General features: G+C 55.7%; 45 protein-coding genes. 14 read left to right on the forward strand and 31 right to left on the reverse strand.

All coding sequences use genetic code 11. The features are described 5' to 3' along the window. The 6 genes from ugpB to livK form a co-directional block, all read right to left on the reverse strand. On the reverse strand, positions 1-1,080 hold a 1,080-nt coding region (gene ugpB / locus L977_RS04570), incomplete at its 3' end, for a sn-glycerol-3-phosphate ABC transporter substrate-binding protein UgpB (protein WP_047625017.1). 246 nt (positions 1,081-1,326) lie between these two features. Beyond that, the gene (gene livF, locus L977_RS04575) at positions 1,327-2,040 is read right to left on the reverse strand and encodes a high-affinity branched-chain amino acid ABC transporter ATP-binding protein LivF (RefSeq protein ID WP_006812273.1); all 714 of its coding nucleotides are present in this window, start codon (positions 2,038-2,040) and stop codon (positions 1,327-1,329) included. Position 2,041: 1 nt separating this feature from the next. Next, positions 2,042-2,809 carry a high-affinity branched-chain amino acid ABC transporter ATP-binding protein LivG gene (livG, locus tag L977_RS04580; protein ID WP_014882123.1) on the reverse strand — a complete coding sequence of 256 codons (768 nt, stop codon included), beginning with the start codon at positions 2,807-2,809 and terminating at the stop codon, positions 2,042-2,044. Beyond that, positions 2,806-4,083, reverse strand: coding sequence for a branched chain amino acid ABC transporter permease LivM (gene livM, locus L977_RS04585; RefSeq protein ID WP_014882122.1), 1,278 nt, complete (start codon positions 4,081-4,083; stop codon positions 2,806-2,808). Before livM ends, livG begins: the two co-directional genes overlap by 4 nt. Then, positions 4,080-5,006, reverse strand: a complete 927-nt coding sequence (gene livH / locus L977_RS04590) for a high-affinity branched-chain amino acid ABC transporter permease LivH (protein WP_014882121.1) — start codon at positions 5,004-5,006, stop codon at positions 4,080-4,082. The genes livM and livH overlap by 4 nt, the downstream gene beginning before the upstream one ends. Positions 5,007-5,052: 46 nt before the next feature. After that, a complete protein-coding gene (gene livK / locus L977_RS04595) occupies positions 5,053-6,162 on the reverse strand; it encodes a high-affinity branched-chain amino acid ABC transporter substrate-binding protein LivK (protein WP_014882120.1) in 1,110 nt (369 codons plus the stop codon). Positions 6,163-6,586: 424 nt separating this feature from the next. Here livK and panM point away from each other — a divergent pair, with 424 nt between their 5' ends. Next, positions 6,587-6,970: an aspartate 1-decarboxylase autocleavage activator PanM gene (gene panM / locus L977_RS04600; protein WP_014882118.1), complete on the forward strand. Its 384-nt coding sequence runs from the start codon at positions 6,587-6,589 to the stop codon at positions 6,968-6,970. A gap of 177 nt (positions 6,971-7,147) precedes the next feature. Here panM and livJ read toward each other — a convergent pair whose 3' ends face one another. From livJ to ftsY, 6 genes are all read right to left on the reverse strand, one after another. Beyond that, the gene (livJ, locus tag L977_RS04605; protein ID WP_014882117.1) at positions 7,148-8,248 is read right to left on the reverse strand and encodes a branched chain amino acid ABC transporter substrate-binding protein LivJ; all 1,101 of its coding nucleotides are present in this window, start codon (positions 8,246-8,248) and stop codon (positions 7,148-7,150) included. Between the two features lie 196 nt (positions 8,249-8,444). After that, positions 8,445-9,710, reverse strand: coding sequence for a 4-aminobutyrate--2-oxoglutarate transaminase (locus tag L977_RS04610; RefSeq protein WP_014882116.1), 1,266 nt, complete (start codon positions 9,708-9,710; stop codon positions 8,445-8,447). A gap of 136 nt (positions 9,711-9,846) precedes the next feature. After that, positions 9,847-10,704, reverse strand: a complete 858-nt coding sequence (rpoH, locus tag L977_RS04615; protein WP_014882115.1) for an RNA polymerase sigma factor RpoH — start codon at positions 10,702-10,704, stop codon at positions 9,847-9,849. Between the two features lie 251 nt (positions 10,705-10,955). Next, positions 10,956-12,011, reverse strand: a complete 1,056-nt coding sequence (gene ftsX, locus L977_RS04620; RefSeq protein ID WP_014882114.1) for a permease-like cell division protein FtsX — start codon at positions 12,009-12,011, stop codon at positions 10,956-10,958. Then, on the reverse strand, positions 11,998-12,669 hold the full coding sequence (gene ftsE, locus L977_RS04625) for a cell division ATP-binding protein FtsE (protein WP_014882113.1): 672 nt from the start codon (positions 12,667-12,669) through the stop codon (positions 11,998-12,000). The genes ftsX and ftsE overlap by 14 nt, the downstream gene beginning before the upstream one ends. 2 nt (positions 12,670-12,671) lie before the next feature. Beyond that, the gene (gene ftsY / locus L977_RS04630; protein ID WP_045268811.1) at positions 12,672-14,138 is read right to left on the reverse strand and encodes a signal recognition particle-docking protein FtsY; all 1,467 of its coding nucleotides are present in this window, start codon (positions 14,136-14,138) and stop codon (positions 12,672-12,674) included. Between the two features lie 127 nt (positions 14,139-14,265). Between ftsY and rsmD the strand changes: the two genes are divergently transcribed. Both rsmD and L977_RS04640 read left to right on the forward strand, forming a co-directional pair. Then, on the forward strand, positions 14,266-14,868 hold the full coding sequence (gene rsmD / locus L977_RS04635) for a 16S rRNA (guanine(966)-N(2))-methyltransferase (RefSeq protein ID WP_045135381.1): 603 nt from the start codon (positions 14,266-14,268) through the stop codon (positions 14,866-14,868). Then, complete coding sequence (locus L977_RS04640) at positions 14,852-15,133, forward strand: DUF1145 family protein (RefSeq protein WP_014882110.1); 282 nt, start codon at positions 14,852-14,854, stop codon at positions 15,131-15,133. Before rsmD ends, L977_RS04640 begins: the two co-directional genes overlap by 17 nt. 60 nt (positions 15,134-15,193) lie before the next feature. Here L977_RS04640 and L977_RS04645 read toward each other — a convergent pair whose 3' ends face one another. After that, complete coding sequence (locus L977_RS04645; RefSeq protein WP_047624991.1) at positions 15,194-15,550, reverse strand: DUF2500 domain-containing protein; 357 nt, start codon at positions 15,548-15,550, stop codon at positions 15,194-15,196. A 129-nt stretch (positions 15,551-15,679) separates the two neighbouring features. Between L977_RS04645 and L977_RS04650 the strand changes: the two genes are divergently transcribed. Together L977_RS04650 and zntA are read left to right on the forward strand one after the other, a co-directional pair. Then, positions 15,680-16,306 (forward strand): lysoplasmalogenase, encoded by a 627-nt coding sequence (locus L977_RS04650; protein WP_014882108.1) that lies wholly within the window; start codon positions 15,680-15,682, stop codon positions 16,304-16,306. Positions 16,307-16,382: 76 nt separating this feature from the next. Further along, positions 16,383-18,554, forward strand: a complete 2,172-nt coding sequence (gene zntA / locus L977_RS04655; RefSeq protein ID WP_045268809.1) for a Zn(II)/Cd(II)/Pb(II) translocating P-type ATPase ZntA — start codon at positions 16,383-16,385, stop codon at positions 18,552-18,554. A gap of 88 nt (positions 18,555-18,642) precedes the next feature. On the opposite strand, the gene ubiA is transcribed toward zntA, so the two are convergent. The 5 genes from ubiA to malK all read right to left on the reverse strand — a co-directional run bounded on the left by ubiA (position 18,643) and on the right by malK (position 23,793). Next, positions 18,643-19,512, reverse strand: a complete 870-nt coding sequence (ubiA, locus tag L977_RS04660; RefSeq protein ID WP_014882106.1) for a 4-hydroxybenzoate octaprenyltransferase — start codon at positions 19,510-19,512, stop codon at positions 18,643-18,645. Positions 19,513-19,524: 12 nt separating this feature from the next. Continuing rightward, complete coding sequence (gene ubiC, locus L977_RS04665; protein ID WP_014882105.1) at positions 19,525-20,022, reverse strand: chorismate lyase; 498 nt, start codon at positions 20,020-20,022, stop codon at positions 19,525-19,527. 180 nt (positions 20,023-20,202) lie between these two features. Next, positions 20,203-21,156 carry a maltose operon protein MalM gene (gene malM, locus L977_RS04670; protein WP_047624993.1) on the reverse strand — a complete coding sequence of 318 codons (954 nt, stop codon included), beginning with the start codon at positions 21,154-21,156 and terminating at the stop codon, positions 20,203-20,205. A 112-nt stretch (positions 21,157-21,268) separates the two neighbouring features. Next, positions 21,269-22,612 carry a maltoporin gene (locus tag L977_RS04675; protein WP_032637773.1) on the reverse strand — a complete coding sequence of 448 codons (1,344 nt, stop codon included), beginning with the start codon at positions 22,610-22,612 and terminating at the stop codon, positions 21,269-21,271. 71 nt (positions 22,613-22,683) lie between these two features. Further along, positions 22,684-23,793, reverse strand: coding sequence for a maltose/maltodextrin ABC transporter ATP-binding protein MalK (gene malK / locus L977_RS04680; protein WP_023331782.1), 1,110 nt, complete (start codon positions 23,791-23,793; stop codon positions 22,684-22,686). 369 nt (positions 23,794-24,162) lie between these two features. Between malK and malE the strand changes: the two genes are divergently transcribed. The 3 genes from malE (at position 24,163) to malG (ending at position 27,923) form a co-directional block, all read left to right on the forward strand. Further along, a complete protein-coding gene (gene malE / locus L977_RS04685; protein WP_047624998.1) occupies positions 24,163-25,353 on the forward strand; it encodes a maltose/maltodextrin ABC transporter substrate-binding protein MalE in 1,191 nt (396 codons plus the stop codon). Between the two features lie 120 nt (positions 25,354-25,473). Further along, complete coding sequence (gene malF / locus L977_RS04690) at positions 25,474-27,018, forward strand: maltose ABC transporter permease MalF (protein ID WP_047624999.1); 1,545 nt, start codon at positions 25,474-25,476, stop codon at positions 27,016-27,018. A 14-nt stretch (positions 27,019-27,032) separates the two neighbouring features. Then, positions 27,033-27,923, forward strand: coding sequence for a maltose ABC transporter permease MalG (gene malG, locus L977_RS04695; RefSeq protein ID WP_003860332.1), 891 nt, complete (start codon positions 27,033-27,035; stop codon positions 27,921-27,923). Positions 27,924-28,019: 96 nt separating this feature from the next. On the opposite strand, the gene psiE is transcribed toward malG, so the two are convergent. From psiE to pgi, 6 genes are all read right to left on the reverse strand, one after another. Beyond that, entirely contained in the window at positions 28,020-28,430 is a 411-nt protein-coding gene (psiE, locus tag L977_RS04700) for a phosphate-starvation-inducible protein PsiE (RefSeq protein WP_000202963.1), read from the reverse strand. Positions 28,431-28,608: 178 nt separating this feature from the next. Beyond that, entirely contained in the window at positions 28,609-30,705 is a 2,097-nt protein-coding gene (locus tag L977_RS04705) for a YjbH domain-containing protein (protein ID WP_045281840.1), read from the reverse strand. Continuing rightward, positions 30,702-31,442, reverse strand: coding sequence for a capsule biosynthesis GfcC family protein (locus L977_RS04710; RefSeq protein WP_014882098.1), 741 nt, complete (start codon positions 31,440-31,442; stop codon positions 30,702-30,704). The genes L977_RS04705 and L977_RS04710 overlap by 4 nt, the downstream gene beginning before the upstream one ends. After that, complete coding sequence (locus L977_RS04715) at positions 31,439-32,077, reverse strand: YjbF family lipoprotein (RefSeq protein WP_014882097.1); 639 nt, start codon at positions 32,075-32,077, stop codon at positions 31,439-31,441. Before L977_RS04715 ends, L977_RS04710 begins: the two co-directional genes overlap by 4 nt. A 63-nt stretch (positions 32,078-32,140) precedes the next feature. Next, positions 32,141-32,383: an exopolysaccharide production protein YjbE gene (yjbE, locus tag L977_RS04720; protein ID WP_003860341.1), complete on the reverse strand. Its 243-nt coding sequence runs from the start codon at positions 32,381-32,383 to the stop codon at positions 32,141-32,143. 367 nt (positions 32,384-32,750) lie between these two features. Then, positions 32,751-34,400, reverse strand: a complete 1,650-nt coding sequence (gene pgi, locus L977_RS04725; protein ID WP_014882096.1) for a glucose-6-phosphate isomerase — start codon at positions 34,398-34,400, stop codon at positions 32,751-32,753. 373 nt (positions 34,401-34,773) lie between these two features. Here pgi and lysC point away from each other — a divergent pair, with 373 nt between their 5' ends. From lysC to L977_RS04740, 3 genes are all read left to right on the forward strand, one after another. Then, complete coding sequence (lysC, locus tag L977_RS04730; protein WP_023331779.1) at positions 34,774-36,123, forward strand: lysine-sensitive aspartokinase 3; 1,350 nt, start codon at positions 34,774-34,776, stop codon at positions 36,121-36,123. 93 nt (positions 36,124-36,216) lie between these two features. Beyond that, positions 36,217-37,161 carry a ketopantoate/pantoate/pantothenate transporter PanS gene (gene panS / locus L977_RS04735; RefSeq protein ID WP_047625003.1) on the forward strand — a complete coding sequence of 315 codons (945 nt, stop codon included), beginning with the start codon at positions 36,217-36,219 and terminating at the stop codon, positions 37,159-37,161. A gap of 41 nt (positions 37,162-37,202) precedes the next feature. Next, positions 37,203-37,475: a DUF3811 domain-containing protein gene (locus L977_RS04740; RefSeq protein WP_014882093.1), complete on the forward strand. Its 273-nt coding sequence runs from the start codon at positions 37,203-37,205 to the stop codon at positions 37,473-37,475. Here L977_RS04740 and rluF read toward each other — a convergent pair whose 3' ends face one another. Further along, positions 37,476-38,348: a 23S rRNA pseudouridine(2604) synthase RluF gene (gene rluF / locus L977_RS04745; RefSeq protein ID WP_032637776.1), complete on the reverse strand. Its 873-nt coding sequence runs from the start codon at positions 38,346-38,348 to the stop codon at positions 37,476-37,478. 196 nt (positions 38,349-38,544) lie between these two features. Between rluF and L977_RS04750 the strand changes: the two genes are divergently transcribed. Continuing rightward, entirely contained in the window at positions 38,545-38,847 is a 303-nt protein-coding gene (locus L977_RS04750) for a type II toxin-antitoxin system RelE/ParE family toxin (RefSeq protein ID WP_047625006.1), read from the forward strand. Between the two features lie 5 nt (positions 38,848-38,852). After that, the gene (locus L977_RS04755) at positions 38,853-39,140 is read left to right on the forward strand and encodes an addiction module antidote protein (RefSeq protein WP_047625021.1); all 288 of its coding nucleotides are present in this window, start codon (positions 38,853-38,855) and stop codon (positions 39,138-39,140) included. Here L977_RS04755 and L977_RS04760 read toward each other — a convergent pair. Both L977_RS04760 and metH read right to left on the reverse strand, forming a co-directional pair. Then, positions 39,137-40,768 carry a Na/Pi cotransporter family protein gene (locus tag L977_RS04760; protein ID WP_047625009.1) on the reverse strand — a complete coding sequence of 544 codons (1,632 nt, stop codon included), beginning with the start codon at positions 40,766-40,768 and terminating at the stop codon, positions 39,137-39,139. The two genes, L977_RS04755 and L977_RS04760, sit on opposite strands and share 4 nt — an antisense overlap. Positions 40,769-40,884: 116 nt before the next feature. Continuing rightward, positions 40,885-44,568: a methionine synthase gene (gene metH, locus L977_RS04765; protein ID WP_045268802.1), complete on the reverse strand. Its 3,684-nt coding sequence runs from the start codon at positions 44,566-44,568 to the stop codon at positions 40,885-40,887. 193 nt (positions 44,569-44,761) lie between these two features. On the opposite strand from metH, the gene iclR reads away from it, so the two are divergent. After that, on the forward strand, positions 44,762-45,589 hold the full coding sequence (gene iclR, locus L977_RS04770; protein ID WP_014882087.1) for a glyoxylate bypass operon transcriptional repressor IclR: 828 nt from the start codon (positions 44,762-44,764) through the stop codon (positions 45,587-45,589). Here iclR and aceK read toward each other — a convergent pair. From aceK to metA, 4 genes are all read right to left on the reverse strand, one after another. Beyond that, entirely contained in the window at positions 45,543-47,306 is a 1,764-nt protein-coding gene (aceK, locus tag L977_RS04775) for a bifunctional isocitrate dehydrogenase kinase/phosphatase (protein ID WP_023331773.1), read from the reverse strand. The two genes, iclR and aceK, sit on opposite strands and share 47 nt — an antisense overlap. 51 nt (positions 47,307-47,357) lie before the next feature. Next, positions 47,358-48,662: an isocitrate lyase gene (gene aceA / locus L977_RS04780; protein WP_047625012.1), complete on the reverse strand. Its 1,305-nt coding sequence runs from the start codon at positions 48,660-48,662 to the stop codon at positions 47,358-47,360. Between the two features lie 31 nt (positions 48,663-48,693). Beyond that, the gene (gene aceB / locus L977_RS04785; RefSeq protein ID WP_047625013.1) at positions 48,694-50,295 is read right to left on the reverse strand and encodes a malate synthase A; all 1,602 of its coding nucleotides are present in this window, start codon (positions 50,293-50,295) and stop codon (positions 48,694-48,696) included. Between the two features lie 270 nt (positions 50,296-50,565). Then, positions 50,566-51,495, reverse strand: a complete 930-nt coding sequence (gene metA / locus L977_RS04790) for a homoserine O-acetyltransferase MetA (RefSeq protein WP_014882083.1) — start codon at positions 51,493-51,495, stop codon at positions 50,566-50,568. Between the last annotated feature and the right edge of the window lie 171 nt (positions 51,496-51,666).

The raw sequence follows: 51,666 nt of genomic DNA on the forward strand, positions 1-51,666 counted from the left end.
CTGCTCGCGGGTCAGGTCATAGGCGGCTTTGGTGATCGGCAGGTAGCCGGTTTTCTGGTGCCACTCAGCGGCAATCTCTGGCTTCGCCAGGAAGTCGAGGAACTCGGCCACGCCTTTGTAGGTGCTCTTGTCTTTGCCCTGCATCACCCACAGGCTGGCCCCGCCGATGATGGCGTTCTGCGGCGCGCCCTTCACGTCAGCGTCGTACGGCATCATGCCCACGCCGTAGTTGAATTTGGCGTAGTGACGGATATCTGCCAGCGAACCGGAAGACGCGGTGGTAATAGCGCAGTCACCGTTGTAGAACTTTTCAGTGGATTCGTCTTTACGGCCGAAGTAGCTGAAATCGCCCTTTTTGTTGAGCGCTTCCAGCAGCGCAATGTGCTTCACCTGCTCCGGCTTGTTGAACTCCAGTACCGCGTCGGTGCCGTCGAAGCCGTTGTTTTTGGTGGCAACCGGCAGGCCGTGCCAGGCGCTGAAGTTTTCAATCTGGATCCAGCCCTGCCAGCCGCTGGCGTAGCCGCACTTCATGCCCGCCGCTTTCAGCTTAGCGGTGTATTCCGCCAGGTCTTGCCAGGTTTTTGGCGGCTGCTCCGGATCTAAACCGGCTTTCCTGAAGGCATCTTTGTTGTAGTACAGGACCGGCGTGGAGCTGTTAAACGGCTGAGACAGCAGGTGACCGGTTTTGGAATCGGTGTAGTAGCCCGCCACGGTTGGCACGAACTGCGACTCGTCGAAGTTGATGCCCGCCTCTTTGAAAACTTCATAGACCGGCTTGATGGCTTTCGAGGCCATCATGGTCGCGGTACCCACTTCATAAACCTGTAACAGTGCAGGAGCGTTACCGGTACGGAAGGCGGCGATGCCCGCGCTCAGGCTCTGCTCGTAGTTGCCTTTGTACACCGGCACAATCTTGTAATCCGGGTGGGTGTCGTTGAAACGCTGCGCCAGGGAGTCAACTTCTTTACCCAACTCCCCTTCCATGGAATGCCAGAATGGAATGGTGGTGACAGCCATTGCGTTCGTCGCAAAAGCCAGACCCAGTGCCAGACCCAAAGCTGTGTGTCGTAACGATGTCATTGTCATCTCTCTTATTGTGCCGGATGCGCGATATCACGCGTTTTATGCTCGCGAGGTAACATGACATGCTCGAATGACAGAAAAATAACTGTTTGTTTACAGATAAGTGACAGCAAAGCGTCAGGGGGATGATGGTTGTGTGAAGGGTGTTGGGTTAAAAAAAGCCGGGTGGCGGCTTCGCCTTACCCGGCCAGGTCGATCCCGTAGGCCCGGTAAGCGTAAGCGCCACCGGGCAACACAGACGGCTTAGCCTCCGAGGTACGCGCTCCGTACCGCTTCGTTCGCCAGCAGCGCATCGCCGGTATCCTCAAGCACCACGCGGCCGTTTTCCAGCACGTAGCCACGGTCGGCGAGCTTCAGCGCCTGGTTGGCGTTCTGCTCGACGAGGAAGATGGTCATCCCCTCTTTACGCAGCTGCTCGATGGTGTCGAAGATCTGCTGGATAATGATCGGCGCCAGACCGAGCGACGGTTCGTCCAGCAGCAGCAGGCGTGGCTGGCTCATCAGCGCGCGGCCAATCGCCAGCATCTGCTGCTCACCGCCGGACATGGTGCCCGCACGCTGAATACGGCGCTCCCACAGGCGCGGGAAGAGTTCGTATACCCACTTGATGCGGGTCTGGTATTCATCGCGGTGAGCGAAGAAGCCGCCCATCGCCAGGTTCTCTTCCACCGTCATGCGCGAGAAGACGCGACGCCCTTCCGGAACAATCGCCACCGCTTCACGCATGATTTTTGCAGTCTGCCAGTCGGTAATGTCTTTGCCATCAAACACAATCCGCCCGCTGGTAGCCCGCGGGTCGCCGCACAGGGTACCGAGCAGCGTGGTTTTGCCCGCGCCGTTGGCGCCAATCAGGGTGACGATTTCACCCTGATTGATGTGCAGGCTGACGTCGTGCAGCGCCTGGATCTTGCCGTAGTGCGCATTGACCTTGTCGAACGTTAACATCGCTTTTTCCATCTTATGCCTCACCAAGGTACGCGCGGATCACGTCCGGATTGTTGCGGATCTCTTCCGGCGTGCCGTTTGCCAGCGGCGTGCCCTGGTTGACCACGTAAATACGGTCCGAAATACCCATCACCAGCTTCATGTCGTGCTCAATCAGCAGGATGGTGGTGTCGTGGTGATCGCGCAGCTCGGCAATCAGCTCGTCCAGCTCTTTGGTTTCTTTCGGGTTGAGGCCCGCCGCCGGTTCGTCGAGCATCAGGATCTCCGGCTGCGTCACCATGCAGCGCACAATCTCCAGACGACGCTGATCGCCGTAGGCCAGGTTGCTCGCCTGACGGTTGGCGTGCTGCAGCAAGCCGATGCGGTCGAGCCAGGTGGCGGCGCGGTCGAGGGCCTCCTCCTGGGCTCGGCGGAAGGCCGGAGTCTTCAGCAGACCGGAGAACAGCCCGGTTTTGAGCTGCTGATGCTGTGCCACCAGCAGGTTCTCAATCACCGTCATCTCGCGGAACAGGCGCACGTGCTGGAAGGTACGCACCACGCCCATGCGGGCAATTTGCTGGCCCGGCAGCCCTTCCAGGTGCTTATCGCGCAGCATGATGGTGCCGCCCGTCGGCTTGTAGAAACCGGTCAGACAGTTAAACACCGTGGTTTTTCCCGCGCCGTTGGGGCCAATCAGGGAGACGATCTCTTTCTTATGCAGATCCAGATTCACGTTGTTGACCGCCAGCAGGCCGCCAAAACGCATCATCAGACCGTTAACGGATAATAATGGCTGACTCATGCCTGCTCTCCTTTCGCTTTCCCGTTCTTCAGCTTCAGCTGTGGACGGGTCATCGGCAGCAGGCCCTGCGGACGCCAGATCATCATCAGCACCATCAAACCACCCAGCATCAGCATGCTGTATTCGTTAAAGTCACGCATCAGCTCGCGCGAGACCACCAGCAGGATGGCCGCGAGAATGACGGCAAACTGCGAGCCCATCCCGCCGAGCACCACAATCGCCAGCACAAAGGCCGATTCGGCAAACGTGAACGATTCCGGGCTGACGAAGCCCTGACGCGCGGCAAACAGCGTCCCGGCGAAACCGGCAAACGCGGCGCTGATGGTAAACGCGGTCAGCTTGATGCGGGTCGGGTTCAGGCCCAGGGAGCGGCAGGCGATCTCATCTTCACGCAGCGCTTCCCACGCGCGGCCCAGCGGCATGCGCAGCAGACGGTTAATCACGAAAAGGGTCACCACCACCAGCAGCAGCGCAACCAGGTAGAGCCAAATCACGCGGTCGGACGGGTCATACTTCACGCCAAAGAAGTTGCTGAAGGTATCCCAGCCGCCTTCGCGGGCGGTACGGCTGAACTCCAGCCCGAAGAAGGTCGGTTTCGGGATCTGGCTGATGCCGTTCGGACCACCGGTGATTTCGGTGTTATTCAGCAGCAGGATACGGACGATTTCGCCGAAGCCTAAGGTCACAATCGCCAGGTAGTCACCGCGCAGGCGCAGCACCGGGAAGCCCAGCAGGAAGCCCGCAGCGGCAGAAACCAGGCCCGCCAGCGGCAGACAGGTCCAGAAGCCGAGGCCGTAATAATGGTTCAGCAGCGCGAAGGTGTAGGCACCGATGGCGTAAAAACCACCGTAGCCCAGCACCAGCAGGCCAGAGAGCCCCACCACCACGTTCAGACCGAGACCCAAAATCACGTAAATCATGGTCAGGGTGGCGATATCCACCGTGCCGCGCGAGACCACGAATGGCCACGCCACGGCCGCCACCAGCAGCGCCACGAGGAACAGCTTTTGCTTCACGGTGGAACCGTCGATAGCCGGAAGAACAAATTTCGGCCCGGAGACACCTTTCAGCGTTTTCTGGAACAGCGGACGCAGCAGCTGGAACAGGAACACCACCGCCGTGCCAATAAACACCCACTGCCAGCGGATGTCAGGTGCGGTATCCACCACCAGTTTGGTGCCGCTCAGCTCCAGCTGGACGCCCATAAAGACGCCCGCCAGCACGAAGAACATGGCGGCAGAGAGCAGCGCCATTGCAAAATGCATCGGTTTCATACTTTCTCTACCTCCGGACGGCCCAGAATACCGGTAGGCATGACCAGCAGAACCAGAATCAGCAGGGCAAACGACACCACGTCTTTATATTCGGTGCTCAGGTACGCCGAGGAGAGCGCTTCCGCCACGCCCAGGATCAGGCCGCCGATCATCGCGCCAGGAATACTGCCGATACCGCCAAGTACTGCCGCGGTGAAGGCTTTCATTCCGGCCATAAAGCCGATGTACGGGTTGATCACGCCGTAGAACTGGCCGAGCAGCACGCCCGCCACTGCCGCCATCGCGGCACCGATCACGAAGGTCAGGGCAATCACGCGGTCAGTATTGATGCCAAGCAGGCTCGCCATCTTCAGGTCTTCCGCGCAGGCACGGCAGGCGCGCCCCATGCGGGAATAACGGATGAACAGCGTCAGGGCGAGCATCGCAATAAAGGTCACGACCCAGATGACGAGCTGCATGGTGGTGATAGAGGCAGAGAAGTTTTCGCTGGCCCCCACGATCCACTGGCCGTTAAACAGGCTTGGCAGCGCCACGTCGCGCGACCCTTCGGTCAGGCTGACGTAGTTTTGCAGGAAGATCGACATACCGATGGCGGAGATGAGCGCAATCAGACGCTTGGAGCTGCGCACCGGCCGATAGGCCACGCGCTCGATGCTCCAGCCATAGGCGCTGGCGATCACAATGGCGCCGACAAACCCGGCGGCAACCAGCAGCCAGCTGCTGTCGATGCCCATCATCATCAGGGCGGCGATGATCATAAAGGAGATGTAGCTACCGATCATGTACACCTCGCCGTGGGCGAAGTTGATCATGCCGATAATGCCGTAAACCATCGTATAGCCGATGGCAATCAGCGCGTAGGTGCTTCCCAGCGTGACGCCGTTAAACATCTGCTGCAGGAAATAGAGAAACTGCTCGGACATATGCAAACCTTTTTATTCCCGCCCGGCGGTCCGGGCGGCGGGATAATTATTTGGCGGCCGAGGAAGACCCGTCGGCGTGCCACTTAAAGACACCAAACTCAAATCCCTTCAGATCGCCTTTCTCATCCCAGTTCAGCGGCCCAATCACGGTGTTCGCCCCGTGTGCTTTTAAATCTTTCACCAGATCCAACGGCTCTTTGCTGCCGGTACGCTCCAGAGCCGTCGCCAGAGACTGTACGGCCGCGTAGGTGATCCAGACATACGGACCACTCGGGTCCTTTTTCTGCGCCTTAAGCGCATCAACGATAGCCTTGTTCGCCGGATCCTGATCATAGCGTTTTGGCATCGTAACCAGCATGCCTTCGGCAGAATCGCCCGCGATGTTCGACAGGGAGGCATTACCCACGCCCTCTGGTCCCATAAACTGGGTTTTCAGACCGGTGGCGCGTGCCTGACGCAGCATCTGCCCCATTTCAGGGTAGTAGCCGCCGTAGTAAACGAAGTCGATGTTCTCTTTTTGCAGACGAGCAATCAGCGCGGAGAAGTCTTTCTCACCGGCAGTGATGCCGTCAAAGAAGACGATGTTCGCGCCACCTTTTTTCAGGCCGTCCTGAACGGAACGCGCCAGGCCTTCGCCGTACTGCTGCTTGTCATGAATGATGGCAATGCGCTTTGGCTTTACGGTTTCGAGGATAAATTTGGCGGCGGTGGGTCCCTGGGAAGAATCGAGACCGGCGGTACGCATAATGTGCTGATAGCCGCGCTGGGTCAGTTCTGGGTTAGTGGCGCCGGGGGTGATCATCAGAATACCTTCGTCTTCGTAGATATCAGACGCAGGCTGGGTGGACGATGAGCACAGGTGGCCAATCACATACTGGATGCCATCGTTGACGATTTTGTTGGCGACCGCGACGGCCTGTTTCGGATCGCAGGCGTCGTCATATTCCACGCCCACCAGCTTGTCGCCTTTGATGCCGCCTTTGGCGTTGATGTCTTTGATGGCCTGACGCGCGCCGTTGAACTCCATATCACCCCACTGGGCAACAGGGCCGGACATTGCGCCCACGACCGCAACTTTGATCTCTTCCGCCATGGCTGCATGCGAGATCGCCAGTGCAACCATTCCCGCGATAAATGTTTTCGCGTTCCTTTTCATCTCAGAATCCCCATTCGTGATGTCGTGTTTATATTTTGTTTTATTATGGTTAAAAAGCATTCTGTACTTTTAATGCACAACGCTATTTTTACCAGTGCCTTTAATGGTTTAGCGCAGTTTTTTGCCAAAAACCAGACTAAAATCTCTATTTTTCAGGCGATTAAGCAAAGATAATATTCTGAAATCATGCAGAGATAAACAAATAAAAGTGCAGTTTGCAGCATAAAATAACGGTACAAAGCGCCGAATAAATCACTACCATTCAGGTTAAAATTCTGCTTATTTTTCGATCCATGTGTTTTCAAACTGCCCAGCGCGTTACCAAAAAACTAATCACCTGGTTAATGAGAATAAAAAGAGGAAGCCGCTGAGTGAATAAATTGAGTACACTGCCCCTACTCAATTTGATTTGGACATGTAGCTAATGAAACTGACTATCGTGCGTCTGGTGACCTTTAGCGACCAGGATCATATCGACCTGGGCAAGATCTGGCCGGAATATTCCCCTTCGTCGCTACGCGTCGACGAGACTCACCGCATTTATGCCGCGCGTTTCAACGAACGCCTGCTGGCTGCGGTTCGCGTGACCCTGAGCGGTACAGAAGGGGCGCTGGACTCACTGCGTGTACGTGACGTCACCCGGCGTCGCGGCGTGGGGCAGTATTTAATTGAAGAAGTGATCCGCGAAAACCCGAACGTGACCTCATGGTGGATGGCTGACGTAGGCGTAGAAGACCGCGGCGTGATGGCGGCGTTTATGCAGGCGTTAGGGTTTACGGCGCAGGAGAGTGGGTGGGAGAAGCGCTAAAAGAAAGCCGGGTGGCGGCTGCGCCTTACCCGGCCTACATTCTCCACCGTATTTTCCCAAGCATTTCGTGTTGCAGGAAGGCGGCAAGTTATGAAATCTCCGGGAGCTTACATAAGTAAGTGACCGGGGTTGAATAACGCAGCCAACGCACCTGCGGCGCGAAAGGCGACGGGAAAATTATTTGGCGTCTGTCGCCGTACCGTTGGCATGCCAGTCAAACACGCCGAACTCAAAGCCTTTCAGGTCACCCTTCTCATCCCAGGACAGCGGTCCCATCACGGTTTCGACGGTGTTCGCTTTCAGCCAGGTCGCAATCTCAGCCGGATCGGCTGACTGGTTCAGACCCGCCTGCAGAGACTGAAGCGCCGCGTAGGTGGTCCAGACGAACGCGCCGCTTGGATCCTGTTTCTTCGCCTTGATGGCATCTACGATAGGTTTGTTCGCAGGGACCTGGTCGTAGTTCTTCGGCTTGGTCACCAGCAGGCCTTCAGCGGATTCACCTGCGATGTTAGACAGGGAAACGTTCGCTACGCCTTCAGGCCCCATAAACTGGGTTTTCAGACCGGCTGCACGCGCCTGGCGCAGGATCTGGCCCATCTCCGGGTGGTAACCGCCGTAGTAAACGAAATCGATATTCTCTTTTTTCAGGCGCGCCACCAGCGTGGAGAAGTCTTTCTCACCGGCAGTGATCCCATCGAAGAAGACCACATTGGCGTTGCCTTTCTTCAGACCATCCTGCACCGCACGCGCCAGACCTTCACCGTACTGCTGTTTGTCATGAACAATCGCGATACGCTTCGGCTTCACTTTATCCAGAATGTATTTCGCCGCCGTTGGACCCTGGTCAGAGTCCAGGCCCGTGGTGCGCAGGGTCAGTTTGTAGCCGCGCGCGGTCAGCTCCGGTGCGGTCGCCGCCGGGGTGATCATCAGAATCCCTTCGTCTTCGTAGATGTCAGACGCAGGCTGAGTTGAGGAAGAGCACAGGTGACCGATAACGTATTTGATCCCGTCGTTCACCACTTTGTTCGCAACCGCTACCGCTTGTTTCGGGTCACAGGCATCATCATATTTTACGATCTGCAGTTTTTCGCCTTTAATACCGCCCTTAGCATTAATGTCTGCAACCGCCTGTTCAGCGCCCGTAAATTCCTGGTCGCCGTACTGTGCTACCGGACCGGACATTGCGCCAACCACAGCCACCTTAATGTCTGCCTGTGCCATGGTGCTGAATGCCAACGCAATACATCCTGCCAGTAACGCTTTACCCTTCATGTTCATCCTGAGATTCCCCATTATTATGGTTATTACGATTGTTGTGATGTTGTTGTGCAGCGCTTTATTTCAGTTATTGGTGTGCTGTTCGCGCTTTTTCAGCATACTCTGCTAAAACATACCCCATTTTTATGATTTTGGAATAGCTAATTTGAAATGAATATATGATAAGCCCGGCAAAGATTTCACCGGGCGCGCGGCTTTAACGTGTCAGCGAGGCGGAGATAATGTCCAGCGCTTGACGGAACTGCACTTCGGGGATTGTCAGCGGATAAAGGAAACGAATAACGTTGCCGTAAACGCCGCAGCTCAGCAGAAGCAGACCTTCCTGCAGCGCGCGTTCCTGTACCTGGCGGGTGAATTCCGGCGAAGGCTGGCCCGTTTGCGGGTCATTAAACTCTACCGCCACCATCGATCCTTGCGCGCGAATGTCGGCGATATACGGACAGTGTTCCTTCGCTTTGTTCAGCACCTCTACCAGGTGATGACCAAGATGCGCAGAACGTGTACAGAGATCCTCCTCATCAATCACGTCCAGCACCGCATGCGCAGCGGCAATCGCCAGCGGGTTCCCCGCGTAAGTACCGCCCAGCCCGCCCGGCGCAGGTGCGTCCATCACGTCGGCACGGCCCGATACCGCAGAGAGCGGCATCCCACCCGCGAGGCTTTTCGCCATGGTGATCAGATCCGGCTTCACGCAGTGGTGTTCCATCGAGAACAGTTTGCCTGTACGGGCGAAACCACTTTGTACCTCGTCGGCAATCAGCAAAATACCGTGGGTATCACAGAGGGCACGCAGCGCCTGCATAAAATCGGCAGGCGCGATATTGAAACCGCCCTCCCCCTGAACCGGTTCGAGAATAATGGCCGCGACCTGATCCGGTGCGATATCCGCTTTAAAGATGCGTTCCAGGCTTTTTAACGCCTCCGCCGTGCTGACGCCGTGCAGATCGTTCGGATACTGCGCGTGATACACCGAGCCAGGGAACGGACCAAAGCCCAGTTTGTACGGCGCAACTTTGCCAGTCAGCGCCATGGTCATAAAAGTACGGCCGTGGAACGCGCCGCCGAAAGTGATGAGGCCAGGACGTCGGGTATAGGCGCGGGCTATTTTAACCGCGTTTTCAACCGCTTCTGCGCCCGTCGAGAAAAAGGCCGTTTTGGCCGGGCCATCAATGGGCACGCGCTGGTTGATACGCTCGGCCAGCGCCACATAGCCTTCATATGGCACAATCTGGTACGCCGTATGGGTAAAGGCGTGGAGTTGTTTTTCAATAGCGGAAATGACTTTGGGATGGCGATGGCCGGTATTCAGCACCGCAATGCCGGCGGCGAAGTCGATATACTCGTTGCCTTCTACGTCCCACACCGTGGCGTTTTCGGCTTTATCGGCATAGAAATTACACATGACGCCGATACCGCGCGGCGTCGCCTGCAAACGCCGGTCGTTCAGTTCGTTATTTTTCACCCTGTCCCCCTGAGAAAATCGCCTGCTTAGCGCATCAGTAAGTGTTTGCCAGGGGGGAGGAATTCGCCAGAGCGGGCGCTAAAAAAACAAAACCCCCGGACTCTCATCCAGGGGTTCTCAGTGTACTTCGCAGAAATTACGCTTCGATAGCGGCGCGAAGTTTTTTCATGGCATTCTTTTCAAGCTGACGCACACGTTCAGCGGAGACGCCGTAGCGGTCGGCCAGTTCCTGCAGCGTGGACTTGTTGTCTTCGTCCAGCCAGCGGGCACGGATAATATCCTGACTACGTTCGTCGAGGCCTTCCATCGCATGGGTGAGCTTATTCGCGGCCTGATCTTCCCAGTTATCCTCTTCAATGCCGTCAGCAAAGTTGGAGGTTTTATCCTGCAGATACAGAACCGGGGCCATTGGCTGGCTGTCAGAGCCGTCGTCGTCGGAGGACATATCAAACGTCATGTCCTGCGCGGCCATACGGGATTCCATCTCACGCACATCTTTGCTGGATACACCCAGCTCGCGCGCCACCATTTCCACTTCATCCTGATTGAACCAGCCCAGACGCTGCTTGGTTTTACGCAGGTTGAAGAACAGTTTACGTTGCGCTTTTGTCGTGGCGACTTTCACGATACGCCAGTTGCGCAGCACGTATTCATGAATTTCTGCTTTGATCCAGTGTACGGCGAAGGAGACCAGTCGCACACCCACTTCCGGGTTAAAGCGACGTACAGCCTTCATCAAACCGATGTTACCTTCCTGAATCAAGTCCGCCTGCGGCAGGCCATAGCCCGCGTAATTACGAGCAATGTGAACAACAAAGCGCAGGTGAGACAGGATCAGCTTTTTCGCTGCTTCCAGATCGCCCTGGTAATGCAGCTTTTCAGCAAGCTCCTTTTCTTCCTCGGCCGTTAACATCGGCCAGGTGTTCGCAGCCCGGATGTAAGATTCCAGGTTACCAACAGGGGCTAAAGCTAAAGTTTGCATTTCTTTGGTCATTCATTCCTCTCAATGTTTCTTCTGGTCCAGGTTGTCCCCGTCAGGCAACAACCATGCCAAAGCGTTTGAGCAACGAGATTAGCATTCACTCTTTTATCAGACAGTGATTTTATCCACAAGTTCCAGGTGCAACAGTGAATAAATTACGCACAAAATGTGACATGGAGATGATAACAGGGGAAGAGACAACAGGGACGCTTTCCCTGCAGAGCGAACATCTCGGTGCAGGGAAAGATTATATCACGCTTTTATTAGTCGGGAGTAAAGTGGCGTAAATGTTGAACGGTCGCCAGCCAGGCTGCCACCCAACCAATCATCGAGCAAACCAGCAGTAATAACAGGCACTCGTCAAAGCCTAAGCCACTGATATCAAACTTAGTTCCGAAAACCTGCGCCACTTCCGTCACGGCCGATGACAAACGCATCACCAAAATTTCTGACAAAATCAGTGAAAGAAATGCCCCGGAAAAACCAAGCAATGCGCCGCCATAGAGGAACGGACGAAGGATGAAGCCATCCGTCGCGCCAATCAGTTTCTGCACGTTAATGGTATCGCGGCGAGCAAAAATGCTCAGGCGCACGCTGTTACCAATGACGAGGAACACCGCGGCCACCATCAGTACGCCGATCATCGCCGACACACGTCCCACCAGCCCGGTCAGCGCGGCAAGACGGGCAAACCAGCTGTCGTCCATGCGCACTTCATCAATTCCGTTAATCCGGGTGATGCGATCGCGTAACGTATTTAGCGAATCGGTCCCCTGGAAATCGAGCTTCGGGATCACCACCGCTACCGCAGGTAACGGGTTCTCTTCGAGCATATCCAGCGCACCGCCAAAACCGGACCAGTTGCGAAACTCGCCCAGCGCTTCTTCACGGGAAAGATAGTTGACCTTCTCCACGCCCTGCTCGGCCTGGATTTGCCCAACCACCTGCGCCGCCGCGTTATCGTCGAGCGCTTTATCCAGATAAACGGTGATCTGCGGCGACGGATAATACTGGGACGCCGCCTGGTTCACGTTCTTATAAACCATGTAGCAGACGCTTGGCAGCGTCAGGGAGATGGCGATGACCATCACCGTCAGGAACGTTGCCAGCGGTTTGCTTTTCAGATCCTGCAACGCGCCGTGGAAAGCGTAGCGCACCTGCTCGTTAAACACGTTGGTTTTGCGCGAAGCCGGCTTTGGCGCCGCTTTCTGGCGCTTGGGTGCGTTACGATTGCCATCACCGCCACCCTGCGGCTTACGGAAACGGTCAAACCGGTTCCCGAACTGCCGAATCTGGTTCATTGCATCACGCTTGTTCACCATGGCCTCCGTGCAAATGTCCATCGCTCAGAGTCAGCATGCGGTACGAACGACGGGAAATCAGCCCGATATCGTGCGTCGCCATCAATACTGTGACCCCAACGCGGTTGAATTCCTCAAACAGACGCAAAATCCCTTCGGAGAGCGCATCGTCCAGGTTACCTGTGGGTTCATCCGCCAGCAGTACGGCCGGCTTGTTCACCACCGCACGGGCGATGCCCACACGCTGCTGTTCACCGCCGGAGAGCTGGATCGGGAAGTTCTTCGCTTTGTCCAGTAGCCCAACCTTATCCAGCGCCGCAGAGACGCGACGACGGATATCATCATAGCTGGCACCGGCAATAATCAGCGGGATAGCGACGTTATCGAAAACGGTGCGATCCATCAGCAGATGGTGATCCTGGAAAATCATGCCGATCTGACGACGCAGGAACGGCACTTCACGGTTCTTAAGACGGCTAATATCATGGCCGCTGAACCAGATTTTCCCGGCGCTTGGCCGTTCGATCCCACAGATAAGCTTGAGCAGAGTACTTTTCCCCGCGCCGGAATGGCCGGTCAGGAATGCCATCTCGCCTGGCTGCAGGTGGAATGTGACTCCCTGCAGCGCTTGTCTCCCACCGAGATAGGCCTTGCTGACGTGTTCAAAGCGAATCATTGTTAGTCCTCTCGGGCAAATAGTGCCTCAATAAAGTCGTCCGCTTTAAACGGACGCAAATCCTCAATACGCTCGCCCACACCGATGTAGCGGATAGGAATGCCGAACTGGTCGGCTACGGAGAAGATCACCCCGCCTTTCGCGGTGCCGTCCAGCTTGGTCAGCGCGATCCCGGTCAATCCTACCGCTTCATTGAACAGCTTCGCCTGGCTAACGGCGTTCTGTCCGGTGCTGGCGTCGATAGTCAGCATAATTTCATGCGGTGCATCTTCGTCCAGCTTCTTCATGACGCGGACGATTTTCTTCAACTCTTCCATCAGGTGCGATTTGTTCTGCAAACGCCCTGCGGTGTCAGCAATCAGCACGTCCACGTTACGGGACTTCGCCGCCTGAATGGCATCAAAAATCACGGACGCGGAATCCGCGCCAGTATGCTGGGCAATCACCGGAATGTTGTTCCGCTGGCCCCACACCTGCAGCTGCTCAACCGCCGCCGCACGGAAGGTATCGCCCGCCGCCAGCATCACCGATTTGCCCTGCTGCTCGAACTGACGCGCCAGCTTGCCGATAGTCGTGGTTTTACCCACGCCGTTAACACCCACCATCAGAATAACAAATGGCGTTTTGCCTTCAATATTAAGCGGTTCATCAACTTTTGCGAGAATTTCACCCATCTCGTCTTTCAGCAGGCCGTACAGTGCCTCGGCATCGCGCAGCTGTTTGCGGCTTGCCCCTTCGGTCAGGCTGGCGATGATCTTACGGGTGGTTTCCACCCCCACGTCAGCGATCAGCAGTTGCTCTTCCAGCTCTTCAAAGAGATCGTCGTCGATCTTCTTGCCGCGGAACAGACTGATAAATCCGGAACCCAGATTTTCTTTGGTTTTTAACAGGCTGCGCTTCAGACGGGCAAAGAAACCTTCTTTGGTCGGTTTTTCCTGCTCCTGAACGATCTCTTCTTCAGCCTGCTCTTGCGCTTCCACCGGCACGACGATAACCGCGTCTTCAGCCGCTTCCGCCGCCAACGCCTGGGCTTCCAGCTCGTCGTCGGTCAGCTCTGGCTCAAGCGCCGCCTCTTCTTCCACCGCCTCAACAATTTCAACGGTTTCCGCTTCGGCCTGCCACTCTTCTGCAGATACCTCTTCGGCTTTAACCTCTTCCGGCAGCGGCAGCTCTTCATGTTCGATAACGGCCTGCGGTGCGTCGGTAACGGCTTCGGGCACAACCGGTTCTGGCTTCTCGCTCTCCTGAACCTGTTCAGTGACTTCAACCACCTCTTCAGCAAACGATTCAATCTCTTCTTTGCTGTGGACAGGTTCTTCCGCTTCGATAACCGCAGCGGTTTCTACAGGCGTTTCAGGCTGTGACTGCTCTTCTACAACCTGTTGTTCTTCGGTTTTCTGTTCTGTTTCTTGCTCTTTTTCACCGAAACCCAACCAGGAAAAGAAGCCACGTTTTTTTTGTTTTGCCATCTGCGACTACACTCCTCGCGGCGCTATATACAGGGAAGCTAAAAAAATGATGAAATAGTCTAACACTTTACTTAATTGACATCACCGCCCGCAATCGCAGGGCAATGGTTAACAGAGCTTTCCAGAGATGAAGAAACCCACCCGCGCCCCGGCCGGTCAAATTCGAATTATCGGCGGTCAGTGGCGAGGCCGGAAATTACCGGTGCCGGACAGCCCCGGTTTACGCCCGACAACCGACCGCGTTCGCGAGACGCTGTTTAACTGGCTCGCCCCGTCAATGGTAGATGCCCACTGCCTGGACTGCTTCGCCGGCAGCGGTGCATTAGGGCTCGAAGCGTTGTCGCGCTACGCCGCCAGCGCCACGCTGCTGGAGATGGAGCGCGGCGTGGCACAGACGCTGCAGCAAAATCTGGCGACGCTCAAAGCTAGTAACGCCAAAGTCGTAAACACCAATACCCTGAGCTTCCTCGCGCAGAAAGGCACGCCGCATCAGGTGGTGTTTGTCGATCCGCCGTTCCGCAAGGGGCTGCTGGAAGAGACGTTATCCCTGCTGGAACAAAACGGCTGGCTGGCGGATGACGCATTAATTTACGTTGAAAGCGAAGTGGAAAACGGTCTTCCGCCAGTGCCAGCGCACTGGGATCTGCACCGCGAAAAGGTTGCCGGTCAGGTCGCTTATCGTCTTTATCACCGTCAGGTACAAGGAGGCTCTGATGCCGGTACTGATTAACCTGGGACGTTTGCTGATGCTGGGCGTCTGGGCATTTTTGATTTTGAATCTGGTGCACCCGTTCCCGCGCCCGTTGAACATCTTCGTTAACGTGGCGCTGATTTTCACCTCGTTCATGCACGCCCTGCAGATGGTAATGCTGAAAAACGGCCTGCCAAAAGATGGCCCGCCGATGACCGGCTGGCAGCAACTGCGGGTATTTATTTTCGGCGTGTTTGAGTTGCTGGTGTGGATGAAGAAGTTTAAGGCGCAGGTGAAGAAGTAGGGTGCGGCCTGATGCCCTCACCCTAACCCTCTCCCACCGGGAGAGGGGACCGATCACGCATTATTCCGCCCTAAAACCTTCAAAACGTGACCCTTTGTAGCTCAGCATTCCTTTCTCACCCACCGTCAACTGGTGGTACTGCTGCGCCTCCAGGCGGAAAGTCATCTCCAGCCCGCCGGTTTCCGGCTTAAAGCTGGCTTCATAGCGCATCGTCGCGCCCGCAGGCGTAACCTGCTGTTGGCGAGAGCGTCGGTCGTTGAGGGCTTTCTCGCGCTTATTGCTCACTACCACCCGCTTTTGCATCAGCGGTGCGGCCTCGTTATCCGCCTTTTCCCGGCGCTGCTGCACGAAGCGAAACGAGGCGGCAATGACGATAATCGCTACCACGATAATGAAAAACAGCGGCATCTTGCTCATTGAAACATCCCATCAGATTATGCGGAATTCAGGATACCTCGCCTGCCCCGGCATTGCCAAACGCCCGCCCGCGTCACTACACTGGATCAGAAACTGATTATTCAGCCTTAACAGTTACAGGGAGTTAATATGCTTTGGTCATTTATCGCTGTCTGTTTTTCCGCATGGCTTTATGTTGATGCGTCCTACCGTGGCCCAGCCTGGCAGCGCTGGTTGTTTAAACCCGTCACGCTGTTGCTCCTTCTGCTGCTTGCCTGGCAAGCGCCGATGTTTAACGCCATCAGCTACCTGGTTCTCGCCGGGCTGTGCGCGTCCCTGATTGGCGATGCCTTAACTCTGCTCCCGCGTCAGCGTCTGCTGTATGCCGTTGGGGCGTTTTTCCTGTCGCATCTGCTGTATACCATCTACTTCGCCAGCCAGATGACGCTCTCCTTCTTCTGGCCGCTGCCGCTGGTGCTGCTGGTGATTGGCGCACTGCTGATAGCGGTGATCTGGTCGCGTCTGGAAGAGATGCGTTTGCCGGTCTGTACATTTATCGCCATGACGCTGGTGATGGTGTGGCTCGCTGGCGAGCTCTGGTTCTTCCGCCCGACGTCTCAGGCGATGTCTGCGTTCTTCGGCGCAGCACTGCTCTTACTCGGTAATATCGTCTGGCTGGGCAGCCACTATCGCCGTCGCTTCCGCGCCGACAACGCGATTGCTTCCGCCTGCTACTTTGCCGGGCACTTCCTGATTGTGCGTTCGCTGTATATCTAAATAACGCTTGACTCTGGAGTCGACTCCAGAGTGTATGCTGCGGTTAATGAGAAAATTATCATTACCGGAGACTGCCATGTCGACTCCAGAAACACCTAAAAAAATCCCACAATTTTCGGCACTTAAGCTCAGCCCGGTTCCGCCAAAAGAGGACTGCTGCTGCGAGGGGAGCTGCGAAACGCAAGCCGACGCGCTGCCCGAAAGCGGTAATCGCTACAGCTGGGCCGTCAACGGTATGGACTGCGCAGCCTGCGCACGTAAAGTGGAAAATGCGGTCAAACAGGTGCCGGGCGTCAGCCACGTTCAGGTGCTTTTTGCGACCGAAAAGCTGTTAGTCAGCGCCGACAAGGATGTCAGTAAGCAGGTTGAAGCCGCCGTCAGCAAGGCGGGATACACCCTGCGCAGCGAAACAGCCCCTGTCGAAAAGACCGCCTCCCTGAAGGAAAATCTGCCGCTCATTACCCTCATCATCATGATGGCCCTGAGCTGGGGTCTGGAACAGATCAACCATCCGTTTGGCAACCTGGCGTTTATCGCCACCACGCTGGTCGGACTATTTCCGATTGCCCGCCAGGCATTACGTCTGATGAGAAGCGGCAGCTGGTTCGCCATCGAAACGCTGATGAGCGTGGCGGCGATCGGCGCGCTGTTTATCGGCGCGACGGCGGAAGCGGCGATGGTTCTGCTGCTGTTCCTGATCGGCGAACGACTTGAGGGCTGGGCCGCCAGCCGCGCGCGTAAAGGGGTGAGCGCGTTGATGGCACTGAAGCCGGAAACCGCGACGCGGGTTAACGAAGGCAAACGTGAAACGGTCGCCATCAGCACGCTGCGCCCGGGCGACGTCATTGAAGTCGCCGCAGGGGGGCGCTTGCCTGCCGATGGCGCACTGCTTAGCGCCACCGCAAGCTTTGATGAAAGCGCCCTGACAGGGGAATCCATTCCGGTTGAGCGTGCCGCGGGAGAAAAAGTGCCTGCAGGCGCCACCAGCGTTGACCGCCTGGTGCAGCTTGAGGTGCTTTCCGGGCCCGGCGACAGCGCCATCGACCGTATCCTGAAGCTGATTGAAGAAGCTGAAGAGCGTCGTGCCCCCGTCGAGCGTTTTATCGATCGCTTTAGCCGGATTTACACGCCCGCCATTATGCTGGTTGCTCTGCTGGTTACGCTCGTTCCACCGCTGTTCTTTGGCGCGCCCTGGGAGGGCTGGATTTATAAAGGTCTGACCCTGCTGCTGATTGGCTGCCCGTGCGCGCTGGTGATCTCCACGCCAGCGGCGATCACCTCCGGTCTGGCGGCAGCGGCACGTCGCGGAGCGCTGATTAAAGGCGGCGCGGCGCTGGAGCAGCTGAGCCAGGTTCAGCATATCGCCTTCGACAAAACCGGCACGTTAACCGTCGGCAAACCCCAGGTGACCGGCATTTATCCGCAGGATATCGCTGAAGATGAACTGCTTACCTTAGCCGCCGCCGTCGAACAGGGTTCCACCCACCCGCTGGCGCAGGCCATTGTGCGGGAAGCGCAGGCTCGCGGATTACCGATTCCGGCGGCCACCGCCCAGCGGGCGCTGGTCGGGTCTGGGATTGAGGCCAACGTCGACGGTAAAAAGGTCCTGATTGTCGCGGCGGGTCACTCCCCTTCCGCACAGGTTCAGGCGTTAGAGCAAGCCGGGCAAACTGTCGTGGTTGTTATGCAGGACGGCGTGACGAAAGGGATGCTGGCGCTGCGCGATACCCTGCGTGATGACGCGAAGGAAGCCATAGCGGCGCTGCATCAGCTGGGCGTGCAGGGCGTGATCCTGACCGGGGATAACCCACGTGCGGCGTCAGCCATTGCGGGTGAACTGGGACTGGAATTTAAGGCTGGATTGCTGCCCGCCGATAAGGTCAGTGCGGTAACCGAACTGAACAGCCACGCCCCGCTCGCGATGGTCGGGGACGGCATTAACGATGCACCCGCGATGAAAGCATCCACCATAGGCATTGCGATGGGAAGCGGCACCGACGTGGCGCTGGAGACGGCAGACGCGGCGCTGACGCATAACCGTCTGACCGGGCTGGCAGAGATGATCGGCCTGGCGCGGGCGACGCGAGCCAATATCCGCCAGAACATCGGGATTGCGCTCGGACTGAAGGGGATTTTCCTGGTGACGACGCTGCTCGGCATGACCGGGCTGTGGCTGGCAGTGCTGGCGGATACGGGGGCAACGGTGCTGGTGACGGCGAACGCCCTCAGGCTGTTGCGTCGTCGATAAAAAAACGCCCGGTGGCGCTAACGCTTACCGGGCCTACATGTTCTGCCAGATCGTAGGTCGGGTAAGGCGAAGCCGCCACCCGACTTTTTTATAAGAAATAGCTCATCGCCAGGCCTAAAAACAGCACCAGCCCGACATAGTTATTATTCAAAAACGCTTTAAAGCAGGCTTCACGTTCGCGTTTGGCAATCAGCTTTTGCTGGTAAGCAAACAGCAATCCCGCCACCAGCACCGACCAGTAAAACTCCCAGTTCAGCCCGTTCAGACGGCCAATCGCGACCATCAGTGCCAGTACCGCGACCTGTAAAATGCCGATGATCAGTTTGTCCTGACGTCCAAAGAGAATGGCGGTCGATTTAATACCAATTTTCAGGTCATCGTCGCGGTCTACCATCGCATATTGCGTGTCATACGCCACGGCCCAGAGAATATTCGCCAGGAACATCAGCCAGCAGCTGAGCGGTAGGGATTCACTCACCGCCGCAAACGCCATCGGAATTGACCAGCCAAATGCCGCGCCCAACACAACCTGAGGCAGATGGGTATAGCGCTTCATGAACGGATAAACCCAGGCCAGTGCAAGCGCAGCGACGGAAAGCAGAATTGTCATGGTGTTCAGCGTTAACACCAGCAGGAATGAGAGCAGCACCAGTACGAGGAACAGCACGCGGGCTTCTTTTCCGGTCACCTGGCCGCTGGGTAACGGACGGTTGGCTGTCCGTTTTACATGGCCGTCGAATTTACGATCGGCATAGTCATTCACCACGCAGCCCGCCGCGCGCATCAACCAGACACCGGCGACAAATACGCCCAGGATCCATAGCGGCGGTACGCCCGGCGTTGCAACCCACAGCGCCCATAAGGTCGGCCACAGCAGCAGTAACGCGCCAATAGGTTTATCAGTACGCATTAAGCGGTGATACGCCAACAGCTTATTCTGCGTTAGGCTCCACTCCATTTTTTCTTCCTCTTAGTACAACGGTGATGCCGGTAAAAAAAGTTCCGTCAGGATTAACGGCTTACCGCTCAGGCGAAGGCGGGAACGGCGTCCCCACAGTTCGGCATCACGCCCAATCTCAATAAAATCCCGGGTCAGCTCAGATGAGGTAAAAAGATAACGTCCCAGCGGGGTTTTCCCCAGCCGCTGCAGCGCCAGCTCAGGCCCGGAAAGGGTGGACTCGGGCACTACCGTCCGTCCGGCAAGCCAGGGCTCACCATCGGCACAGAGCAAAATTTCGCGCAGCCAGTAGCGTTCCTCTTGCGGCAGCAGCGGCAGCTCGCTGGCGATCTCATCGCCGGAGACAAACCCTTCCTGTATCAGGGTCACCGTGACCGTTTTACCTTGCTGTTCAAAACGTTTCGTCATGGAATCTTCCAGCAGCAACCAGTCCAGTTGCTGCGGATCAAGCGCAGGTATTTGGTCGAAATAGCGCAGCGCACGCAGTTGCGTTAGCGCGGGGTGTGACATGCCAGACTCTCCGATACATAACGTAATGGCATTGTATCGCAGAAACACGGATTGAGGGGGGCCAAACGTTATTTAACGATCACGATCGCAACATGGATGCAACAGCCTGGCGGACACGAAAAAAAGTGCGCCCACTCAGGCGCACTAAACTACTGACAAATCAGCACTGTGGGGAAACGGTTACCCCTTGCCTTTTACACTGCTGATAAAGGTGGAACGGGCAGTGGTTGAACCTAAACGTTCGGCTTCATCAAGCAGTTTCAGCGCTTTATCGACATCGCCGCGCTTCACCGCCTGCTTAATAGCGTTGTTGAAGTATTCTTCGGTGTCGTTCAGTACCGGCTCAGCTTTCTTCGCCGGTGCTGGTGCAGCGGCTGCTACCGGTGCGGCTGCGGTGGCAACTGGTGCGGTATAGGCAGGTGCGGCGGTATTACCCACGGTTACCGGGCCGTTACCGGAGGAGCCAAACAGCGGGCCGACCAGCACGCTGGAACCGCTGTTCGTTTTCACCTTCAGCTTTAGCGTTCCGTCGGTGACGTGGCGTGCAATCGGGTCTGGAATATCAGGTACGGCGTTGCCGGTGCCCTTCGCATAGGCTTTGGCCGGGTCAAGCAGCGTGGTGGTTTTCTGCAGATCTTGCTCAGTGGTAAAGACCAGCACGTAGAGTTTTTGCTGTCCCAGCGCAGGCGTAAGACGCATGACACCTTCCAGACGATCGGCGCTCATCACGCCAGGCTCCTGATAAGTAAAGTATTCGCTTGGGAAAAAGGCGGATGGAGTCATGTTCTGATCAAGAATCAGCACGTTTGGCGCAAATACGCTTGTTTGCTTGTTGACTTCACTGGTCAAGGTAATAGCGAGTTCACCGATATTGGCGGGTACGCTATACGCAGCGACCGGGCCGCTAATACCCGGAACATTAATCGTTTGTCCGCCCGTTGAGAGCTGGGTGGTCTGGGTTTTAGACTGATCGACAGGCGTCCAGACCAGCTGTTGCAGTGTCGCCGCCGGAATGGCTGGTGCAGATGTTGTATTCTGCGGAACGAAGTTCACGTTAGCGAGCGTGACAGCAGGCGCGCTTGCCAGCAGCCCTGCGGATAAACAAAGGGCAAGAAGAGTTTTGTTCATTTTCATTGTTATCACCTCAAAATGCACAGGTCAGCGGTAGCCAGGCAATAGCGCGCCGTCCCAAGGATTGAGGGGCTTGCGCCCCTCAGTTTGGTCATTACGTCAGATTAAGACGGGATTACCACCAGATTTCCATCTGGGCGCCGAAGGACCACTCGTCGTTGTCGCCACGACCGAAGGAACCACCGTTGAAGCCATCTTTAACCGCTTTACCGAAGTTAGGGTTATTCGCTGGGTTACCGTTGTAGTCATAGCCCCACTTCTCATCCCACTTCGCATAGGTTGCGAAGACGCGGATAGCAGGACGAGACCAGATGCTGTCGCCAGCCTGCCACTGTTGCGCCAGGGTGATTTTGTACTGGTTGTTGGTTTCGCCAGTTTCCTGGGATTTGACGTTGTCGTAGCCCACTTCCAGCAAGGTGCTCATGATTGGTGTCCATTTGAACATTGGACGAACACCTACAGTCCACCACTTGGTGCCGTTGTTGTTATCCCAGTCGATATCCTGATACATACCGACGTACATCAGGTCCCAACGATCGCCCAGAGAGATTGCACCGTGGTCAAGGATACGCAGCAGGCTGCCGTTGTTGTTGATGTCATAGGCAAAACCGGTATTGCCATCAATGCCTACGCCAGAACCTTGAGACAGGCCTTTACCCTGAGAGGTCATTGAGTCAGTGGCGTACTGAACCACAAACTTGTTGTAGCCTTTCAGCATGCTCTGGGTGTGTTCAGCGGTGAACATCCAGCCGTCTTTAGACGCACCGTCAACCAGACGATAGTCATCACGTGGGTTAGCACGGCCATAGTCAACGCCCAGCTCAAGGGTGCCGCCTGGGTTAACTTCCATCTGCGCTAAACGCACGTCAAAGACGTCGTTCGCGGTGCGGGTGGTGTAATCATAAATACTGTTGCTGGCGAAGGAGGAAGAACCACCTGATTCAGAAGAGCGGGTTGCTGCCAGAGAAAGTTTACCGAAACCGACGTCGATATTTTCCAGACCCGCACCAGGACCAGAGATATCCCAGTAGTAGAAGTCGATCATGTGAACGTCATGACGCTGATAGAAGCGCTTACCAGCCCAGATGGTGGAACCTGGCAGCCATTCGATCAGGTTTTTACCCTGCACGTTGGCTTCACGGAACGCCGGGTCAGTGGCTTCCCAGTCGTTCTGTTGTGCTACGGAATACGCTACGTTGGTGTCGAAGTAGAAGCTCTTGTCGCCTTCTTTCCACACTTCCTGGCCCAGCTTCAATTCCGCATAGGTTTCACATTCGTTACCAAGACGGTATTTACTTTGAGCACCGGTTGCCTGGAAGCACTGTTGTTCGCCGCCACTCCCCGTCCAGCCGATACCGGAACGAGCATAACCATGGAAATCCACGGCCATTGCCTGAGCAGACATTACGCCCGCTGCGACGGCAACTGCCAGAGGAAGTTTGCGCAGAGTAATCATCATTCTATCTCCTGAGATCATTGCTTTTCTTTGAACACTTCACCTGTCGGTTTCGTGTCTTCTTTTGGGATTGCTTAAACGCCTGGCTCTTTATGCAACCGACGACATGCAGTGCCATCCTCACGGAACAGATGGCAACGCTCTGGCGGCAAGCCGATAGCGAATGTGGCACCCTCTTCTACCAACACCACGTCATTCTGGCGGTAAACCAGGTTCTGACGAATGGCGGGGATCTGGATATGAATCTGTGTTTCGTGACCAAGCTGTTCAACGACCTGAACCTCACCTTCCAGCGTCACATCGGCAATGTGACTCGGCAGGAGATGCTCAGGGCGGATACCGAGGGACATGTTTGCCCCGACCTGTACGTTGGCGCTGTCCACCGGCAGCCAGACTTGCTGGCGGTTTGGTAGCTCCACCTGTACCTGTTCAATGGCCGTTGCAGTCACTTTAACGGGCAGGAAGTTCATCTTTGGCGAGCCAATAAAGCCTGCAACAAAGCGGTCTGCCGGGTAGTGATAGAGCTCCAGCGGTTTGCCCACCTGCGCCACGCGACCGGCATCCAGCACCACGATTTTGTCGGCCAGCGTCATCGCTTCGACCTGATCGTGGGTGACGTAAATCATCGTGCGGCCAAGACGTTTGTGCAGACGGGAGATTTCGATACGCATCTGAACGCGCAGGGCGGCATCCAGGTTAGAAAGGGGTTCGTCGAGCAGGAACACGCGCGGTTCGGCCACCAGCGTACGGCCAATCGCCACACGCTGACGCTGACCGCCGGAAAGCGCTTTCGGTTTACGCTCCAGCAGGTGCGCCAGCTGTAATACTTCCGCCACCTGGGTGACGCGCTGGTTAATCACGTCTTTCTTCGCGCCGGCCAGCTTCAGGCCAAAGGACATGTTCTCGGCAACGGAAAGATGGGGATAAAGTGCATAAGACTGGAACACCATACCGACGCCACGTTCGGCAGGCGGGATGTCGTTCATTCGGGTATCACCGATCAGCAGGTCGCCGCTGGTGATGGTTTCAAGACCGGCAATCATACGCAGCAGAGTAGATTTACCACAGCCTGATGGGCCGACAAACACCACAAACTCACCTTCAGTGATGTCCAGATTGATGTCTTTTGACACCACTACGTCGCCCCAGGCTTTCGTTACATTACGCAGCTGTACGCTCGCCATGCCCTTCTCCCTTCGTTACAACCTGTCACCGACAGAAACATTCAACATAAGTTCACTATGGGGTATCTATAACTTTCACGAATCCTCCACCCCCCGGCTTTTTTATGGGGGAGGAGGCGGGAGGATGAGAGAGCAGGCTCTGCGACCGCAGCCGGGGGGCTGAGGCGAAATTCGTGAAGCCGCCTGCAAAATTCGGTGGGTTTTTATGTGCGCCAGCACTCATAACTTAAATTTATGCAACGGAGATCACACAAACAGGGGGTGGGGCGTAGGGGTTGGGAGGATGGAAAGAGGATGTCAAATAAGGAGACTGATTCACGTTGAACCACTGAAGTCATACTACGAGACATCACCAAAAGGATGGCAGATATGAATATCAAGACTGGCGCACGCGTTTTCGCATTGTCCGCCCTTGCAGCAATGATGGTTTCCGCACCGGCGCTCGCCAAAATTGAAGAAGGCAAGCTGGTTATCTGGATTAACGGCGACAAAGGCTATAACGGCCTGGCCGAAGTGGGCAAAAAATTCGAGAAAGACACCGGTATCAAAGTTACCGTAGAACATCCGGACAAACTGGAAGAGAAATTCCCGCAGGTTGCAGCAACCGGCGACGGCCCGGACATCATCTTCTGGGCGCATGACCGTTTCGGCGGCTACGCGCAGTCTGGCCTGCTGGCTGAAGTCACCCCGGACAAAGCGTTCCAGGACAAACTCTTCCCGTTCACCTGGGATGCCGTTCGCTACAACGGCAAGCTGATCGCTTACCCTATCGCAGTTGAAGCCCTGTCTCTGATTTACAACAAAGACCTGGTACCAAACCCACCGAAAACCTGGGAAGAGATCCCGAAACTGGATAAAGAGCTGAAGGCGAAAGGTAAATCCGCTCTGATGTTCAACCTGCAAGAGCCGTACTTCACCTGGCCGCTGATTGCTGCCGACGGCGGTTACGCGTTCAAGTTTGAAAACGGCAAATATGACGTGAAAGACGTGGGCGTGGATAACGCAGGCGCGAAAAAAGGCCTGACCTTCCTGGTTGACCTGATCAAGAACAAACACATGAACGCGGATACCGATTACTCCATCGCGGAAGCGGCGTTCAACAAAGGCGAAACCGCGATGACCATCAACGGTCCGTGGGCCTGGACCAACATCGATAAGAGCAAAATCAACTACGGCGTAACGCTGCTGCCAACCTTCAACGGCAAGCCGTCTAAACCGTTCGTTGGCGTGCTGAGTGCGGGTATCAACGCCGCCAGCCCGAACAAAGAGCTGGCGAAAGAGTTCCTGGAAAACTACCTGCTGACCGATCAGGGTCTGGATGAAGTGAACAAGGATAAACCGCTGGGCGCCGTGGCGCTGAAATCCTTCCAGGATCAGCTGGCGAAAGATCCACGCATCGCGGCCACTATGGATAACGCCCAGAAAGGCGAAATCATGCCGAACATCCCACAGATGGCAGCGTTCTGGTACGCCACCCGTACTGCAGTCATCAACGCAGCAATCGGTCGTCAGACTGTTGATGCCGCGCTGAAGGATGCGCAGGGTCGTATTACTAAGTAAGCAGAAAAACGGCGGGTGGCGCGTGCGCTTACCCGCCCTACGACTACGGCACGATCCGTAGGTCAGGTAAGCGCCGCGCCACCTGACGAAAAGTTTCCACCGTTGTAGAGGAAGAACCCCATGGATGTCATTAAAAAGAAGCACTGGTGGCAAAGCGACGCGCTGAAATGGTCAGTGATAGGTCTGCTGTGTCTGCTGGTGGGTTACCTTGTTGTTTTAATGTACGTACAAGGGGAATATCTCTTTGCCATCATGACGCTGATCTTAAGCTCTGCTGGCCTGTATATTTTCGCCAACCGTAAAGCCTATGCCTGGCGCTATGTTTACCCTGGCGTGGCCGGGATGGGGCTGTTTGTCCTGTTCCCACTGATCTGTACCATCGCCATTGCATTCACCAACTACAGCAGCACCAACCAGCTTGCGCAGGAACGCGCCCAACAGGTGCTTCTGGACCGTTCCTATCAGGCGGGAAAAACCTTTAATTTCGGCCTGTATCCTGCGGGTGACGAATGGAAGTTAGCGCTCACTGATGGTGAGAGCGGCAAAAACTATATTTCCGACGCGTTTAAATTTGGCGGCGAGCAGAAGCTGACCTTAAAAGAGGCTGCGGCCCTGCCGGAAGGTGAACGTGCTAACCTGCGGATCATTACCCAGAACCGCCAGGCGTTGACCCAGCTCACCGCCGTGCTGCCAGATGAAAGCAAAGTGACCATGAGCTCGCTGCGCCAGTTCTCCGGCACTCAGCCGCTCTATACCCTGGCAAAAGACGGCACGCTGACTAACAATCAGAGCGGCGTGAAGTATCGCCCGAACAACGACATTGGTTTCTATCAGTCCATTACTGCCGACGGCAAATGGGGTGATGACAAACTCAGCCCGGGTTATACCGTTACCATCGGCTGGGATAACTTTACCCGCGTGTTCACCGACGAAGGCATCCAGAAACCGTTCTTCGCCATCTTCGTCTGGACGGTGATTTTCTCGGTGCTCACCGTGATCCTGACCGTTGCCGTGGGCATGGTGCTGGCCTGTCTCGTGCAGTGGGAATCCCTGAAAGGCAAAGCGATTTACCGCGTGCTGCTGATTCTGCCGTATGCCGTGCCGTCGTTTATCTCGATTCTGATTTTCAAAGGGCTGTTTAACCAGAGCTTCGGTGAAATCAACATGATGCTGAGCGCGCTGTTCGGTATCAAACCGGCCTGGTTCAGCGACCCAACCACCGCCCGCTCGATGATTATTATCGTGAACACCTGGCTGGGCTACCCGTACATGATGATCCTGTGCATGGGCCTGCTGAAGGCTATCCCGGACGATCTGTACGAAGCTTCAGCGATGGACGGCGCGGGTCCGTTCCAGAACTTCTTTAAAATTACGCTGCCGCTGCTCATTAAGCCGCTGACCCCGCTGATGATTGCCAGCTTTGCCTTTAACTTTAACAACTTCGTGCTGATTCAGCTGTTGACCAACGGTGGCCCGGACCGTCTCGGCACCACCACGCCGGCAGGCTATACCGACCTGCTTGTGAGCTACACCTACCGTATCGCCTTCGAAGGCGGCGGCGGACAGGACTTCGGTCTGGCAGCAGCCATTGCCACCCTGATCTTCCTGCTGGTTGGTGCCCTGGCGATTGTGAACCTGAAAGCCACACGTATGAAATTTGACTAAGGAGGGCATCGATCATGGCTATGGTACAACCCAAATCTCAGAAATTGCGCCTCCTGGCGACACACTTAGGCCTGCTGATTTTCATCGCGGCAATCATGTTCCCGCTGCTGATGGTTATCGCTATCTCCCTGCGTTCGGGTAACTTCGCGACCGGGAGTCTCATCCCGGACGAAATCTCCTGGGAGCACTGGAAGCTGGCGCTGGGCTTCAGCGTGGAGCATGCGGATGGACGCGTGACTCCCCCGCCGTTCCCGGTGCTGCTGTGGCTGTGGAACTCGGTGAAAGTGGCGACCATTACCGCAATCGGTATTGTCACGCTCTCCACCACCTGTGCTTACGCCTTCGCCCGTATGCGTTTCCCGGGCAAAGCGACGCTGCTGAAAGGCATGCTCATTTTCCAGATGTTCCCGGCCGTGCTGTCACTGGTCGCGTTGTATGCCCTGTTTGACCGTCTGGGTCAGTACGTGCCGTTTATCGGCCTGAACACCCACGGCGGCGTGATCTTCGCCTATCTTGGCGGTATCGCCCTGCATGTGTGGACCATCAAAGGGTATTTCGAAACCATCGACGGTTCGCTGGAAGAGGCGGCCGCGCTGGATGGCGCTACTCCGTGGCAGGCCTTCCGTCTGGTGCTGCTGCCGCTGTCGGTACCTATCCTGGCGGTGGTGTTTATCCTGTCGTTTATCGCTGCGATCACCGAAGTACCGGTCGCCTCCCTGTTACTGCGCGACGTGAACAGTTACACCCTGGCCGTGGGTATGCAGCAATACCTCAACCCGCAAAACTACCTGTGGGGCGACTTTGCTGCGGCGGCTGTACTCTCTGCCATCCCGATTACCGTGGTGTTCCTGCTGGCCCAGCGCTGGCTGGTTAACGGCCTGACGGCGGGCGGTGTGAAAGGTTAAGTTTCATTTGTTATGCCACTGCAACCCTCAACTTTAGACGTATTGTATTGACCCAACTTGTGACTGTTGTTAGGCGCTCTTCGGAGCGCCATTTTTTTATTCCCGTTTCAGCCGCTTCGAGTTACACAGCCAGAGGGTGATCACCAGCAGCAGGATCGCCGCCGAGTAGATCAGCACGTCGAGGGGGGATTTATGATCGACGATGATCAGCCGCACAATCGCGGTGATCCCAATGTAGACAAAATAGCGCAGCGGGAAGTGAAAGCCCGACTGAAAGTACTTCACAATCAGGGCAATAAACTCGAAGTAGAGAAAGTAGACCACCAGGCCTTCCACCAGCGCATATTTGCTGGTTTGTTCAGGGGCGAACAGCACATCCGCCAGATGCACCGTCTCTTTGCCAAGGAAGACGACCAGAATCAGACCAAGGCTTAGCAGACCGAGATTTAGCACGGTCTGGAGGATCGTTGAGATAAACTCAACGCGCGGGCGAGTCAGGGATGTCATACAGCACCTCATTCTCCAGGGCGAGGTTCCTGTATAACGCAAAAATGTGACGGGGATCTATATTTTTTGTTTATGTTTTGTCCGCATTAGCATTCTTGCCGGTCGGCACTGCGTTTGCCCGGCCTACAAAAACACTCTTGTAGGCCCGGTAAGCGCAGCGCCACCGGGCAAACAAGCATCAACGGAAGTTAACGTTCTTATCGCTGGTCATGTCATACAGCTGGAACTTACGCCCAAGCTGCTGGCCCCCGTCGCGCGTCAGCGGTGTCCAGCCCACTGCCGCACGGCTGCGGGTTGGGCCTGACGAGAAGAGATCCAGCGGAATCGACACATAGACCCCTTTAGTAAAGTCCCCTTCTCCGTACTCGTCCGGCGAGACGTTGGTGATGGTGGCATAACCGCCCACCACGACGCCGCTGTCGAAGTGTTTGGAGATATCCAGCGTGCCACCCTTGTCGCCCGCCAGATACTGGCCGACGCTGGCTTTCACCAGTACGTCCTGCGCGAATGACGGTGTCCAGTAGGCGGTCAGATGGCCCGTTTTGACGCTGTAGTCGGTGAACTTCATCATGTCCTGCGCGCTGCGCCAGTCACGCTGTTTCACGTAGTTAGCATCAATCCCAAATGCCCAGTTGCTGTCGACAGGACGGTAAAGCACCTCTGCCCCTGCGCCACCGAACATGGTTTCCAGATATCCGCCGTACACCTGGCCGTAGAAACCGTTGCCGAAGTACTGGAAGTAGTTGGCCTGCAGGTTATTCACGTAGACATCGTTCTGCACGTATTCACGAACGCGAGTTCTTACACGCGGCAGTTTTGAATCGTTCGGCGGGTTGGTGTAGTTAAATTTGTCGTAGTTGTTGGCGATATTGCCGAACAGGCTACCGGTAGTCAGCAGATGGTCGGTGACCCACAGATCTGCCGTCGCCATTGCGCCCAGCTGATACATGTAGAAGTTTTCCGGTCCGCCAACGGACTGGTTCAGCACCGGATCGATATGGAAATCAAAGCGCGACTTGTCGATATACCAGCCTTGCTCGGTGGTGTCTGGCACGACCGGCTCAACGCGTTTTTGCACCAGCTCGGTTTCATGCCCGAGCGGCTCGCCTTCGAGATGGCGCTTGAGGCTGGCAACGTCCGTTTCCGTCGTCACCTGCGGCAGGTTCAGGCGGTTCTCGGTCACGCGGATCGTGCGGATCCCGTCCGGGAGATCGTTCATGACGATCCGGTTGGCGCGCTCGATCCCTTCCCGCGAGTCGCGGTATTTCACCTGCTCGCCGGTGACGTAAAGCGTGTCGCCCTTGGTCTGAATCTTCGGATCCGCCAGACCGGCATTGTATTTCAGCAGCGTCAGCTGATTTGCCACCACGGAGTGCTGCAGAATCGCATCCTGCGGTTCCGGCTGGTAGGCAGGGCGCGCGTTATCATTGTAGTGCGGCCGCATGTCATTAAAGTTGGTGCGCAGCGTGAAACCAAACATCACGGTATTACCGCGCTCGTAGCTGAGGTTAACGTCGGCCCAGTCGGTGACGCGATAAATGGCGCCGACGTTAAACTTGCTCTTCTGCTCAATCTTCCCGGCGAAATCCTGAGAGTAGTCGTTTCCTTCGTACTCCAGCTTCAGGCGCAATGGCTGCCAGGGGGTCTGGTATTCCACGCCACCGAACAGCGAGGCCGGGCCATGGAACATCTGGTCGCCGTTGATGGAACCCGCTTTCTGGTAACTGTTATCGCGGTAGCAATATTTATCGCTGTAGGTGCAGAACGGGTTTTTGACGTTACCGCTGGTACCGAGATAGCCCCATCCCAGGCCAAGCGAGAAGTCGAACGGCCCCCAGGCCTTGCTGGCCACAATGTATTCCGCATCAAACAGGCCGGTCCCGCCGATATCTTTGGCCCCCACGGACACCTGCGGCATCCAGTAGCTCTCTTCCCACAGGCGCAGCTTGAGGTCGAAGGCTTTATCTTTGTAAGTCTGGTCGCCAGAGAACGCCTCGACGCTGCTGTACTGTTTCGTTCGCACATCGGTGTAGCGCAGCGTGGTTTCAAGCCACGGGAAAAGCTGTACCGAGGCGGAATAGTAGCGGTACTGGTCGTTATCGCGGTAGTTCAGACTGATTTCCCCTTCACGCGCCATGCGCGCGGTGGGCGTTTGCAGTAAACCGATGCCGCCGAAGTCTGACTGAGACGGGCCAATGGGTGCCGGATACGTTTCTGCATGACAGGCGGCGCTTACACAGAGCGCCAGCATGCTGTAGAGATAGGTTTTTTTCATTCTTCCGGTATCCGCTGTGTCAGGGAGTGAAGGATATCGGCGTTAAGCCCGTCATATGCCTTCGTCCAGAAATGGTCGGCAAAACCGACAAAAATGATGCTGCCAGGCATGGGCTCGATATGACGTTTATTCCAGTAAGCTACCGGCGCTTTTTGCGTGTGCCCGTCAGGGTAAACGACCCAGGCGTAGCTGTTATCGGCACCGCTCAGCAGGCTTTGCTCGTCGAGATAGCTCACCACGTCGCGACCTGGCGTAAAGGGCTTTTTACCCGGGCTGCTGACAAGCCCCATCACGGTCACCGTCGTCGGTTTTACGGGCAGCCAGAGGGTGTACTCCCCTTCAAGGGTTGGGTTGCCCTTTTCCGTGACGCGTACTTCATCGGGATCAAGATTCACCTTCTGGCGGCCAGTCACCTTCAGCGCCTGAAGCTGCTGGCGAATGCTATTGATTGCTGCGGCATCGTCACCGTCTTCCTGCGCCGCCAGACCTGTCAGACGGGCAAGCAGTGCAAGATGTTCTTGCTCTGCCTTAATCGTTGCCTGACGCTCGCCGATCACCGCCCCCGGCCACCAGCTGTTGGCAAGCCTCGGCTGCCCGACGAGATCGAGCAGATGTTCAGCGTTGGTTAACGTTTTGGGTTTCTCGTTGTCCGCCGTGTAGACCTTCACCGTTCCTGCAGACCATGCCGCAGGGGTTGCAAGGCTCGCAATTAGCGCAACGCGGATAATTGTTTTCATGATTTTGCGGCCTTGATCAGCGTGGTTTTCACCGGGAAGAAACCGGCACCGAGATACTGCAGGGACTGACGGATTTGCCCTTCCTCGTCGATCCAGAAGCGGTTATGCCAGGTGGCCTGGTCGGTTGTTACCTCTTCATCCAGCACGCGTACCTGGGTTTCATCGCTCCCCACTTTCACACTGTCGGTGCCATCCCAGCGGAAGGTGGAATGCGCCGTGGCGTAACGCACCTGCTTGTGTTCAGTCCAGCCCATCGTGCGCGTCCAGCCAGCGCCGTCGGTAATCTGGTTCGGCTTGATCAGCGGATCGGCCGCGATATTGTTCACCTCAAGCAGGTTGTCGCCCCCGAGCAGGGTTTTCACGATACGGCCATGCTGCGTCACGATGGTGGCCTGATCCTGCGTCACCCATTTCTGCTGCCCGTTTTCATCGAAAGCGAGCACCACAAACAGTTGCGGGCCATCATTAAGCTGCATGTACTGACTGGCGTAGGGCATGTTCTGAAGTTCGTCATCGGTCAATTGCACGCCCGGCGTACCGAACAGGCTGTCCCACAGTGAATGACCCAGCCCTTTGGTGGTGGCTGAGCACGCCTGCAACAGCAGGCAAATCAGAATGATTGCAGGTCGCTTCACGACTCTTCTCCGAAGGGGCGAAATAACCACACCGAAGTGTGGTTATGATTAAAACACCCGGTCTTACTGGGTGCTGGTTGTCGTAGTGGTCGTGGTTCCGGTATTGGAGCCATCACCGCCACCGGTTGCCGCCAGCGCGACACCCACGGCTGAACTTACGGCGCTGGTGCTGGCTGCGGTAGAGCTTCCCGCAGACGCAGACGTCGCTGCCGACCCTGCTGCTTCCCCGACCTGGACCGGAGCTGCATAGACAGATGTCGCCGCAAGTGCAGATATGGCAAAAATGCCATACAGTACTTTCTTCATAACAATTTCCCTTCAATGAATGAATGGAGATTTGCCCGAAAAGAAATTCAGGCGGAATCGAGTATACACAACTAAAGCAGCGGGATTACCGTGAGGGGAAATAGGGAATGGGTTTTCGGACTAATGGATAAAATCGAAATGAAAAGCAAATAATTAAAATATATAATCACTAAAAATCAATAATTTATAATATAAATTCATTAACTAACATCTGCGTATTTTCTTAAAATAAACCGCAGCAATTAACGGGTTAACCGTCTTTTTCGGATTAAACTCACATCCAGAATTTGAGTTAACTAACAGACATCAGGAATTATCCGATAAAAAAATGCCGGCATTTCGCCGGCACATTTTCATGATGTTTTAATTACGCGCGCCAGGCTTTATAGCGGTTAATCAAACCATTGGTCGAGCTGTCGTGGCTGGTGATCGCTTTATCGTCACCCAGCTCTGGCAGAATGCGGTTTGCAAGCTGTTTGCCCAGTTCAACGCCCCACTGGTCAAAGGTGAAGATGTTCAGGATGGCACCCTGAGTAAAGATCTTGTGCTCGTACAGCGCAATCAGCGCACCCAGGCTGAACGGGGTGATTTCACGCAGCAGGATGGAGTTGGTTGGGCGGTTGCCTTCGAACACTTTGAACGGCACAACGTGGTCCAGCGTGGCCGGATCTTTACCCTGATCGCGATACTCCTGCTCAACCACCTCGCGGGATTTACCGAACGCCAGCGCTTCAGTCTGGGCGAAGAAGTTAGACAGCAGTTTTGGATGGTGGTCAGACAGCGGGTTATGGGTAATAGCCGGGGCGATGAAATCGCACGGTACCATTTTGGTTCCCTGGTGGATCAACTGGTAGAACGCGTGCTGGCCGTTAGTGCCCGGCTCACCCCAGATGATTGGACCCGTCTGGTAATCCACCGCGTTGCCGTTACGGTCAACGTACTTACCGTTGGATTCCATATTGCCCTGCTGGAAGTAGGCCGCAAAGCGATGCATGTACTGGTCGTACGGCAGGATCGCTTCGGTTTCAGCGCCAAAGAAGTTGTTGTACCAGATACCAATCAGCGCCAGCAGCACCGGCAGGTTTTTCTCAGGTGCGGTGGTGGAGAAGTGTTTATCCATCGCGTGCGCGCCGGAGAGCAGTTCAACGAAGTTATCGAAGCCTACGGACAGAATGATGGACAAACCGATGGCAGACCACAGAGAGTAACGGCCGCCAACCCAGTCCCAGAACTCGAACATGTTCGCGGTGTCGATACCGAACTCGCCAACCGCTTTACCATTGGTGGACAGCGCCGCAAAGTGTTTCGCCACGTGCTTGTTGTCGCCCGCGGTTTTCAGGAACCAGTCACGCGCGCTGTGGGCGTTGGTCATGGTTTCCTGGGTGGTGAAGGTTTTAGACGCCACCAGGAACAGGGTGGTTTCCGGGTTCACGTTCTTCAGCACTTCCGCGATGTGAGTACCATCGACGTTAGACACGAAATGCATGTTGAGGTGGTTTTTGTACGGACGCAGCGCTTCGGTCACCATGAACGGACCCAGATCAGAACCGCCGATGCCGATGTTTACCACGTCGGTGATCGCTTTACCGGTATAGCCTTTCCAGCTACCGGAGATGATCGCTTCGGAGAAAGCTTTCATCTTTTCCAGCACCGCGTTCACTTCCGGCATAACATCTTTGCCGTCAACGATGATTGGCGTATTGCTACGGTTACGCAGGGCCACGTGCAGCACAGCACGGTCTTCGGTGCGGTTGATTTTCTCGCCGGAGAACATGGACTTGATAGCGTCGGCAAGCTGAGTCTCTTTTGCCAGATCCTGCAGCTTTGCCAGCGTCTCTTCGGTAATGCGGTTTTTGGAAAAATCCACCAGCATCAGGTCGTCGAAGGTCGCGGAGAACTTAGCGAAACGATCGGCATCTTTCGCGAACAGATCCGCGATGGTGACGTCTTTCATTTCATCAAAATGTTTCTGGAGTGCCTGCCAGGCAGCGGTCTGCGTTGGGTTGATGTTTTTCATTAGCAATACTCTTCTGATTTGAGAATTGTGACTGCGGTCGATTGTAGCGCCTGCAAATAAAAATTGTGATGGTTTTTATGCCATTGCCCTGGCCTGCATCAAACACAGGTGAAAAGACCCGAAAAGTATAGCTGCTGAAGTGCCCTCCCGGGCGGCGAATTGTCGGTCAAAAGGGGGTAAAACGGAGCATAAAATATGGCCCTGTTATAAGTCCTGTTTCTCAGGGGTACCCCCCCATAAAAAATCCGCATAATCCCAGCATTGACAGGACCTCCCCCGCATTTTATTTATAGGGCCGTATTTTGCGCCTGCACCTGTTTTCGTTTCACTCTTGTGCCAAGGTCGCTTATTCATTCCCTGACACGAGGTTGTTATGACGAGTTTTGTGGTCGCCAAGTTTGGCGGCACCAGTGTGGCCGACTACGATGCCATGAACCGCAGCGCCGATGTGGTGCTGGCCGATCCGAATACCCGCCTGGTGGTGCTCTCCGCATCCGCTGGCGTGACGAACCTGCTGGTTTCTCTGTCTGAAGGACTGGAAGCGACAGAACGTTTCGTGAAGCTGGATGCACTGCGCAAAATTCAGTTCGACATCCTTGAGCGTCTGCAAAATCCAAACGTGATCCGCGAAGAAGTGGAACGCCTGCTGGAAAATATCACCACCCTGGCAGAAGCAGCGTCTCTGGCCACCTCCACCGCCCTGACCGATGAACTGGTCAGCCACGGTGAATTGATGTCTACCCTGCTGTTCGTTGAAATCATGCGCGAACGTAACGTTCAGGCGCAGTGGTTTGACGTGCGTAAAGTGATGCGCACCAGTGACCGTTTTGGCCGCGCTGAACCGGACGTTGAGATGCTGGCTGAGCTCACCAACCAGCAACTGGCCCCGCGCCTGGCTGAAGGCATGGTGGTCACCCAGGGCTTTATCGGCAGCGAAGCCAAAGGTCGCACGACGACGCTGGGCCGTGGCGGCAGCGACTATACCGCGGCTCTGCTGGGTGAAGCTCTGCATGCCACCCGTGTGGATATCTGGACTGACGTGCCGGGTATCTACACCACCGACCCGCGCGTGGTTTCCGCGGCGAAACGTATTGATGTGATCGCGTTTGAAGAAGCGGCGGAAATGGCCACCTTCGGCGCGAAGGTGCTACACCCGGCTACGCTGCTGCCTGCCGTGCGCAGCGATATTCCGGTCTTCGTGGGCTCCAGTAAAGATCCTAAAGCGGGCGGCACGCTGGTTTGCAAGAAAACGGAAAATCCACCGCTGTTCCGTGCGCTGGCCCTGCGCCGTCGCCAGACGCTGGTGACGCTGCATAGCCACAATATGCTCCACTCCCGCGGTTTCCTGGCAGAGGTGTTTGGCATTCTGGCGCGTCACAATATCTCCGTAGACCTCATCACCACCTCCGAAGTGAGTATTGCGCTGACGCTGGACACCACCGGCTCGACCTCCACCGGCGATACCCTGCTGACGCAGTCGCTGCTGATTGAGTTGTCCGAGCTGTGCCGCGTGGAAGTGGAAGAAAACCTGGCGCTGGTGGCCATCATTGGCAACAAGCTGTCGCGCGCCTGCGGCGTGGGCAAAGAGGTGTTTGGTGTGCTCGACCCGTTCAACATCCGCATGATTTGCTACGGTGCCTCCAGCTACAACCTTTGTTTCCTGGTCCCTGCGGATCAGGCTGAGCAGGTCGTGCAGAAACTTCATCAGAATTTGTTTGAATAAAATTCGTTAGCACGTTAAACAATATCGATAAGCCGGGCACAGACCCGGCTTTTTCATAACAAAACAACACGACAATACTGCAAGGAATTCACTATGTTATCCGTTATCACCCGGCTGTTCCCCTTATGGGCGCTGCTGCTCTCTGTCCTCGCGTATTACACGCCCGCCACGTTCACCGGTATTGGTCCATGGGTCGCCACGCTGCTGATGCTGATTATGTTCGGCATGGGCGTGCATTTAAAAATCGACGATTTCAAACGCGTGCTGTCGCGCCCGGCTCCGGTTGCTGCGGGTATCTTCCTGCATTACCTGGTGATGCCGCTCGCGGCGTGGCTGCTGGCGATGGCCTTTAAGATGCCGCCGGATCTCTCTGCCGGAATGGTGCTGGTGGGCAGCGTCGCCAGCGGCACGGCGTCTAACGTCATGATCTATCTGGCGAAAGGGGATGTTGCCCTCTCCGTTACCATTTCATCCGTTTCCACGCTGGTGGGCGTGATTGCCACGCCGCTGTTAACCCGCCTGTACGTGGACGCGCATATTCAGGTGGACGTGATGGGGATGCTGCTCAGCATTCTGCAGATTGTGGTGATCCCGATTGCACTGGGACTAGTCATTCACCATCTGTTCCCGCGCGTGGTGAAAGCCGTTGAGCCCTACCTGCCTGCGTTTTCAATGGTCTGCATTCTGGCCATCATCAGCGCCGTGGTGGCGGGTTCTGCCTCGCACATTGCTTCCGTCGGTTTTGTGGTGATCGTCGCAGTCGTGCTGCATAACACCATCGGACTGCTGGGAGGATACTGGGGCGGGAAGCTGTTTGGTTTCGACGAATCCACCTGCCGCACGCTGGCGATTGAAGTCGGGATGCAGAACTCCGGTCTGGCGGCGGCGCTTGGCAAAATTTACTTCTCGCCGCTGGCGGCCCTGCCGGGTGCCCTGTTCTCGGTGTGGCACAATCTTTCAGGTTCGCTGCTGGCGGGCTACTGGTCCGGCAAACCGATTAATGCACAAACGAAAAAAGAATCGGTGAAACAGGATTGAATTGCTTTACACTGAAGCCTCCCCCTCAGGAGGCTTCAGCAATGGCTACACCACGTTTGACCCAGAAAGACATGACGGAAGCCGAGCAGCGCGAACTGAAAACGCTTCTCGACCGCGCCCGCATTGCACATGGCCGCACGCTGACGAACGCCGAAACCAATCAGGTGAAAAAAGAGTACATCGACAAGCTGATGGCGGAACGTGACGCCGCGGCGAAGAAAGCCCGCAAACTGAAAAAAGAGCAGGCTTATAAACCGGATGCAGAGGCGACCTTCTCCTGGTCCGCCAGCACGTCAACCCGTGGAAGGCGCTAATCAGCGCCCTTTCTTTTTACGACCCGGCTGGGTAAATCGCTTACCGTTACCCGGCTTGCCTCGCCCTTTCTCTTCCGCCTGCGGCGCCTTCACCACCGGGCGTTTAATCGCCTGGGTTTTCGGCTTCGCCTTAGCCTTCGGCTTCGCTTCTGACGACGAGTTTTCGATAAGCCTGAACAGCTCAATCAGCTCGTCATCCGTTAAGTCACGCCACTCGCCCAGCGGGATCCCGGACAGGCTAACGTTCATGATGCGCGTACGTTCAAGCTTCGTCACTTCATAACCGAAGTACTCGCACATGCGGCGGATCTGGCGGTTTAAGCCCTGTACCAGGGTAATACGGAACGCGAAAGGCGCTTCTTTCTTGACCTTACACTTCTTCGTCACCGTACCCAGGATCGGCACGCCTGCGCTCATCCCGCGGATAAACTCGTCCGTTACCAGTTTGTTTACCGTAACGATGTACTCTTTCTCATGGTCGTTACCGGCTCGCAGGATTTTGTTCACCAGATCGCCATGGTTGGTGAGGAAAATCAGCCCCTGCGAATCTTTATCCAGACGGCCAATCGGGAAGATGCGGCTGCTGTGGTTCACGAAATCAACGATGTTGTCTCGCTCACCGTCTTCCGTGGTGCTGACAATCCCAACCGGTTTATTCAACGCGATAAACACCAGGTCTTCTGCATCACGCGGTTCGATGACCTGACCATTCACTTTGACCACGTCGCCAGGCACCACCTGATCGCCGATGGTGGCGCGTTTGCCGTTAAGAAACACGTTACCTTGTTCAATGTAACGGTCAGCCTCGCGACGTGAGCAGATCCCGCTCTCGCTAATGTATTTGTTTAATCGGGTTGATTGAGTTGGCAGCATAGTTTCTCCTGTGAAGGGCGAAATATACCTTAGGTTTGGGCTGGAAAAAAAGATTAGCCGACGGTAACTGAGACGGGTTCTTTAGTTTGCGAGAGGCTTTCAGGATTGAGCAACCTGTCATTTACCCATTTACTTACTCCTTTTATTTTGCTCATCAGGCAAAAGTATTTGTAGTTTATAAATCACAGGGAGTACTATGAAGGAGATCGTTCAGACAGAATCCTTCCGACGCTGGGAGCAAAACCTGAAAGATCGGCGAGCGAAAACCATTATCGCTTCTCGGCTCTTTCGATTGTCATATGGCTTAAAGGGCGACGTTAAATCCGTGGGTGAAGGGATAAGTGAACTAAGAATCCACTATGGCCCGGGCTACAGAATCTATTTTAAACAAACAGGGGATTGCATCATCGTGCTGTTAAGTGGCGGCGATAAAAGCAGCCAGGATAAAGACATACTGATGGCAAAAATGCTGGCCAAGACATTCATTCTGCTGGAGTAATGCACATGAGTAAATTAACACCTTATGATCCAGCCGACGCACTGGTAGATGACGAGGAAATCGCAGTATTTATAGCTGATGCACTAGAAACAGGTGACTCGACGTATATCGCTAAAGCCCTTGGCGTTGTCGCGCGAGCCAAAGGAATGTCAAGCATTTCACAGCATACCGGCTTATCACGAGAGCAGCTTTATCGGTCATTCAGTGATAAGGGTAACCCAACGCTTAAAACCACAATGGCGGTTATGAAAGCGCTGGGCCTCGAGCTAACTCTCAAGCATGTTGAGAATTAAAACTCGTCCCGCTCGTCATCTTCATCCGGCTGTTCCATCACGCTATAGGCTACCGCGCAGAACAACGAGTTAAGACGCTTCATATCCCCCAGCAGCCCCAGGTGCAGGGAGCTGGTCTCGATACTCTGCACGTTTTGCTGATGAAGACGCTCAACGTGGGCGTGCGAGTAGCGACGGTTGAGGATGCGGAATCGATGCTTGTTACGACGCAGGCGGCGCGCGCTCGGCACGTCGCTGGAGAAGAAGACCAGCATCGCCAGCTTCAGGTTGCTCAACAGCTGTTCGTGGAGCGCCTCCAGCTCCTTCAGGCCCTCAATGGAGAATGCCCGACGTGCTGCCAGTGACTTATCTGCAATCTCACTCCCCATACGCTCCACGATATCGGAGGCTTGCTCCAGGTTGAGCGACATCTCGATGATTTCTGCCCAGCGGCGAGACTCCTCTTCCGCCAGTTCATCCTGCGGAATACGCGCCAGATAGAGCTTAATGGCGGTATAAAGCACGTTGATATCGTCCGCCAGCCTGCGCAACTCTTTCTCTTCGCGCGGTTCGCCGTGCATCACCTTCTGCAGCCCTTCGAGCATGGTTTCCATCGCATCACCCATGCGTAGCGTCTCGCGGGCGGCATTCGCCAGCGCCAGCGCCGGGGTATCCAGCGCGGAGGTATCCAGATGCTTCGGTTTCAGGCGCGCATCCAGCTCCGGTTCATCCTGAATGAGTCGTTCGCAAAAGCGGGCCATCGGCCCCGCAAAAGGCACCATCGCCAGGCAGCGCACCAGGTTATAGAAAACGTGGAAATAGATCACCAGCTCCGCTTTCGGCAGCGAGAGGTTATCCATCAGGTTCGCCAGCGGGTGCACAAACGGCAGGATAATCAGGCTACCCACCAGCTTAAACAGCAGGCTGCCGAGCGCCACGCGGCGAGCCGCAGCGTTGGCGGCACTGTTGTTGAGCATTGCCAGCAGGCCAGACCCCAGGTTCGCACCAATCACCAGACATAGCGCCACCGGGAAGGAGATCGCCCCGGCAGCGGTGAGCGTGGCCGTCAGCAATACGGCTGCCAGGCTTGAATAGCTGACGATGGCAAACACCGCGCCAATCAGCGCGTCCAGCATGATGTCACCGGTCAGAGAGGCGAAGATGACCTGAACGCCGTTGGCTTCGGTGATGGGGGTGACTGCCTGCACAATCAGCTCCAGCGCCAGCAGGATCAGCCCCAGGCCAATCCCCACGCGCCCAAGCTGCCCGGCACGCGTCTGTTTGCGCCCGAGGAAGAAGATGACGCCAATGAAAATCAGCAGCGGCGACAGCCAGGAGAGATCGAACGTCAGAATACGCGCCATCAGCGCGGTACCTACGTCGGCCCCCAGCACGATCACCAGTGCCGGCGCGAGCGCCACCAGATCCTGTGCCACAAAGGAGGTGACAAGCAGGGTGGTGGCATTACTGCTCTGAACCAGCGCCGTGACGCCTATCCCCGCACAAAAGGCGAGCGGCTTCTTCTCAACGCTGCTGCTGAGAACGGTGCGTAAACGAGCACCAAAGACGCGCATCACGCCGGTACGGACGATATGGGTCCCCCAAACGAGCAGTGCGACTGCGGAGAGCAGATGTAACAGGGTCAGCACGGAAGGTTTTCCTCCTTATCGTTATTCATTTTCCTTAGGTTCAGTATAAGGGTTTAAACGTAAGAAAGAGACAGGGCGCCCCATGAGCGCCCTGTTTGTTGTAAGGAAAAGTGATTTTAGTCGGCGTCGTAGCCGAGATTAGGCGCCAGCCAGCGCTCGACTTCTGACACGCTCATGCCTTTGCGCAGGGCGTAATCTTCGATCTGATCGCGCTGTAGCTGCGCCACGGCAAAGTACTTGCTGTCCGGGTGGCTGAAATACCAGCCGGAAACAGAGGCACCAGGCCACATGGCAAACGACTCGGTGAGTTTCATCCCCGTATGGGCCTCAACATCGAGAAGTTTCCAGATGGTGCCTTTTTCGGTGTGCTCCGGGCAGGCCGGATAGCCCGGCGCCGGGCGAATGCCCTGGTAGTTTTCGCGGATCAGCTCCTCGTTGCTGAGGTTTTCATTGGCCGCGTAGCCCCAGTACACCTTACGTACGCGCTCATGCAGATACTCAGCGAAGGCTTCCGCCAGGCGGTCGGCAATCGCTTTGACCATGATTTTGTTGTAATCATCATGCTGCGCTTCGTATGCTTCCGCCAGCGCATCTTCTTCCAGGCCGCCGGTTACCGCAAAGGCGCCGATATAGTCGGCTTTGCCACTCAGTTTCGGTGCGACGAAATCCGCCAGACAGTAGTTGGCGAAGCCCACTTTCTCCGTTTGCTGACGCAGGTGATGGCTCACGGTCAGCACATGCGTGCGGGTTTCATCGCGGTAGATTTCCACATCGTCACCCACGCGGTTCGCCGGGAACAGCCCCACCACGCCGCGCGGATTGAGGGATTTCTCTGCACTCAGCTTGTCGAGCATGTCATTGGCATCTTTAAACAACCGCTTCGCCTCTTCACCTACCACCTCATCCTCGAGGATACGCGGATATTTGCCCGCCAGCGACCAGGTCATGAAGAACGGCGTCCAGTCGATGTAGTTACGCAGCGTTTCGATGCTGGCGGTGACGTCCTGCACGCCCAGACGGTGCGCAACCGGCGGGGTATAGCTGGACCAGTCAAACGCCAGATCGTTATCGCGCGCCGCCTGAAGTGAAACCGGCGGCGTGCGCGGTTTCTTACGACCGTGCTGGATGCGGACGGTTTCGTACTCTTTGCGGGTGCGCGCCACGAAGTCATCGCGCTGAGTGTCGGAGAGCAGCGCGGACACCACGCCTACGGTGCGCGAGGCGTTCTGCACATAGACCGTCGGGCCGCTGTAGTTCTGTTCGATTTTTACCGCCGTATGCGCTTTCGACGTGGTTGCCCCGCCAATCAATAACGGAATAGTGAAGCCCTGACGCTCCATCTCTTTTGCCACGTTGACCATCTCGTCCAGCGACGGCGTGATCAGCCCGGAAAGGCCAATCAGATCGGCATTCACCTCACGCGCGGTTTTGAGGATTTTATCCGCCGGGACCATTACCCCGAGGTCGATAATTTCGTAGTTATTGCACTGCAGCACCACGCCGACGATATTCTTGCCAATGTCGTGCACGTCGCCCTTCACGGTGGCGATGACCATCTTGCCGTTGCTGGAGCCTTTCTCTTTGCTGGCCTCGATAAACGGCTCCAGATAGGCCACGGCCTGCTTCATCACGCGGGCAGATTTCACCACCTGCGGCAGGAACATTTTTCCCTCGCCGAACAGATCGCCGACCACGTTCATGCCGTCCATCAGCGGGCCTTCGATCACCTCAATCGGGCGGGCTGCCTGCTGGCGCGCTTCTTCGGTGTCCTGCTCAATAAACTCGGTGATGCCTTTCACCAGCGAATATTCCAGACGCTTTTTCACGTCCCAGGAACGCCACTCGGCCTGCTGAACGTTGGCCGATTCATCCGTTTTGCTGCCGCGGTATTTCTCCGCGAGGTCCAGCATGCGCTCGGTGGCGTCGTCGCGACGGTTAAGGATGACATCTTCTACCGCGTCGCGAAGCTCGGCAGGGAGGTCATCGTAAATCGCCAGCTGGCCGGCGTTAACGATCCCCATGTCCATCCCGTTGCGGATGGCGTAGTAGAGGAACACGGCGTGGATCGCTTCACGCACCGGGTCGTTGCCGCGGAACGAGAACGACACGTTCGACACGCCGCCGGAGATTAACGCATGCGGCAATTCACGTTTAATGTCTTCACATGCGCCGATAAAGTCCTGGGCATAGTTGTTATGCTCTTCAATCCCGGTCGCGACGGCGAAAATGTTCGGGTCGAAGATGATGTCTTCCGGCGGGAAACCCACCTCTTCGGTCAAAATCTTGTACGCGCGGCGGCATATCTCAATTTTACGCTCGCGGGTATCCGCCTGGCCCACTTCGTCGAAGGCCATGACCACCACGGCGGCACCGTAGCGGCGGACCATCTTCGCGTGGTGGATAAAGATATCAACGCCCTCTTTCATCGAGATAGAGTTGACGATGCCTTTACCCTGAATGCACTTCAGCCCTTTTTCGATGACTTCCCATTTGGAAGAGTCAATCATGATCGGCACGCGGGCAATGTCCGGCTCGCCGGCAATCAGGTTGAGGAAACGCACCATCGCCGCTTCGGCGTCGAGCATCCCCTCGTCCATGTTGATATCAATAATCTGTGCGCCGCTTTCCACCTGCTGGCGGGCGACGTCCAGTGCTTCGCTGTATTTCTCTTCTTTGATCAGACGTTTGAACTTCGCGGAACCGGTAACGTTAGTCCGCTCACCCACGTTCACAAACAGGCTGTCGTCACCAATGGTCAACGGCTCGAGACCAGAAAGACGACAGGCAACGGGAAGCTCAGGCAGCTTACGCGGCGGCAGCCCGGCCACGGCGTTGCTCATAGCGGCAATGTGTTCCGGCGTGGTGCCGCAGCAGCCGCCAACAATGTTCAGGAAGCCAGATTCAGCCCACTCGCGGATTTGCGCCGCCATGGTGTCGGCATCCAGATCGTATTCACCAAAGGCATTGGGCAGACCGGCGTTCGGGTGCGCGGTGACATAGCATTCTGCGATGCGCGATAACTCCTGCACGTACTGGCGCAGTTCATCTGGCCCCAGGGCACAGTTCAGGCCAAAGGAGAGCGCTTCCGCGTGGCGCAGGGAGTTATAAAACGCTTCGGTGGTCTGGCCGGACAGGGTACGGCCGGAGGCGTCGGTAATGGTGCCGGAAATCATGATCGGCAGGTCAACGCCCAGTGCCTCGAACTCCTCTTTCACCGCGTAAATCGCGGCTTTGGCGTTGAGGGTGTCGAAAACCGTTTCAATCAGGATCAGGTCGGAACCGCCTTCCACCAGCGCTTTGGTCGATTCACGGTAGGCAGCGACCAGCTGGTCAAAGGTGATATTACGAAATGCCGGGTCGTTGACGTCCGGTGAGATTGATGCGGTGCGGTTGGTTGGGCCAAGCACCCCGGCAACGTAGCGCGGTTTGTCCGGCGTGCGGGCAGTCCATTCATCTGCGCAGGCACGAGCCAGTTTAGCCGCCTCAAAGTTGATCTCCGCCGACAGGGATTCCATCTGGTAATCCGCCATAGCGATGGTTGTCGAGTTAAAGGTGTTGGTTTCAACGATATCCGCCCCTGCCTCGAAGTAGGCATTGTGGATATCCTTAATGACGGACGGCTTGCTGAGCACCAGCAGGTCGTTGTTACCTTTCAGATCGCAAGGCCAGTCAGCGAAGCGTTCGCCGCGGAAATCGTCTTCACTCAGACGATAGCCCTGGATCATCGTGCCCATGCCGCCGTCCAGCACCAGAATTCGTTCATTTAACTGCGCACGCAGTTGCTCTACTTTGCTGCTCACACTTGCTCCCGACAACGCTCAACAAGGCCAAAAGGCTGCGTTCCATACTGGCACAATCTCGCAGGGTGGAAAAGTCACACAGCGGTAACATGAGACATGTTCACCATCACTCCTCCGATCAGTCAGGATAACGGTTGCAAAATCACCAAATAAAACGAAAATGATTTCCACGATACAGAAAAAGGAGATCGTCATGGTCGCGACCGTTCCCGCCAAACGCGGCAGAAAACCTGCTGCCACCCCCGCAGCACAACCGAGCGGACAGGTACAATCGCTCACGCGCGGTCTGAAGCTGCTGGAGTGGATAGCCGAGTCGCACAGCAGCGTGGCCCTGACGGAGCTGGCCCAGCAGGCTGGCCTGCCGAACTCCACCACGCACCGCCTGCTGACCACTATGCAGCAGCTGGGCTTTGTCCGCCAGGTCGGCGAGTTGGGACACTGGGCGGTGGGCGCACATGCCTTTATCGTTGGCAGCAGCTTCCTGCAAAGCCGCAATCTGCTGGCGATTGTGCATCCGATTCTGCGCAAGCTGATGGAAGATTCCGGCGAGACGGTAAACCTGGCGGTGCTTGACCAGAGCGATCATCAGGCAATCATTATCGATCAGGTGCAGTGCACGCAGCTGATGCGTATGTCCGCGCCGATTGGCGGTAAGCTGCCGATGCATGCGTCCGGGGCAGGAAAAGCGTTTCTGTCTCAGCTCAGCGAAGATCAGGTGACAGGGCTGCTGCATCGTAAAGGGCTGCACGCCTATACCCATGCCACGCTGGTTTCGCCGGTGCATCTGAAAGAGGATCTGGCGTTAACCCGCAAGCGTGGCTATTCATTTGATGATGAAGAACATGCTTTGGGTCTGCGCTGTATCGCGGCCTGTATCTTTGACGAGCACCGCGAGCCGTTTGCCGCCATCTCTATCTCCGGGCCGATTTCGCGCATGACCGACGACCGCGTTACCGAGTTAGGTGCGCTGGTGATTAAGGCGGCGAAAGAGGTGACGCTGGCGTATGGTGGGATTCGTTAAACCGGATGCAAAACCGCTGCTTGCGGCGGTAAGCGTACACATCTTCCACATGCCCGTTTTTGATCCGCGTTTGCAGCCCACGCCAGTAGCTGGCACGAAAAAGGTCGGCGTGCATCTCTTCAAATAGCGGCCCGATGCGCGGGTCGGCGCACAGCCAGTGGCGAAACTCTTCGGGAAAGACATCGCCCGGCGAAACGCTGTACCACGGTTCACCAGACAGTTCATCTTCCGGGTAACGGGGCGGCGGGATATCGCGGAAATTCACTTCGGTCATGTAGCAAATCTCGTCGTAATCATAAAACACCACTCGCCCGTGGCGCGTGACACCGAAGTTTTTAAACAGCATATCGCCCGGAAAAATATTGGCCGCGGCAAGCTGGCGAATCGCGTTACCGTATTCTTCTATAGCATCGCGCAGCACCTGACCCTCGGACTGCTCCAGCCAGATGTTCAGCGGCACCATGCGGCGCTCGATGTAAAGATGGCTAATCACGATTTTGTCGCCAAGATCGGTGATTTTCCCGGATGCTTCCTTGAGCAAAAGCGCCATCAGCGCCGGGTCGATCTGTTGCTTATCCAGCACAAAGTTTTCGAATTCCTGAGTATCCGCCATACGTCCGACACGGTCATGCTCTTTGACCAGCTGATAGCAGGCGCGGACGTGCGCGGCGGTCATCTCTTTTTGCGGCGCGAAGCGGTCTTTAATGACCTTAAATACGCGGTCGAACCCCGGAAGCGTAAACACCAGCATCACCATGCCGCGAATGCCAGGCGCTTCGATAAACTGTTCATCTGCGGTGGTGACATAACGCAGGTATTCCCGATAGCTTTCCGTTTTAGCGTGCTTCTGACAGCCAATCGCCATATACAGCTCGGCGGTGGTTTTGCCCGGCAGGATCTCCCGCAGCCATTCCACCAGCGCGGCAGGCAACGGTGCGTACACCATGAAATAGGAGCGGGCGAAGCCAAATACAATGCTGGCCTCGGCGCTGGTGGTCAGGCAGGTATCGACAAACAGTTCCCCGTCATCTGTGCGATGGATGGGGAGCAGAAACGGTACGATGGCCGATGGCGTGACCAGTTTTCCTACCAGCCAGGCGGCTTTATTGCGATAGAAAAGCTCGTTGGCAACCTGCAAGTGGCTGCGGCCGAGCAACGCCTCGCCGAAGGTTTCGCGCAGGTGGGTGTGGATATAACCTATATCCCGGGTTTTATTCTCCCAGGGCAAACGCAGCGGCAAATCGGTTAGCACACGGTGCAAAAGCTTCTCCCACCCGCGTTCCGGGAAGAAATCTTTCGCCAGCGGACGTGGGATAGCACGAAATCGTCGTTCAGGCTGAGAGCTGAAGATAAATAACCGCTCAGGAGATAATGAGCGGTGGTCAAATAACCGGCAATAGACGGAGTTGAAAAAGCTCTCCGCAATCTCGAAGCGCGGATAGTCAGGTAATAAATGGGTGTAGTGCTCTTTCACGCGCAGTAAAAAGTCCGCATCCGGGCTTTTACCATCGGTAATACAGCGCAACTGCTCCACCACCAGACCCACGTGGTGGTCATAAAGGTGAATACGCTGCTTCATGGCCTGCTGAACCGCATGCCAGTCTGCATGTTCGAAGCGCTGTTGCGCACCGGATGTCACTTCAAGAAAACGACCATACTGGGCATCGAAGCCCTGCAAAATAGTTTGAGCAATCAGTAATTCCAGGCCACGCGACATATATTCCCCCTCACCCCAACCCTCTCCCCGAGGGGGGAGAGGGGGAAACGATTAGAACTGTGCTTCTTCGGTTGATCCCGTTAAGGCGGTGACGGAGGAGGCACCGCCCTGAATGATAGTGGTCACGTTGTCGAAGTAGCCCGTTCCCACTTCCTGCTGGTGAGAAACGAAGGTATAACCCTCTTTTCCGGCGGCGAATTCTGGCTGCTGAACCTTCTCGACGTAGTGTTTCATGCCTTCACCCTGCGCATAAGCATGTGCAAGGTCGAACATGTTGAACCACATGCTGTGGATACCCGCCAGGGTAATGAACTGGTACTTGTAGCCCATGTCAGAAAGCTGCTGCTGGAAGCTGGCGATGGTTTTATCATCCAGATTCTTCTGCCAGTTGAAGGACGGCGAGCAGTTATAGGCCAGCAGTTTGCCCGGATATTTCGCATGAATGGCATCGGCAAAACGTTTTGCCAGCGCCAGATCCGGCGTGGAGGTTTCACACCAGACCAGGTCGGCGTAAGGGGCATACGCCAGGCCACGGCTGATCGCCTGTTCGATGCCTGCATGGGTACGATAGAACCCTTCACTGGTGCGCTCACCGGTGATGAACTCGCTGTCGTACGGATCGCAGTCAGAGGTGATCAGGTCAGCCGCATCCGCATCGGTACGGGCAATGACCAGCGTCGGCACGCCGAGCACGTCTGCCGCCAGACGCGCGGCAACCAGCTTCTGAATCGCTTCCTGGGTCGGAACCAGCACCTTACCGCCCATGTGTCCGCACTTCTTCACCGATGCCAGCTGATCTTCGAAGTGAACGGCCGCTGCACCGGCCTCAATCATTGATTTCATCAGCTCGAACGCGTTCAGCACGCCGCCGAAACCCGCTTCCGCATCCGCGACGATCGGCAGGAAGTAGTCAACAAAGCGCGGATCGTTGGGTTCGATGCCTGCCGCCCACTGGATCTGATCCGCACGGCGGAAGGTGTTGTTGATTCGATCAACCACCGACGGCACGGAGTTCGCCGGGTAGAGGGACTGATCCGGATACATACTGGATGCCAGGTTGGCATCCGCCGCAACCTGCCAGCCGGAAAGATAGACAGCCTCAATACCGGCCTTCGCCTGCTGCAGTGCCTGACCGCCGGTCAACGCCCCGAGGCTATTGATATAACCCTTTTTGGAACCACCGTGCAGCAGCTTCCACATTTTCGCCGCGCCATTTTGCGCCAGCGTGTATTCCGGATTGACCGAGCCGCGTAATTTCACCACTTCTTCCGCGCTGTACGGACGACGAATGCCTTCCCAGCGCGGTTGTGTCCATTCTTTCTTCAGTTCTTCGATTTGTTGGGTACGGGTTTTCATGTGCAGATGCTCCATATTGTTATGTGGTGAGTTACGCCAGGAAGCGGTAGCCCGGCAGGGTCAGGAAGTCGATTAAGTCATCTGAGGTGGTGATTTGTTCCATCAGGCGTGCAGCATCGTCAAAACGTCCGCTGCTGAATCGGTGTTCGCCCAACTCGTCCTGGATCACCCGCATTTCTTCGGCCAGCATCTGGCGGAACAGGGCTTTGGTCACCGGCTTGCCGTTGCTGAGCGTTTTTTGATGATGGATCCATTGCCAGATAGAGGTGCGGGAGATTTCCGCCGTGGCGGCATCTTCCATCAGGCCGTAGATCGGCACGCAGCCGTTGCCGGAGATCCAGGCTTCGATGTACTGCACCGCAACGCGAATGTTGGCGCGCATGCCCTCTTCCGTACGTTCACCTGCACACGGTGCCAGCAGCTGTTCTTCAGCCGTTGGCGCATCCTCTTCGCGCGTAACAAAGAGCTGATTTTTATTGTCACCGAGTACGCGGTTAAAGACTTCCATTGCCGTGTCTGCGAGGCCCGGATGGGCGATCCACGTTCCGTCATGACCGTTACGCGCTTCAAGCTCTTTATCGGCCTTCACTTTGTTGAGCACCTGATTGTTACGCTCCGCGTCTTTGCTCGGAATAAATGCCGCCATGCCGCCCATCGCAAAGGCACCGCGCTTGTGGCAGGTTTTGATCAGCAGGCGCGAGTAGGCGCTCAGGAACGGCTTATCCATAGTGACGACCTGACGATCGGGCAGTACACGATCGGGATAATTTTTCAGGGTTTTGATATAGCTGAAGATATAGTCCCAACGCCCACAGTTCAGGCCGACGATGTGGTCACGCAGGGCATGCAGAATTTCGTTCATCTGGAAAACCGCAGGCAGCGTTTCAATCAACAGGGTGGCTTTGATGGTGCCACGTGGCAGGTTGAAACGATCTTCTGCATAACTGAACACCTCACTCCACCACGCCGCTTCCTGCCAGGCCTGCGTTTTTGGCAGATAGAAATAGGGGCCGCTGCCTTTTGCCAGCAGGTTTTTGTGGTTGTGGAAGAAATAGAGCGCGAAATCAAACAGGCTGCCGGGAATGGCTTCCCCACGCCAGGTGACGTGTTTTTCAGGCAGATGGAGACCGCGTACGCGACAGATCAGCACCGCCGGATTCGGTTTAAGTTGATAGATTTTCCCGGCTTCGTTGGTATAGCTGATGGTGCCGTTCACGGCGTCGCGCAGGTTGATTTGCCCCTCGATAACCTTACGCCAGTCCGGTGCCAACGAGTCTTCAAAATCAGCCATAAAGACTTTAACGTTCGCGTTCATGGCGTTGATCACCATTTTGCGTTCTACCGGACCGGTGATCTCAACGCGGCGATCCTGTAAATCTTCAGGAATACCACGAATTTTCCACTCACTACGGCGAATGGAAGCGGTTTCCGAAATAAATCCAGGCAACTTGCCATCGTCAATTTCCTGCTGCTGGTGAATGCGTGCTGCCAGCAGCTTATTGCGCTGCGGCGTAAAGCGGGTCACCAGTTCAGTCAGAAATTCGACCGCCTCTGCCGTCAATATTTGCTGTTCTTGCTCACCATGCGGCTGGGTAAAGGCCAGTTCGTCGACCGTCGTTGCCTGTTGAGTCATTACTCTGCTCCTCATCAAAGATCCAAAATCACGCCCCCGATGCGAACGAAAGATCGTTGTGTAGTTTTCGCTCAGCAGAATTAAGACTATCTCTATTTTTTCCAAAATCAAAAACAATTTCCATTTTATTTAATTTATAAAGTTAACTCCTTGATCAGTATGAAATTAAAGTTTTCCCCAATGTTGAGTAGAATTTCGGAAATAAAAAAGGCACCCGAAGGTGCCTGATGCGAACAGCTGAAACGCTTTAGGATCGTTTAATGCAGAAGATTACTCTAGCGTCGGATTCATGTGTCGCAGATCGTATGGCGTGATTTGGTAGACGTAATAGTTGAGCCAGTTTGTAAAAAGCAAATTCCCGTGGCTGCGCCAGGTTGCTCTCGGTTTGTTTTGTGGATCGTTTTTCGGGAAATAGTTGTACGGCACATCCGGATTAAGACCCGCTTCGACATCACGGAAATACTCTGACGCGAGGGTATGCGGATCGTATTCAGGATGCCCGGTTACAAAGGCAATGCGCTTATCTTTGCTGGCAAACAGGTATGCATCCCCATCTTCCGTTTCGGCCAGGATCTCCAGATCGGTGTAATCACGGATCAGCTGCGCCGGGAAATCGGCATAGCGCGAATGCGGCGCCAGAAACGAATCATCAAACCCGCGCGTCAGCAGAGCATGTGGATGAAGAATGTGGTGTTCGTATACGCCGGAGAGCTTTTCAGTGCGGGTTTGTTTAGGGATACCATAAAGAATATTCAGTGCCGCCTGTACCGCCCAACAAACAAACAAGGTGGACGTGACGTGATCTTTTGCCCACTCCAGGACCTGTTTGATCTGCGGCCAGTAGGCAACATCGTTAAATTCAACCAGACCGAGCGGTGCGCCGGTCACAATCAGGCCGTCGAAGTTTTCACCCTGAATGTCATCGAAGTTACAGTAAAAGTTGTTCAGGTGCTCAGAAGGCGTGTTGCGTGACTCGCGCGCATCGATCCGCAGCAGCTGAATATCGACCTGCAGCGGAGAGTTTGAAAGCAGACGCAGGAACTGATTCTCTGTTTCAATCTTTTTCGGCATCAGGTTGAGAATAAGAACCTTCAGCGGGCGAATTTCCTGAACTGTTGCGCGTGAAGCCGTCATCACAAAGACGTTCTCTTCACGTAAGAAATTGACGGCTGGTAGCTCGTCCTGCACCCGAATCGGCATATCGTTGAATCCTCAAAGCATACGTATAAACGTTTAGACATCCAGACAGCTAACAATACCGAGATCCGGCCTGAATGTCGAGTCTGCAAGAGGAAGGTGAGAAAGTTTCAAGGAGAGGAATAAAGCCCAAAGCAAAAAACCCCGCACCTTACGGTACGGGGTTCTTCTTGA

Origin of the sequence: Enterobacter sp. ZOR0014 (genome assembly GCF_000798855.1) — a bacterium.
Lineage (GTDB): Bacteria > Pseudomonadota > Gammaproteobacteria > Enterobacterales > Enterobacteriaceae > Enterobacter > Enterobacter kobei.

Excerpts from the sequence above, each read along its gene's own strand:
- livF (WP_006812273.1), bottom strand. The coding sequence starts at position 2,040 with ATGGAAAAAGCGATGTTAACGTTCGACAAGGTCAATGCGCACTACGGC.
- livG (WP_014882123.1), bottom strand. The coding sequence starts at position 2,809 with ATGAGTCAGCCATTATTATCCGTTAACGGTCTGATGATGCGTTTTGGC.
- livM (WP_014882122.1), bottom strand. The coding sequence starts at position 4,083 with ATGAAACCGATGCATTTTGCAATGGCGCTGCTCTCTGCCGCCATGTTC.
- livH (WP_014882121.1), bottom strand. The coding sequence starts at position 5,006 with ATGTCCGAGCAGTTTCTCTATTTCCTGCAGCAGATGTTTAACGGCGTC.
- livK (WP_014882120.1), bottom strand. The coding sequence starts at position 6,162 with ATGAAAAGGAACGCGAAAACATTTATCGCGGGAATGGTTGCACTGGCG.
- panM (WP_014882118.1), top strand. The coding sequence starts at position 6,587 with ATGAAACTGACTATCGTGCGTCTGGTGACCTTTAGCGACCAGGATCAT.
- livJ (WP_014882117.1), bottom strand. The coding sequence starts at position 8,248 with ATGAACATGAAGGGTAAAGCGTTACTGGCAGGATGTATTGCGTTGGCA.
- rpoH (WP_014882115.1), bottom strand. The coding sequence starts at position 10,704 with ATGACCAAAGAAATGCAAACTTTAGCTTTAGCCCCTGTTGGTAACCTG.
- ftsE (WP_014882113.1), bottom strand. The coding sequence starts at position 12,669 with ATGATTCGCTTTGAACACGTCAGCAAGGCCTATCTCGGTGGGAGACAA.
- ftsY (WP_045268811.1), bottom strand. The coding sequence starts at position 14,138 with ATGGCAAAACAAAAAAAACGTGGCTTCTTTTCCTGGTTGGGTTTCGGT.
- rsmD (WP_045135381.1), top strand. The coding sequence starts at position 14,266 with ATGAAGAAACCCACCCGCGCCCCGGCCGGTCAAATTCGAATTATCGGC.
- L977_RS04640 (WP_014882110.1), top strand. The coding sequence starts at position 14,852 with ATGCCGGTACTGATTAACCTGGGACGTTTGCTGATGCTGGGCGTCTGG.
- L977_RS04645 (WP_047624991.1), bottom strand. The coding sequence starts at position 15,550 with ATGAGCAAGATGCCGCTGTTTTTCATTATCGTGGTAGCGATTATCGTC.
- L977_RS04650 (WP_014882108.1), top strand. The coding sequence starts at position 15,680 with ATGCTTTGGTCATTTATCGCTGTCTGTTTTTCCGCATGGCTTTATGTT.
- zntA (WP_045268809.1), top strand. The coding sequence starts at position 16,383 with ATGTCGACTCCAGAAACACCTAAAAAAATCCCACAATTTTCGGCACTT.
- ubiA (WP_014882106.1), bottom strand. The coding sequence starts at position 19,512 with ATGGAGTGGAGCCTAACGCAGAATAAGCTGTTGGCGTATCACCGCTTA.
- ubiC (WP_014882105.1), bottom strand. The coding sequence starts at position 20,022 with ATGTCACACCCCGCGCTAACGCAACTGCGTGCGCTGCGCTATTTCGAC.
- malM (WP_047624993.1), bottom strand. The coding sequence starts at position 21,156 with ATGAAAATGAACAAAACTCTTCTTGCCCTTTGTTTATCCGCAGGGCTG.
- L977_RS04675 (WP_032637773.1), bottom strand. The coding sequence starts at position 22,612 with ATGATGATTACTCTGCGCAAACTTCCTCTGGCAGTTGCCGTCGCAGCG.
- malK (WP_023331782.1), bottom strand. The coding sequence starts at position 23,793 with ATGGCGAGCGTACAGCTGCGTAATGTAACGAAAGCCTGGGGCGACGTA.
- malE (WP_047624998.1), top strand. The coding sequence starts at position 24,163 with ATGAATATCAAGACTGGCGCACGCGTTTTCGCATTGTCCGCCCTTGCA.
- malF (WP_047624999.1), top strand. The coding sequence starts at position 25,474 with ATGGATGTCATTAAAAAGAAGCACTGGTGGCAAAGCGACGCGCTGAAA.
- malG (WP_003860332.1), top strand. The coding sequence starts at position 27,033 with ATGGCTATGGTACAACCCAAATCTCAGAAATTGCGCCTCCTGGCGACA.
- psiE (WP_000202963.1), bottom strand. The coding sequence starts at position 28,430 with ATGACATCCCTGACTCGCCCGCGCGTTGAGTTTATCTCAACGATCCTC.
- L977_RS04705 (WP_045281840.1), bottom strand. The coding sequence starts at position 30,705 with ATGAAAAAAACCTATCTCTACAGCATGCTGGCGCTCTGTGTAAGCGCC.
- L977_RS04710 (WP_014882098.1), bottom strand. The coding sequence starts at position 31,442 with ATGAAAACAATTATCCGCGTTGCGCTAATTGCGAGCCTTGCAACCCCT.
- yjbE (WP_003860341.1), bottom strand. The coding sequence starts at position 32,383 with ATGAAGAAAGTACTGTATGGCATTTTTGCCATATCTGCACTTGCGGCG.
- pgi (WP_014882096.1), bottom strand. The coding sequence starts at position 34,400 with ATGAAAAACATCAACCCAACGCAGACCGCTGCCTGGCAGGCACTCCAG.
- lysC (WP_023331779.1), top strand. The coding sequence starts at position 34,774 with ATGACGAGTTTTGTGGTCGCCAAGTTTGGCGGCACCAGTGTGGCCGAC.
- panS (WP_047625003.1), top strand. The coding sequence starts at position 36,217 with ATGTTATCCGTTATCACCCGGCTGTTCCCCTTATGGGCGCTGCTGCTC.
- L977_RS04740 (WP_014882093.1), top strand. The coding sequence starts at position 37,203 with ATGGCTACACCACGTTTGACCCAGAAAGACATGACGGAAGCCGAGCAG.
- rluF (WP_032637776.1), bottom strand. The coding sequence starts at position 38,348 with ATGCTGCCAACTCAATCAACCCGATTAAACAAATACATTAGCGAGAGC.
- L977_RS04750 (WP_047625006.1), top strand. The coding sequence starts at position 38,545 with ATGAAGGAGATCGTTCAGACAGAATCCTTCCGACGCTGGGAGCAAAAC.
- L977_RS04755 (WP_047625021.1), top strand. The coding sequence starts at position 38,853 with ATGAGTAAATTAACACCTTATGATCCAGCCGACGCACTGGTAGATGAC.
- iclR (WP_014882087.1), top strand. The coding sequence starts at position 44,762 with ATGGTCGCGACCGTTCCCGCCAAACGCGGCAGAAAACCTGCTGCCACC.
- aceK (WP_023331773.1), bottom strand. The coding sequence starts at position 47,306 with ATGTCGCGTGGCCTGGAATTACTGATTGCTCAAACTATTTTGCAGGGC.
- aceA (WP_047625012.1), bottom strand. The coding sequence starts at position 48,662 with ATGAAAACCCGTACCCAACAAATCGAAGAACTGAAGAAAGAATGGACA.
- aceB (WP_047625013.1), bottom strand. The coding sequence starts at position 50,295 with ATGACTCAACAGGCAACGACGGTCGACGAACTGGCCTTTACCCAGCCG.
- metA (WP_014882083.1), bottom strand. The coding sequence starts at position 51,495 with ATGCCGATTCGGGTGCAGGACGAGCTACCAGCCGTCAATTTCTTACGT.